The organism is Maribellus sp. CM-23 (assembly GCF_021354595.1).
Taxonomy (GTDB): Bacteria; Bacteroidota; Bacteroidia; order Bacteroidales; family Prolixibacteraceae; genus Draconibacterium.
The window spans coordinates 748494-806164 of sequence record NZ_JADWYJ010000002.1 but is presented as its reverse complement, the minus strand read 5'-3'; the positions used below and the strand labels follow the sequence as shown (position 1 = coordinate 806164).

General features: G+C 44.4%; 37 protein-coding genes (2 of these 37 cut by a window edge). 16 read left to right on the top strand and 21 right to left on the bottom strand.

Annotation, left to right across the window (positions count from 1 at the left end):
• From INQ51_RS10525 to INQ51_RS10480, 10 genes are all read left to right on the top strand, one after another.
• On the top strand, positions 1 to 331 hold the 3' portion of the coding sequence (locus tag INQ51_RS10525) for an RNA polymerase sigma-70 factor (protein WP_233377932.1). The gene continues 278 nt to the left of window position 1, outside the view; the window shows 331 of its 609 coding nt (coding positions 279-609); the start codon falls outside the window, past its left edge; it ends in the stop codon at positions 329 to 331.
• Between the two features lie 97 nt (positions 332 to 428).
• Positions 429 to 1409, top strand: coding sequence for a FecR family protein (locus tag INQ51_RS10520; protein ID WP_233377931.1), 981 nt, complete (start codon positions 429 to 431; stop codon positions 1407 to 1409).
• Between the two features lie 218 nt (positions 1410 to 1627).
• Positions 1628 to 4924, top strand: a complete 3297-nt coding sequence (locus INQ51_RS10515; RefSeq protein WP_233377930.1) for a TonB-dependent receptor — start codon at positions 1628 to 1630, stop codon at positions 4922 to 4924.
• Between the two features lie 11 nt (positions 4925 to 4935).
• A complete protein-coding gene (locus INQ51_RS10510; protein ID WP_233377929.1) occupies positions 4936 to 6741 on the top strand; it encodes a RagB/SusD family nutrient uptake outer membrane protein in 1806 nt (601 codons plus the stop codon).
• Between the two features lie 198 nt (positions 6742 to 6939).
• A complete protein-coding gene (locus INQ51_RS10505; protein ID WP_233377928.1) occupies positions 6940 to 9153 on the top strand; it encodes a hypothetical protein in 2214 nt (737 codons plus the stop codon).
• A gap of 36 nt (positions 9154 to 9189) precedes the next feature.
• Positions 9190 to 10908, top strand: a complete 1719-nt coding sequence (locus INQ51_RS10500; protein ID WP_233377927.1) for an FAD-dependent oxidoreductase — start codon at positions 9190 to 9192, stop codon at positions 10906 to 10908.
• Between the two features lie 6 nt (positions 10909 to 10914).
• Entirely contained in the window at positions 10915 to 11691 is a 777-nt protein-coding gene (locus INQ51_RS10495; protein WP_233377926.1) for an SGNH/GDSL hydrolase family protein, read from the top strand.
• A 10-nt stretch (positions 11692 to 11701) separates the two neighbouring features.
• Entirely contained in the window at positions 11702 to 13861 is a 2160-nt protein-coding gene (locus tag INQ51_RS10490; RefSeq protein WP_233377925.1) for a hypothetical protein, read from the top strand.
• A 377-nt stretch (positions 13862 to 14238) separates the two neighbouring features.
• A complete protein-coding gene (locus INQ51_RS10485; RefSeq protein ID WP_233377924.1) occupies positions 14239 to 15282 on the top strand; it encodes a DUF4434 domain-containing protein in 1044 nt (347 codons plus the stop codon).
• 106 nt (positions 15283 to 15388) lie between these two features.
• The gene (locus INQ51_RS10480; protein ID WP_233377923.1) at positions 15389 to 16807 is read left to right on the top strand and encodes a sugar porter family MFS transporter; all 1419 of its coding nucleotides are present in this window, start codon (positions 15389 to 15391) and stop codon (positions 16805 to 16807) included.
• Positions 16808 to 16927: 120 nt separating this feature from the next.
• On the opposite strand, the gene INQ51_RS10475 is transcribed toward INQ51_RS10480, so the two are convergent.
• The 8 genes from INQ51_RS10475 to INQ51_RS10440 all read right to left on the bottom strand — a co-directional run bounded on the left by INQ51_RS10475 (position 16928) and on the right by INQ51_RS10440 (position 30436).
• A complete protein-coding gene (locus INQ51_RS10475; protein ID WP_233377922.1) occupies positions 16928 to 18415 on the bottom strand; it encodes a calcineurin-like phosphoesterase C-terminal domain-containing protein in 1488 nt (495 codons plus the stop codon).
• Between the two features lie 298 nt (positions 18416 to 18713).
• Complete coding sequence (locus tag INQ51_RS10470) at positions 18714 to 20213, bottom strand: hypothetical protein (RefSeq protein WP_233377921.1); 1500 nt, start codon at positions 20211 to 20213, stop codon at positions 18714 to 18716.
• 31 nt (positions 20214 to 20244) lie between these two features.
• The gene (locus INQ51_RS10465) at positions 20245 to 23076 is read right to left on the bottom strand and encodes a M16 family metallopeptidase (RefSeq protein WP_233377920.1); all 2832 of its coding nucleotides are present in this window, start codon (positions 23074 to 23076) and stop codon (positions 20245 to 20247) included.
• A gap of 76 nt (positions 23077 to 23152) precedes the next feature.
• The gene (locus INQ51_RS10460) at positions 23153 to 23614 is read right to left on the bottom strand and encodes a hypothetical protein (protein WP_233377919.1); all 462 of its coding nucleotides are present in this window, start codon (positions 23612 to 23614) and stop codon (positions 23153 to 23155) included.
• Positions 23615 to 23623: 9 nt separating this feature from the next.
• Entirely contained in the window at positions 23624 to 25039 is a 1416-nt protein-coding gene (locus INQ51_RS10455; protein ID WP_233377918.1) for a RagB/SusD family nutrient uptake outer membrane protein, read from the bottom strand.
• Between the two features lie 60 nt (positions 25040 to 25099).
• Positions 25100 to 28399: a SusC/RagA family TonB-linked outer membrane protein gene (locus tag INQ51_RS10450; protein ID WP_233377917.1), complete on the bottom strand. Its 3300-nt coding sequence runs from the start codon at positions 28397 to 28399 to the stop codon at positions 25100 to 25102.
• 156 nt (positions 28400 to 28555) lie between these two features.
• Positions 28556 to 29779 carry a FecR family protein gene (locus tag INQ51_RS10445; protein ID WP_233377916.1) on the bottom strand — a complete coding sequence of 408 codons (1224 nt, stop codon included), beginning with the start codon at positions 29777 to 29779 and terminating at the stop codon, positions 28556 to 28558.
• Between the two features lie 69 nt (positions 29780 to 29848).
• Positions 29849 to 30436 (bottom strand): RNA polymerase sigma factor, encoded by a 588-nt coding sequence (locus INQ51_RS10440; RefSeq protein WP_233377915.1) that lies wholly within the window; start codon positions 30434 to 30436, stop codon positions 29849 to 29851.
• Positions 30437 to 30918: 482 nt separating this feature from the next.
• On the opposite strand from INQ51_RS10440, the gene INQ51_RS10435 reads away from it, so the two are divergent.
• The 6 genes from INQ51_RS10435 to INQ51_RS10410 all read left to right on the top strand — a co-directional run bounded on the left by INQ51_RS10435 (position 30919) and on the right by INQ51_RS10410 (position 38314).
• A complete protein-coding gene (locus INQ51_RS10435) occupies positions 30919 to 32076 on the top strand; it encodes a glycoside hydrolase family 172 protein (RefSeq protein ID WP_233377914.1) in 1158 nt (385 codons plus the stop codon).
• Between the two features lie 109 nt (positions 32077 to 32185).
• Positions 32186 to 33343, top strand: coding sequence for a DUF6786 family protein (locus tag INQ51_RS10430; RefSeq protein WP_233377913.1), 1158 nt, complete (start codon positions 32186 to 32188; stop codon positions 33341 to 33343).
• Between the two features lie 34 nt (positions 33344 to 33377).
• Entirely contained in the window at positions 33378 to 34808 is a 1431-nt protein-coding gene (fucP, locus tag INQ51_RS10425) for an L-fucose:H+ symporter permease (protein ID WP_233377912.1), read from the top strand.
• Between the two features lie 247 nt (positions 34809 to 35055).
• Positions 35056 to 35919 carry a DUF4157 domain-containing protein gene (locus INQ51_RS10420; protein ID WP_233377911.1) on the top strand — a complete coding sequence of 288 codons (864 nt, stop codon included), beginning with the start codon at positions 35056 to 35058 and terminating at the stop codon, positions 35917 to 35919.
• 31 nt (positions 35920 to 35950) lie between these two features.
• Positions 35951 to 37177 (top strand): inositol polyphosphate kinase family protein, encoded by a 1227-nt coding sequence (locus INQ51_RS10415; protein ID WP_233377910.1) that lies wholly within the window; start codon positions 35951 to 35953, stop codon positions 37175 to 37177.
• A 78-nt stretch (positions 37178 to 37255) separates the two neighbouring features.
• Positions 37256 to 38314, top strand: coding sequence for a hypothetical protein (locus INQ51_RS10410; protein ID WP_233377909.1), 1059 nt, complete (start codon positions 37256 to 37258; stop codon positions 38312 to 38314).
• A 12-nt stretch (positions 38315 to 38326) separates the two neighbouring features.
• Here INQ51_RS10410 and INQ51_RS10405 read toward each other — a convergent pair whose 3' ends face one another.
• The 13 genes in view from INQ51_RS10405 to INQ51_RS10345 are tightly spaced (at most 28 nt apart) and all read right to left on the bottom strand, a layout consistent with a single transcriptional unit that may run on beyond the window.
• On the bottom strand, positions 38327 to 40615 hold the full coding sequence (locus INQ51_RS10405; protein ID WP_233377908.1) for a glycosyl hydrolase family 18 protein: 2289 nt from the start codon (positions 40613 to 40615) through the stop codon (positions 38327 to 38329).
• Positions 40616 to 40641: 26 nt separating this feature from the next.
• Positions 40642 to 44865, bottom strand: coding sequence for a contractile injection system tape measure protein (locus tag INQ51_RS10400; protein WP_233377907.1), 4224 nt, complete (start codon positions 44863 to 44865; stop codon positions 40642 to 40644).
• 1 nt (position 44866) lies between these two features.
• The gene (locus tag INQ51_RS10395) at positions 44867 to 47746 is read right to left on the bottom strand and encodes a hypothetical protein (RefSeq protein WP_233377906.1); all 2880 of its coding nucleotides are present in this window, start codon (positions 47744 to 47746) and stop codon (positions 44867 to 44869) included.
• Complete coding sequence (locus INQ51_RS10390; protein ID WP_233377905.1) at positions 47743 to 48630, bottom strand: hypothetical protein; 888 nt, start codon at positions 48628 to 48630, stop codon at positions 47743 to 47745. Before INQ51_RS10390 ends, INQ51_RS10395 begins: the two co-directional genes overlap by 4 nt.
• Positions 48631 to 48636: 6 nt before the next feature.
• Positions 48637 to 52122, bottom strand: coding sequence for a hypothetical protein (locus INQ51_RS10385; RefSeq protein WP_233377904.1), 3486 nt, complete (start codon positions 52120 to 52122; stop codon positions 48637 to 48639).
• 18 nt (positions 52123 to 52140) lie between these two features.
• Positions 52141 to 52551, bottom strand: a complete 411-nt coding sequence (locus INQ51_RS10380) for a GPW/gp25 family protein (protein ID WP_233377903.1) — start codon at positions 52549 to 52551, stop codon at positions 52141 to 52143.
• Positions 52552 to 52554: 3 nt separating this feature from the next.
• The gene (locus INQ51_RS10375; protein WP_233377902.1) at positions 52555 to 52848 is read right to left on the bottom strand and encodes a PAAR domain-containing protein; all 294 of its coding nucleotides are present in this window, start codon (positions 52846 to 52848) and stop codon (positions 52555 to 52557) included.
• 18 nt (positions 52849 to 52866) lie between these two features.
• Entirely contained in the window at positions 52867 to 54660 is a 1794-nt protein-coding gene (vgrG, locus tag INQ51_RS10370; protein WP_233377901.1) for a type VI secretion system tip protein VgrG, read from the bottom strand.
• A gap of 5 nt (positions 54661 to 54665) precedes the next feature.
• A complete protein-coding gene (locus INQ51_RS10365; protein ID WP_147383954.1) occupies positions 54666 to 55313 on the bottom strand; it encodes a CIS tube protein in 648 nt (215 codons plus the stop codon).
• Positions 55314 to 55324: 11 nt separating this feature from the next.
• Entirely contained in the window at positions 55325 to 55507 is a 183-nt protein-coding gene (locus tag INQ51_RS10360) for a DUF5908 family protein (protein ID WP_119435967.1), read from the bottom strand.
• Positions 55507 to 55965: a phage tail protein gene (locus tag INQ51_RS10355; protein ID WP_233377900.1), complete on the bottom strand. Its 459-nt coding sequence runs from the start codon at positions 55963 to 55965 to the stop codon at positions 55507 to 55509. Before INQ51_RS10355 ends, INQ51_RS10360 begins: the two co-directional genes overlap by 1 nt.
• Positions 55966 to 55969: 4 nt before the next feature.
• Positions 55970 to 56422, bottom strand: coding sequence for a phage tail protein (locus INQ51_RS10350; protein WP_119435969.1), 453 nt, complete (start codon positions 56420 to 56422; stop codon positions 55970 to 55972).
• Positions 56423 to 56450: 28 nt separating this feature from the next.
• Positions 56451 to 57671: the 3' portion of a phage tail sheath family protein gene (locus INQ51_RS10345; RefSeq protein ID WP_233377899.1), read on the bottom strand. The gene runs 441 nt beyond the window's last position; the window shows 1221 of its 1662 coding nt (coding positions 442-1662); its start codon lies beyond the right edge, outside the window; the stop codon is at positions 56451 to 56453.

Genomic DNA, 57671 nt, shown 5'->3' with positions numbered 1-57671 from the left:
AAAGCAGAAATACGAAGAGCACCTGAAATACCGCTACAACGAGTTGGTTTTGAACTACGAGGCCTTGAATCAGCTTGATTTTGATGTGCTTTCGTTTAATGAGTTAAAAGGGATTATTGAAAACACCATAGAGGAACTTCCGCCGCAATGCAAACGTGTTTTTGAGCTAAGCCGCTACGAAATGCTCAAAAACAAGGAGATTGCCGATAAACTCGGCATTTCGGTAAAAGCTGTGGAGGGGCAAATGTCGAAAGCCCTGAAGCAACTTCGGAAAAGGTTAAAAGAGCATTTCCCGTCGGACTTGTTTGCCATTCTGCTGACAATAATTTAAATCGTTTATTAACTATCCAGCTGTTTTCTGAAATTTTTTTTGTTTTCCCACCTAGGGTAAAACAAACGTTTGTTGTTACACTAATAGAACCGATAAAATGGATCAGGAAAAAATCATACAATATGCTCTGGGTAACATCAGTGATGTGGAGGAGAAAAATGAAATCTCGCAATACCTGATGGAGAACAAGGAGGCCAGAGAATTTTACAAATCGATAAAAAATATGTGGTCGTTAACCAAAGGTGGCGACGAAGGAGACGGTCTGGCAGTCGAATATAAAAGGCTTTCCAAACAGATGGGTAGACCCAGGTACAGCTTATTCCGCCATGTCATGAAATACGCTGCCGTACTAGTTTTTGCTGTAGCTATTTCCTATTCGTTGCTGCATTATTTGAGCCGGACCGAAACGCAGCCCATGAACGAAGTTATTTGTCCGGCCGGTCAGATTGCCGAGGTTGTACTGTCTGACGGGACGCATGTTTGGTTGAATGCTGAGTCGCGCATTCGTTATTCGGCTGCTTTTAACGGCGAGAACCGTAACGTGGAGTTAAGCGGAGAAGCCTTTTTTGATGTTGTGAAAGATGCTGAAAACCCATTTCTGGTAAAGGTGAACGAAATGCAGGTAAAAGTTACGGGCACCAGTTTCAATATCAGTGCTTATCCCGAAAACGATTTTTCGGAAACCATTCTGGTGGAAGGGAAAATAGAGTTGCTTAACCAACAGGGGAAAAGGATTCTTGAACTAAAACCGGGAGAAATGGCCAGTTATGATTTGACCGAAAAAAAGATATACCTCTCGAAAGTGGATACGCGTTTTTATTCTTCCTGGAAAGAAGGAAAAATCAGTTTTCACAACGAAAGGCTGGAGCCCATTATTGCTAAGCTGGAACGTTGGTACAACGTGAAATTTGTTTTTAAAGACGAAGAAATAAAGGATTACCGCTTTACGGGCACAGTGTTGAAAAACAAGCCTCTTTTCCAGGTGCTTGAAATTATAAAATTGTCGTCGCCGATTAAATTCGAGGTGATCCAGAAAAGCGAAGATAAAAACGAAATAATACTGATGAAAGAAAACTAAATGCCTATGTAAAAAACAAGTGGACTAAAACGATGAACCGGCATTACGCCAAATAATACCGGCTCATTTTTAAAATCCTGGGAAGCGCCAAACTCCCTCAGGACGTTTAAAAACAATTCCAAACGGAATCATTAATAATTATTAAACATGCCAAAAGTATGAAAAAAAAACGAGAGAGTTATGCCCTGTTGGTTGGGTGTAATAAAATGATTAAAGTTATGAAACTAACGATCTTAATGCTCCTGCTGGGTATCGTAGCAGTGAACGCAAAAAGTTACTCCCAGTCAACAAAAGTATCGATAGATGTCCGGAATGTGACATTAGCTGAGCTGTTTGAGCAGATTGAAGCTCAAAGCGACTTCTACTTCTTTTATAAAAACGATGAAGTGGCTGGTATTGACAATGTAAACCTAAACGTAAAAGGCGTGACAATTGAAAAAATACTGGATGATCTTCTGGAGGGAAGTGATTTAAAATACAAAGTCGTTGATCGCTATATTGTCATTAGTCCGGGGTCTAAAATGATGATCGACAAAGAATTATCGGATGCCGAACAGAAGTCAGTTTCGGGTAAGGTTACGGATAAGGACGGTGAGCCTTTGCCCGGGGTAAGTGTGACTTTTAAAGGCACCACGAGTGGTACGATCACCAATGTTGACGGAGGCTACATACTTAATAACGTTCCGGATGGCGCCGTTTTGCATTTCTCGTTTGTGGGAATGAAGACGCTGGATGTTGAAGTGGGAGACCAAAGCCAGGTGAACGTAACCATGACTGAAGATATGATTGGCATTGACGAGGTAGTGGCTGTAGGTTACGGCGTTCAGAAAAAGGTTAACCTTACCGGAGCAGTTCAAAACGTGACGAGTGAAGACATTGTGAAACGAAGTGCATCGAACACTTCGAACGCGCTGCAGGGCCTTATTCCCGGTGTTTCGGTGGTTCAGTCATCCGGACGCCCCGGAGCCGATGGGGCTACCATTCGTATTCGCGGAACAGGCTCTCTCAATTCTTCGTCAAATCCGTTGGTGTTAATTGACGGTGTGGAAGGCGATATGAATTACATCGATATGAATACCATTGAGTCGATATCGGTTTTAAAGGACGCTGCTTCGGCTTCCATCTACGGGTCCAGAGCTTCCAACGGGGTAATTCTGATTACCACAAAACGTTCGAAGGATGGCAAGTTAAAAGTAACGTATAACGGGTATGTGGGTGTAAACAAACCAACAGAAATGCCCGATCCGGTTGATGCTGTTGCCTACATGGAAGCCATTAACGTGGCGCGTGCCAATTCTGACCAGGATCCTCAATATCCTGAAAGTCTGATCAATGATTACAAAACGCTGGGAGCCGACAACATTAACCGCTACGACACCGACTGGCAGGATGAGATCATTAAAAACATGGCTCTTACGCATAACCATTCTCTCAGCCTTAGCGGAGGTTCTCAAAAAGTACGTTTTTTCGGAAACGCCGCTTACTACTACCAGAACGGTCAAATTGCCAACAACGATTACGAGCGTTTGACACTTCGGTTAAATACCGATGCCGACATTACCCAATGGATGAAAGTGGGAATTGACGTGAATATCCGGCAATCAACAACCGTCCGGCCAAGTCTGGATAGCCCCGAGGGGATCATCAGTAAGGCGACCACTTTTGTACCTGTTTTCTCCGGTATAAACGACGATGGCACCTGGGGATATGGTCAGAACGGAGACAACCCTATTGCAAGTGCTGAAGCATCCGGTATAAATACGGGCGTATCTCCCGAGTTGGGGGTAAAAGGTTTTGTGTCAATTAATCCGTTAAAAGGATTAGATGTGCTTGCCAGTTATAGCTCGCGCAGGCTCGAAACCAAATCTGATTATTTCTTAAAGCCCTATGATACCTACGAAGGCGGAGTGTATAAAACAACCTATCCGGCAACAGGCACCGAAAAATACGAAGGATGGGAACAGGTTATCACCAATCAGTTTAACCTGCAGGCTTCGTACGATAAGCAATTCGGAGACCATAGCTTAAAACTGCTCGGTGGTATTCAGAGCGAAGAGAAGCTGGGACATTCTTTCGCAGCCAAAAGAAAAGGCTACGAGTTTGATGGGTTTGAAGACATCGACCACGGTGATGTAGCTACATCCACCAATAGCGGAAGTCATTGGGAGTGGGCGATGATGTCTTATTTCGGACGGTTGAATTACAATTTCAAAGAACGCTATTTGTTGGAATTAAATGGTCGTTGGGATGCTTCTTCGCGGTTTATGGAAAATTCGCGTTGGGGATTTTTCCCATCGGTTTCGGCCGGATGGCGAATTTCGGAAGAAAACTTCTGGGATTCTTTTGATCATGTGGTTGGCAACCTGAAACTGAGAGGCTCGTACGGAACCTTGGGTAACCAGGATATTTACAGCTATTTTCCCTATGCAGCTACTATTTCAACCGGTTACGGTTACTGGTTTAACAAAGAGTTGGGAACCGGAGCAACGCAAACACAGGTGGCAAACGAGAATATTTCGTGGGAAAAATCCACTCAAATGAACATCGGGCTTGATGCCGATTTCCTCAACTCAAAACTGAGTTTCACAATGGATTATTACGTGCGAAACATAAGAGATATGTTGCAACAATTCCCGATTCCATTGTACGTGGGGCTTACCTCGCCGTGGGAAAATGCAGGCTCGATGAGGAACAACGGATGGGACCTTTCGCTCACCTGGCGCGATGAAATAAATGAATTTAAATACCACGTTACTGCCAATATCTCGGATGTGCAAAACGAAGTAACCAACCTGTATGGTAAAGAGTATGTGGGAACACAAATCACCCGCGAAGGATCACCGATCCACTCCTGGTACGGATATGTAAGCGAAGGTTATTTCCAGTCGCAGGGCGAAATCGATGAATCGCCTGTATACGGTGCAAAAGCCAACGTAAAGCCCGGATACATCAAATACAAAGACCTGAGTGGCCCGGACGGAAAACCTGACGGGGTGATCAATGAGTTCGACCGGACAATCATCGGAGATCCTTCTCCACGATACGAGTACAGCGTAAATCTTGGTGCTGACTGGAAAGGATTTGATTTTTCCTTGTTTCTTCAGGGAGTGGGGAAAAAAGACATTTTCTATTCAGGAGCCGGTGCGCGTCCGTTCTATGTTGGCCGGACCGTATTTGAACATCAGCTTGATTACTGGACCGAAGACAACCGGAATGCCGAATTTCCCATTCTGCTGATCGATGGCTCAGGAAACAATCCAAACAACATTGTATCTGATTTTTGGGTGAAAAGCGGTGCTTATATGAGGATTAAAAATGTTGTACTGGGCTACTCACTTCCTAAAAACGTTTTGCAGCAGTTGAACCTGTCAAAAGTACGCCTGTATGTGAGTGGTCAGAATTTATTTACGATTTCAAATGCATACAAAGGTTATGATCCGGAATCTTCTGTTTCGGGAGGGAACTTCTACCCGCTAATGAAGACATTTACTTTTGGAATGGATATTAACTTTTAAAAATTGAACAGATGAAGACGAAATCACTATATCTATCATTGCTTGTGGCACTGGGAGTATTTGCTGCTTCCTGTACCGACGATTTTTTAGACAGAACGCCAACCAGTTATGCTTCTTCCGGATTTTATAAATCAGAAGCGGCTGTTAAAACAGGAGTTTCGGGCATTTACAATTCGCTTTATTTCAGCGTTAACCGCCTGACTGCTTATCTTTTTCTGGATCACTTCACGGCGATGTGCATGGAGCGCGATGAGAATACAACCATTGGTGCCGGTGGCGGATTAAATCCGGACAATGCGGCCGTTCGTTCGTGGTGGACTTACAATTATTACATTGTTGCCCGCGCCAATTCTGTGTTGTACGGAGCAGAACCTTACCTGGAAACCCTGGAGGGAAAATCAAAACAATATTTAGCAGAGGCGAAGGTATTGCGTGCATTTGCTTATTATAACCTGATTGCATCGTATGGCGATGTACCTTTTTATGCAGAGCCTGTGACCATTGATCAGTACGAGGACGCGCGCGTTTCAAAAGTGACGATTCTTGATTTTATTCTGGCGGAGATGGATGAGGCAGCCGAAGATCTTCCCTGGATAGCCGCCGATCGCGGACGCGTGGATAAAGCGGTTGCTTTAGGTCTTAAAGCACGCGCGGCTCTGTTAGGTGGAAGTTTAAACTACGGAAATAAAGGGACCGAGTACTTCCGGATTGCCGCGGCAGCTTCGAAAGAGGTTATTGGTAAACGAGAACTGGCAGCGAACTTCGATGATTTGTTTAATAAAACCGGACAAGCCAAAGACGATGCCCGCAGTGAACTGATGTTCGAAGTGATGTATTCTGACCAGGGAGAAGAAAAAACACATGTTGTTTCGTTTGGGGTTGTTTCTCGAAACTACGGGCAAACCGGAAGGCACCCATCGCAAATATTGGTGGACACCTACGAATGTATTGATGGAAAGCGGATCGATGAGTCGCCTCTCTACAATCCTAAAAATCCAAAAGCAAACAGAGACCCCCGCTTTGCCTCCACTTTCTGGATGCACGGTGATACCGTGGAGGGAAATAGCACCGGTACCGAAACCGGCCGCATCCGCTTTATTTTGGAAGGCTTTAACCCAACCACTCAATTCTTTAATTTCTCGACGGACGAATGGTACACCGGAAACAATGCAGATATCAACAGTGCAGCCGCATGGACGAGTTTTGTTAACCGCGGAGTTGGCTACATCTGGAAAAAGTTTGCCAATGTTACCGACGAGGCGATCAACAAAACCACTTTCAATATCCCGATTATGCGCTATGCCGAGGTGTTGCTGACTTATGCCGAAGCAAAAATCGAGTTAAATGAACTGGATGAGTCAGTTTACGATGCCATCAACCAGGTGCGTAATCGTTCCCACATGCCTGATGTTTCGGCTGATCGCATCGGGAACCAGGATAAAATGAAGCAGCTCGTGCGCCGTGAACGAAAAGTTGAGCTAATTGCGGAAGGCTTGCATTTTGTTGACATGCGCCGGTGGGGAATTGGCGCGATCGAAAACGATAGCCCAAGCTATGGTTATCCGCTGGCACAGTCGTACGATGCAAACGGTTACATTACCTCTGGTGGATACGACGACGTTACTCCCGATATGATTCCGGATTTTCAGACCTCAACTTTGCATGATTTGAACGATATTGCAAACTATGATGCCTACAAAGACAAATTGAAAGTGAGAGATCGTAATCGTTTTTGGGAAAATAAATTCGAACTTTTCCCTATTCCGCAGGAAGAAATTGACCGGAATTCCAACCTGGAACAGAACCCGGGTTATTAAACAGGTATAATGTAAATACAGTGTGGCAGTTACTATCATCTAACTCCACACTGTATTTCAAACTCTGGTTAGCTTTCTCCAAATATCTTTGAAAGAAGCTTGGGATTTATATTGAAAAGAGGTATTTCTTATGTTAAGTTATCTGAATGGATTACCTTGGTAGTTTTTTAGCGGAATTTATTAACTAAAACAAGAACTATGCGTTCCTTATTTTTATTCATTTTTATAATTTTCTGGGGAGCTACCGAGGCTCATGCAGGCTTAAACAAAGGAAAACCCGGAAAAATCGTGATTGAAAATGCGGAAATGGCTCTTACTTTGAGCAGCGATGGTAAGCCTCTGAGTTTGACCCATAAACCTAGCGGACAAGAATGTCTGGAGAAAGGGACCAACCTTTCGGTTTTTGCGCTTACAGAACACCGGCCTTACGATAACGAACTTTTTTTGACCTATCCCGCCAAACCGCGAACTTTTGCTGCCGACACACTGTGGCGCGAAGGCAACCAGTTAAAGGTGGGATTTCAGGAGATTGCCTATACCGCGACCATTTCGCTAAATATTACTGACGATTACATTGGGTTTCAGTTGACCGGCCTCGATTACGAAATTGAGAAATTCGGAATTAAGCGAAAAACAGAGATCGATGAATTTACGCTGCTGCAACTGCCCGTAAGAAAACGCAGCCATTTGGGCGAGTGGTTAAATGTGGTGTGGGACGACAAAGTGGCCGTAAACGTTTTGGCTACCGACGAATTCGCTCGCATCGATGCATTCGACAAGGGCAAATATCAGCTGCTTTATGCCGGGATGGACAACCGGGTGAAGTTGATGGGAGTAGGAGCAGCTTTGATTACTACAAGCAAAGACAAATTGCTGGATCGTATTGATCAGCTGGAAAGGGACTACCAGCTTCCGCTGGGAGTGGAAAGCCGCCGAAGCGAAGCCTATAAATATTCTTACTACGAACTTCGGGAAGTAAGAACCCACAACATCGACGAGCACATTGCTTATGCCAAACAAGGCGGTTTTAAAATGATGGTGGTATATTACTTCGATTTTGCCCAGTCGATGGGGCATTTCCCCTGGCTGCCGGCTTTCCCAAACGGAATGCAGGATTTGCAAACCATTACCCGAAAAATAAAGGATGCAGGTATGATTCCCGGGTTTCATATTCATTACAACAAAGCCGCCAAAAATGATGCTTATGTGAGTCCCGTGCCTGACCACCGGCTTAACTTACGGCGGATGTTTACGCTGGCCGATGCGATCAGTGCCGAAGCAACGACAATTCCGGTAGAGGAAAATCCGGAAGGTTGCACGATGGAAGATGGAAGAAGGATGCTGAAAATCGGGAACGAACTGGTGAGTTACGAGGGGTACACCACGGAGCGTCCTTATTGTTTTACCGGATGTAAGCGGGGAGAGTTAAAATCTACCGTAGGCCCTGTGGAAAAAGGATTTAAATTGGGATTGCTGGATGTGGATACCTGGCCTTTGTTTGTTCGTTTTGATCAGAATACGAGCATTCAGCAGGAAGTGGGAGAACGAATCGGAAAACTTTGTCGCGAAGCTGGTTTTGAGTTCATTTATTTCGATGGAGCTGAAGATGTTCATCCGCCATACTGGTACAATGTGCCCCGGGCGCAGCTGGCTGTCTACAATCAAATAAATCCTGCTCCTGTTTTATCAGAGGGAGCCACCAAGTCACATTTTAGCTGGCACATCATTACTCGAGGCAATGCTTTCGATTTGTTTCGCCCGGAGTTTATCCGTCAGGCTACTCAAAAATATCCAATGTATGCAGCCGAATACACGGCACAGGATTTTACCGCCATCAATTTTGGATGGAATGATTACCTCGCACCAGACAGTATTTCAGTGGGAATGCAACCCGATATGTACGAATACATCTGTAGCAGGGCAGCTGCCTGGGATTGTCCGATTGCATTAATGGGCAAGTTAAACGAGTTCCGAAAACATCCGCGAACGACTGATAATCTGGAGGTAATTAAAAATTGGGAAGAGGCGCGCATCAGCGGGTTGCTTACCAGCCGGGAAAAGGAGGAATTAAAGAATCCCGACCAAGAGCATCTTTTGTTGAGAAACGAGGAAAACAACCTGGAGCTGATTCCTTATGAGCAGTTGGAGGGAGTTTCTGAAGAGCTGCGGGCTTTTATGTTTCGCCGTGATGGTAAAACCTGGGTGGTGTACTGGCATGCCAGGGGAGAAGGCCAGTTGCAATTACCGGTGAAACTGGAAAGCGTACGCTTGTTGAAACAGGCAGGTGTAGAAACAGACATTCATCAGGAGGGAGAAAAATCTGTTTTGCCTTTGGGAGACCGACGGTACCTGGTATTCGATTTATCTCCCCGAAAAGTGAAAGATTTATGGGAGCAAGCTATTTTGCTCTGACACAGGAATAAATATAAATAGTAGAAAAAACATAACATGAAAAGACGTAATTTTTTATCATTGGTTTCAGCCGGAAGCGGTGGCGTTTTGCTGGCCGCACCTTCCATCACACAGGCTGCCACTACCAGTCGTTCAAAAAAAATAAAGAATAAGGCAGATGAATTAGCTGCTGATGTGGTTATTGCCGGAGGCGGTTTAGGTGGTTGTGCGGCTGCTTTGGCGGCTTGCCGTAACGGGCTAAAAGTAATTTTAACCGAAGAAACCGACTGGATTGGTGGACAGGTTTCGCAACAAGGCGTTCCGCCCGATGAGCATTACTGGATTGAAACGCACGGAGCACCTGCTTCGTACCGCGATTACAGAAACAGGATTCGGGATTACTACAAACGAAATTATCCCTTAACCGCCGATGCCAAGAGTCGTACCAACCTGAATCCGGGCGATGGATCTGTTTCTCGGATTTGTCACGAACCACTTGTAACTGTTGCCGTGCTGACCGAAATGTTACTGCCCTACATCAGCACCGGAAAGCTGACATTGCTGACCGAGCATAAAATCGATGCGGCAGATGTAACGGGAGATGAGGTAAAAGCGATTCAGGCACACGATCTGAAAAATGATGAGAGCGTGGTGCTTAATGCAACTTACTTTATCGATGCTACCGAATGTGGCGATTTGCTTCCGATGACAGGAACTGAGTACTTTACTGGAACCGAGTCAAAAAGTCAGACGGGCGAGTTGCACGCACCTGAAGTGGCGAATCCCAAAAACAACCAGGCGTTTACCTTATGTTTTGCAATGGATTACCAACCCGGTGTGAACAACATCATCGATCGTCCGAAAGATTATGATTTCTGGAGTACCTATGTTCCTAAAATGGATACACCATGGGCCGGAAAATTATTGGAACTGAATTATTCCGATCCACGAACATTAAAGCCCAAAGATCTTGGCTTTCACCCGGAAGGCAAGAAAACCGGAAATATGCTTAACCTGTGGCTGTACCGCCGGCTTGTTAACAAAGATAATTTTGCTCCGGGTACCTACGATGGGGACATTACCATTGTGAACTGGCCGCAAAACGATTATTTCCTCGGGAACCTGATTGACGTAAGTGAAAAGGAGTTTCAGAAACATGTTGAAGGCGCGCGTCAGTTAAGTCTGTCGTTGTTTTACTGGTTGCAAACCGAGGCACCTCGCCCCGACGGAGGACTGGGATGGGCCGGTTTGCGATTGCGTGGCGACGTGATGGGAACGGAAGATGGCATGGCAAAATATCCCTACATCCGTGAAGCCCGAAGAATAAAAGCCGAATTTACGGTATTGGAAGAACACGTTGGGGCTGAAAACCGCCGTTTGGTGGCAGGTGATGTGGCCGGTAAAAAGTCGGCTGATTTCTACGATAGCGTCGGTACCGGTTATTACCATATTGATTTGCATCCAAGCAGCCAGGGCGTCAACTACGTCGACTTTGGATCGCTGCCTTTCCAGATACCGCTGGGTGCCTTGCTTCCGCAACGGATGAACAATCTGCTTCCGGCCAACAAAAACATTGGGACCACACACATCACCAACGGTTGTTACCGCCTTCATCCGGTGGAATGGAGCATTGGCGAAGCTGTTGGAATGCTCGTAGCTTTTGCTCAGCTGAAAAATGTGCCGCCCCGAGCCGTTCGGGAACAGAAAAACTTATTGACTGAGTTTCAACGCTGGATCCGGACGCAGGGATTGGAAACACACTGGCCCAATAGTTAATGCATCATGAACAGAACCAAGAGATATCGATCGGGCCTGGTACTTTTGACTTTGGTGGTAACAGCCATTTTCGTACTCTCCTGTTCAAAAGAGAAGCCGGTTGGCGATGTGTTTAACAAAGGTGTCCCTGGAAACAATTCGGCCGATTTGCTGAGAAGAGTATCTGCTGATGTCGTTTCATTGAAACCCGATCTCGTGATTGTAATGGTGGGAACAAACGACTTGCTGAATACCCGTAAAATGCTTTCGGTGAGCGATTATTACAACCATATGAATCAGTTAACCGACAGTCTGTTGCAACACGGTATCTCTGTGGTTCTGGTAAGTCCGCCCACGGCCGATTCGTTGCACCTGTTTGAACGCCACGATGCCGCATTGTATCCCGCTACTCCAATGCAATTGCTGGAAAACGGCCGGGATACTTTGAGGGCCTTGTGCAAGGCAAAGGATTTGTTGTTTATAGATCTTTTTGGGCACTTTAAAGAGATGGGGATTCCCGTGCACGAGAAAGATCTGATTATCCGAAACCGCTTCAACAGCGATAGTAACGATGGCATTCATTTTACCAAAGAAGGCAATCAGTTACTGGCCAGCTTTATATACAAGCAATTGATAAAGCATTACGATGACCTGGGCAGTTTGAAAATTGTATGCTTTGGTGATTCCATCACCTGTGGTGTTTTTATGGAAGGAAAAGGAACCACCGAAGGAGATACTTATCCGGCTGTTTTAAAAAGGCTTATCAAAGGAGAAGCCCCGCAAATAATAATAGAAAGAGAATAAAGAGAACGATATGATTAGGAGAATAACGCAACAAATAAAAGTTTGGAGTCTGGCCATGTTTGCCTTGCTTCTGGCCGCTTGTGGCGGCGCTCGCCATACCATTCATGTGAGTGGTTCTGCCGACAATGATTTGATTCAGGTACTGAAAAACCATAAAAACATTCAACTTGTTTTTCATGCCACACCCGATGAAGCCATTCAGAAGGCCAAAAGTGGAGACGGTCTTTTGGTTTTGTCTTCGGATTATCCAAACAGAACGGAACAATTGAGCGGGAACTTTTACGCCTTGGTAAAGGAAAAAGGTGTTCGCGCTTATGTCGAGTTTCCATCCGTGCTTCCGCAAAGTGAAGTGGGTGCCATTGAAAAGGCCAAACACGAGCGGGTGGTGGTCAATTCCGGCTTTTTTAACGCGTCGCCCGACAGTTTAACGATTTTGGGGTTAAACGGTTTGTATTATACCAATGTACCAGCTGATGCAGCGCAAGTACATATGGTGGCGGCGCGCGTTGCCGGTTTCGATTCGGCCATTTACGGTTTACCTGAAAAGCAGTTTCCCATTTTACTCGAAATGAAGGAGCTTCCGGTACTGGTGTCAACAACAAACCTGAGTGGTTTTATTTCCGGAAGATACGCCCCGTCAAAAGAATGGGGAGTGGTGTGGAAACAGATTCTTGGGTTTATTTCCCCCGGACTCGAAGCCGAAGATTTAAGCTGGGAACCGGTTGTGGGGCCGACTTATGGTAAAGAAGATGCTTTGCCGGAAGATGTTGAACGCGAAAGTTTTGCCCGCGGAGTGGAATGGTATAAAAATGCACGTATGCTTATTCCTGAATCGTATGCAGAAACGCTAAAAGAGATGGTTGATTCGGGTGTTCAACGTTTGACGTGGAGTGAGGCTATTCCGGTAGGAGATGGATCGAACGGCGTTTTTGAATGTATTTTCTCCGAAATCGATGAAAATGGCAGCCAGCCGATCGGAATCATGGAGCGGGGAGACTGCATCAGTGAAACAGCCATGGCTTTTGCCACTGCCGGGAAAGCATTGAGGAACGAGGAATACCTGGGAACAGCGCAAAAACTGCTGGATTACTATCTGCTGAATTCGATTGCAACAAAAAATGAATACGCCAATCCGTCGCACGGAGCCTATGGTTTAATCCCGTGGGGAATTAGTAATTATGCCTGGTATCGCGCCAGCTACGGCGACGATAATGCACGTTTTCTTTTGGGAGCCTGGACAACTGCCGCTCTTACCGGATCCAATCACTGGGATGAAATTATGATGAAGTCGTTGCTGGCTCTCGTACGAACAACCGGAGCAAACGGATTCCGGGGCAGCAGAATTGATTTACCTCAGTTAGAGAAAAATGGTTGGAAACATTACTACAATCAGGAAATCGTGAATTTGGCTCCTCATTTTGAAAGCTATTTGTGGGCTTGCTATTTGTGGGCCTACGATAAAACCGGGGATGATATTTTTCTGAACCGCGCCAAAAACGGAATTAAAACGATGATGGAGCATTATCCCGGCGGATGGAGCTGGACCAACGGACTGGCGCAGGAGCGGGCACGAATGATTTTACCCTTATCGTGGCTGCTTCGGGTGGAAAACACGGAAGAAAACCGCGCAATGTTATTGACCGTGGTCAACGATTTCCTGAAACTTCAGGATGAATGCGGAGCCATTCGCGAAGAGTTGGGATCGATTGAAATGGGACGTTATCCTCCGCCACAATCGAATGAAGCTTACGGAACAACAGAGGCATCGCTTATTGCACAAAATGGCGACCCGGTAAGCGATTTGTTGTATACCACCAACTTCGCATTTTTAGGATTGCACGAGGCAGTTTATGCAACCGGCGATGCTGATATCAAAAAGGCCACCGATAAGTTAGCGGAGTTTTTGTGCCGTATCCAGGTAAAATCAGCCGATCATCCGGAATTGGATGGCGGTTGGATGCGCGCCTTTGATTATGAGCAATTCGAACAATGGGGCTCGAATGCTGATCACGGCTGGGGCGCCTGGGCCATCGAAACCGGCTGGACACAGGGCTGGATAACGGCTATACTGGCCTTAAGAGATATGGATGTATCAATCTGGGATCTGACTAAAAATTCAGAAATTGCCCAACATCATTCCGCATTAAAAAAAGAAATGCTTTCGGAATAGTGCACCCAAATTCAGGAGAAATGAATAGCAAACGAGTAGACTGGGCATATAATCTAAGATAGGAACTATGAGTAATCTGTTAAGAACAGACTTCGGATTGAGCTGGGTAGTGAATTTCTGTTGTGGAAAAGCGAGGATAACGGATTCCAAAGTGCGAAGTGTTTTTGGTTTTGATTGATAAGCTAACTGAACAGACAGCCACCTGAATAAAAAAGAACCATCTCTGACATGAATTTGTAGAAAAGGTTAATAAAATATTTTATTAAATGCTTTTTTCGGAGTAAAAATATTTAGTTTTGACATTCTTTCACAGAAATAAGTAATTGTTCAGCAAGCTGAAACCATTTTTGACAGAATAGATAAAGATTTGTATTACGATGAACCGGAAGAATTTTTTAAGAACACTGGGTACGATGGCGGTGGCCAGCCCTTTTTTATTGCAGGAAGTGCAGGCGGCTGCAACGAAAAAAACAACGATGAAACCCATTGAGGGCTCCTGGTTTGAGTTTCAGCACCACAGTGCCGCCGAGGGAAAATACTGGAATCCTACTTTGGAGAAATTTACGGCTGAACAATGGGATGCCAAAGTAAAAGAAATAGCAGATGCCGGGTTACGCTACCTCGTATTGTTGGATGTAGCTATTTACGATAAAAGTTTTTACCCTACTTCGTTGTTGCCAAAACACGAAATGGGGTGCGAAGATCCTTTGGAAGTGGTACTTACTGCGGCCGATAAGTATGGCATCCGCTTTTTTGTCAGCAATGGCTTTTTCGGAGAGTGGAGAAATCCTGCCATGTTGATGAAAGATCCGGAAGTGAATAAGTTGCGCGTGAAAGCAATGAATGAAATTGCCGAAAAATACGGACATCACAAAAGCTTTTACGGCTGGTATTATCCGAACGAAACCGGAATTAGCGGGCATTACGATGACTTCTTTATCAATTATGTGAACCAGTCGTCGAAAGAAGCTGCCCGGTTAATGCCAAAAGCCAAAACCTTGATTGCTCCTTACGGAACCAGAAATGTTGAGTTCGATGATCAATACGTGCGTCAGTTGGAGCAGCTGGATGTGGATTTTATAGCTTATCAGGATGAAATTGGGGTGGAGAAAACCCGGGTTGAAGAAAGCGCCGGTTTCTTTGAAAATCTCTATAAACTTCATAAAAAAGCAGCCAAGTCCCGTCTTTGGGCAGATGTCGAAGTTTTTCGTTTTGAGGGAAAAGTATACCACAGCGCCTTGTTGCCAGCTCCTGCCGAGCGGGTTATTCAACAGCTGGAGGCTGTGTCGCCCTATGTTGAGAAAATTCTGATCTACCAGTATACCGGAATGATCAACCAGGCGGAAGGACCGACTTTTGCCGGCCATCCCGATTCGCTGGATTTATACAAAAAACTTGCAAAAGGCAAAGCGCTAAAGTAAACCGTTACAAATAAATTTTTCAACCTTAAACTTTTGCCTGTTTCTGCCAGGGAACTCATCCTGATCAGGCAACAATAAAATGAACTAAATCAAAAAAATCGAAACAATGAATGTAAAAATGAATCAAGGTGTCCATCAGGATAAGCCATCGGGGAATAAAGTTCTGCTTGGGTTAACCTGTTTTGTGGCATCTTTGGGAGGTGTGCTGTTTGGCTTTGATACCGCCGTAATATCGGGAACCTTCGGTATGGTGGAGACCCAATTTGGCTTGTCCAAATTAATGGTGGGCTGGTTTGGAAGTTCGGCCCTGATTGGCGCAATTGTGGGGGCCTTTGTAGCCGGCAGTTTAAGCGACCGCTACGGGCGAAAACCCATTCTGATACTGGCGGCATTTCTTTTCTTTGTGTCGGCCTTGTTTTCCTCCATTCCTCCCAGTTTTACCTTGTTAATTGTTGCCCGCCTTGTTGGCGGCCTTGGCGTCGGAATGGCCTCTGTTCTTTCTCCTATGTACATATCGGAGTTTGCTCCGGCAAAAATTCGCGGACGTTTGGTTGCACTGTATCAATTGTCGATAGTTATTGGGATTTTGTTAGCCTATTTTTCAAACTGGGCCTTGTTGCGTTATGCCGCTTCACCCGATAATATTTTTACCGCCGGTATTTTAGGAAAAGTATTCAATACCGAGATTTGGCGGGGAATGTTTGCAGCCGAAATGATTCCCTGCGGATTGTTTATCCTCTTGTTATTTTTTGTTCCGGAAAGTCCACGCTGGTTGATTGACAAAGGCTTTGTTGAGAAAGGCATGGCTTTGCTTCGACGAATCAATGGCGAATTAGACGAGAAACTTCTTCGTCCTGCCGATGAAGCTGGTAAAAAGAAAGTAGGCTTGGGCGAGCTTTTAAAGCCCGGCATGCGGCGTGCGCTGGCAGTAGGAATCGGGCTTTCTGTTTTTGGGCAGTTTACAGGGGTGAATATTGTTATTTATTACGGTCCAACCATTTTGGAAGGTGCTGGTTTTGCGCTGAACAATGCAGTTCAGTTTCAGGTATTGATCGGCATTATCAACCTGATTTTTACGGTTATTGCACTGACAAAAATTGATAGCTGGGGGCGTCGTCCTTTGCTGATTGGAGGAATGGCAGCCGTTTTTGTTTCGTTGTGCGCGATAGGAACCTTGTTTGTGACCAACATCGCTTCGGGCATCTGGACGGTTGTACTGCTTTGTATATACATTGGTAGTTTGGCCTTGTCAATCAATGCAGTTATTTGGGTTTTAATCGGTGAAATTTACCCGACTCATATCCGGGGTAGGGCGATGTCACTGGCAACTTTTGCCAACTGGGGAACCAACTTTGCCGCAGCATTTCTTTTTCCGTGGTACGTTGCGAGCGTAGGCATGGGAGCCGGATTTTTTACGTTTGCAGCTTTCTGTTTTGCAGGTACTATCTTCTTTTACAAGCTGATTCCTGAAACAAAAGGAAAAACCCTGGAAGAAATTGAGCAATACTGGAAAAAGGATAACTGATCAGAAAGGGAAATAATGTCGGCATTAGCCGGCACATTATAAAAGGTGAGGCGATTCGGATGTAATTTTCGAATCGCCTCGCTGGTTTTGGAATTTCCTTTAATATTTTTCAGAACTGCCTTACTTGACAAAAAAGGTCTGCTTTGCAGAAACGTTAAACCCACTAGATTCAACCGCCTCAATTGTTAGCTGGTGGATACCTGAAGACAGGTTTTCTGGTAGCTCTCCTTGCCAAATATGGGGCGAAGCAGAGGTGCGTAGCGCTGCTTTTCTGCTAAAAACAGTTGGATAGATACCCGTTTTATTTTGATGAACAATGCGTGCCACATTCGGATCAATGATTTTTGTTTTTTTCATGCTTATCCATTCTCCGTCATCTACTTTCATTTTTACAAGGGTTTCGTCGGAAGCCGCATAAACATTGGCCAGAACATCATTGGTTTTTAGCTCCTGTAAGGATGGAATATGCTGGGAAAGCGTATCCTGTCCGTTGATCCAGACCGTCATTTGCAAGGATGGATCGAGCCCGATGCCTTTAAAATGAAAGCGGTAATCGTCGTCTTCAAAGTCTAGAATATAATAATTACGCGGAGAGCCACATTGCATAAGAGATACAGGCATTCCCTGCCAGTTTCGTTCTCCCGACCACCAGTTTCCACACGAGGCCCCTGTTACAATTTCCATTACATTGGGAGCCAGATGATGGCGGGTGGCTTTGTGAGTATGCCCTGACAATATCAGTACTTTTCGGTAAGGCTCAAGCAAGCTTAGTAAATCGGCTTTATTTTTTACTGAAACCATTGGGATGTGTTGGCTGATTACCACCAGTTTTTCCTTTGGAACCAGTGCCAGGTCGTTTTTAATAAAACGAAGTTGCTTTTCGGTTAAGCGCCCTTCATATCCCTTAGCGCCTACGGCAAAAATATCGTTTAAAACGATGAAGTGAACGCCCGCATAATTAAAAGCATAATCTGACGCTCCAAAATCCATGTTAAAAGTATGTTGTTGGAAATCAGGGACGAAGTTGCGGTCGTGATTTCCTGCGACGGTCCACGATTTTGTCGGTAATTTCTCTAAAATATGGCGGATTGTTGGCAGGTCTTTGATGTTATTGTTCACCAGATCGCCCAGGAAAATATTGAAATCGATGTTGGAAGAGGCAAGTTCGGAAAGAACGGTGTGGTTGGCATAAGAAATTTCCTGTTGATTACTAACCTGCAGGTCGCCAATTGCTCCCACCCGAAAAGCAGAAGGTTGCTTTACCCTTTTCAGCCCGAGAGCTAGCGTTGTTGCTGTGTCCTGTTTCCCCAAAAAGATAAAATTAGCATTCCCTATTTTTGAACCTGTATTTTCGAAGCCGGTTGGTACTATTGGGAAAATGCTGGCAGTAGAATCTGCCGGGATAACAAACTTACCTTTTGAGTTGGTGATCACGATTGTATCTCCGTTGGAAACGGGTATTCCTTTTAATCCTTTTTCCTTCTCATCGAACCGACCGTTTTCATTGGTATCTAAATAAATAAACCCTTCAACATTAAAATACTTTGTTTGGGCAATTGCCGATAAGAGGAGCAATTGAAACAGGGCGATCAAACTAATCTTTTTCATTTGAATGTAACTAATTTAGAGTGTTGTACTTCAGTTATGTGTTTATTATGGTACTTGAATATAACATGGAACTTGTCATTTTGTTAAACGACAGGTATTTCTGACCTTTCGGGAGACCTTCAAAATTGCTTTGCATTCTGATGTTTTTTTCCCGATAAAAATATGGAATACGTTGCTTCGCGCTGGCGAGATGACCCGTATAAAGACAGGTGCTTTAACAAAGACTATGTGAACTCAGAAAACAAAAAGAGGATGCCATTGAAGTACGGGCATCCTCTTTACTGCTTAGTACAGTTTGTTATTCGGTAGGAATATCGTATTTAAATAACATGGTTTCGCCAGTGGCCGAAGTTGTGAATGCTGCATAAGCAATTCCGTTCGGTGCAAAATCCATGTATAGATTTTCGGCTTCAACAGCGTTGAGTTGGGTAGGTGTTGTCCAATCCTGCGTGTCTTCATCAAACGAAACAACTACCGGGAACATGCTATCGTCGCGATACATCAGGAATGGAGTTCCAACCGGTGATACAGCCAGGCTAAACTCTCTGGTGGTAGAGAAGTCGATTGCGATGGGCGTTCCCACTTTGCTCCATGTTTCAGCTGTAGCATCGTATTTTAATACTTTTGGCCGGTAAATATCGGCACCTGCCTCGTCATCGGCAACACAAACGAATACATTACCGTCGCGGTCAACATCCATATCAAAATCACGCAGGTTTCCAGTTGTTGCGCCTTCCTGTAAATATGATTCAACAATGGTAGTCCAGCTGCCGTCTGTATTTTTATAGGCCGAGAATGTACCTTCGTTGGCATTGTAAACACCCAGGTAAATAACGCCGTCAACATTTTTTGCAGTTGTGTGGTATGCATATTGAGTGGATGCTCTGCCTGGAATGGTAAGGTTGGAGGCCCAGCTGTTTCCGGTAAAGTCAGAAATGTTCAATTCTCTTCTGGCAAGTGTTCCTGCTGCATTGTTGTAGCAAAATAACATCGGGTTACCATCGTTTTTCAATACAATATCATTATATGTGATACGTACATCGGTAACACCCTTACTACCTACATACGACCAGGAAGAACCGTTGTAATTCATAACCGATGCCGAGTAAGTTGTGCTGCCTGGATTGTAAGGATCGTCGTTCGTGTAATCGGCAAAAGAGATAAACGGTGCTCCTTCTGCATCAAATGCAATTCTTGGATAAGAGGCTCTTCCCGCTGAAACTGTTTTTGCTCCAACATTAACCAGAGTATTTCCATCCAATTTAAATACACCTACCTTTTCATCGGCCGAATCATCCATATCAAGTGCATAAGCCAGGTACGGAACATTGGTTACTGGATTTACCCGCATAAAGAATTCTCTTAAGTCGGTGGTGTCGCTTGCTGCCAGACTCCAAACAGCAGCCGGAAGATTGGCAACAGTTACAGTGTATTTGGTGTTGTTGGTCCCTTCCGATACAATGTAATCAAGCGGAGCAGAAAAGTCATTGGCTGTTACACCGCTTTCCTGTTGTACATTGTTTACATACACTGTGTCATTTTCAGAAACCACAAAACGGGCAACAAGTGCGGTCTTGTCAACGTAATCAGGTACTGATACCGTAAAATCTCCTGAGATACCTTCAGCAACATAATCTTTGAGAACAACTCCTTCGTTGTCTTCTACATAAAAGCCAAAACTGGTCATTGTCGCGTCTCCGTAAACCGGTAATTCTATCGGATCATCATCGTCGCTACAGGCCGTTACAATGGCAAGCAAGGCCAAAGCATAAAATAAATTGAAGATTTGTTTTTTCATTTTCTTCGTGTTTTATAGTTAATAATTCTATTTAATTAATTGATTGTATTTCGTTGTTATCCGGAGCAGGGGCGGGGTTTAAAACCGCTTTTACCATGGGAACTTGCAACAGTTCGCGTTGTATGTTCTCACTGATTGATTCCACCGTTATTTGTTCAATAATCCGGTCGAACCCAGTTAAATACTCCCAGCTGTTTTCGTTGTTAAATAACTTGTTTCGGATACCGCCTGACCAATAAGTAATGCGCTGTTTATCAAGCTGCCAGTCTTTTAGTTGGTTTTGTTTTACATCGGCTAACTTCAATCCAAGATTTTCAGGATTCTGCGCCAGCAGCTTTAATTGTTCCATTGTGGTGGCTATCAAAGTATCCACGTCTTCCGGCTTACATGAAAAGCGAATGCTTGTTCTGCGTAAATCAGAAGGGTGTTTGGTTTGGCTCATTTGTACTCCAACGCTGTAGATCATTCCCATTTTTTCGCGTAAAACTTCCAGTAAACGGGCGCGGACAATCTCTTCTGTCATGTCGTTGAGGAGTTGGGTATGGTTGTAGTCGGTAATCTTTTTATTCGATTGAAACATAAGCGAAACGGTGGATTTCGCATTGTCTCCAACATTTTGGATCAAAGAGGTATCATTCGTAACTGTTTCCGAATAAGTATATTGATAGGTATTGTTTTCCGGCGTATTGCCCGGCAAGCTCCCTATGTATTTTTCGATATAGGGTTTTATTTCTTTTAACGAACAATCGCCGACAAATACAAAATGAAAACCTTGGGCAGAATTGTAATGTGATTGAAAAAGAGGCAATATCCGGTTTAACTGGAGTTCCTTTTCTAATCTGGTGTCAGTAACTGTTCGCGTTGTGTAGTTATCGCCATTTAGCAAAAGGCTGAAATCTTCATAGAAACGGGTAGTCGGAGTTTCATTCCGGGTTTGGTAAGTTTCTATGGCCTTACTTTTTGTTTGCTCAAAAATGGCTGTGTCAACGCGGGGCGAGGTCCATTTCAGGTATAGCAATTGAAACAGCAGTTCCAAATCTTCGATATTGGATTTGGCACCGATACCTACCCTCGATTTCTCAATGATAAAACGCGAAGAAACAGAGCTGCCTGCAAGGTAGCGGCTCAACTCCTGACGCGAAAAATCGCCGGCGCCGCTTAATCCAACTATGGAACCGGTATATAATCCGGAAACGTAATCAACGCTGTCGAGCGCATACAATCCACCTTTTCTAAAGGCGCTAAGCAAAATATCATCAGGAGATAAAGAAGAAGATTTGAACGTAACAACTGCCCCATTTGACAAGGTTAGCTGATCGGCATCAATTTCTTCCAGGTGTTTTGTCTTCACAACTTTTCCGGCTATCGGTTCTTTTTGCAGCAGACTTTCCGGCATTTCTACCGCATATTGATAAGGCTGAATGTTGCTCGTTCTGATGCTGTCAAAAATAGAGATCAAAGCAGTTTCTGATGGAATTTCATCTTTTGCCTTGTCAAAGGTGGTTATCAGGTAATGTGTTTTGTGAGGGGTATGCAAATGCTGAAGCTGATTACATAATTTCAGAGAGTCGATGGCATCGATGTATTTGAGGGCTAACTTATACTCGTCTTTTGCTGAAACAATTTTGTTGCCTACATAAAATTCACTGTAAACTTCATTTACTAATGCAGAGGACAGGCTCGGTTTTTTTGATTCCGCCTTGCGTTTCAGTCCGTTAATGTATATGGTTTTTGCTTTCTTGATTTCGCCCGAGGTAAAACCGTAGCGAAACATTTGCTCTGATGCGCTGGCAAAATCGATGATACCTGCTTTAATTTTTGTCGGCGTTAGTTCTACGCTACCCAGCAAGGCTCCTTTGGTATTTAAAAAGCTGCTGTATGAATAACTTGCATCCTTGTAAGCAGGGTTTGAAAAAGAGCGTTCGGCAAACCGTGCTTTTATGAGCTGGTTTAGCAAGGTGCGTTGCAAGTAAGCCGGATATTCTTTTTCGGTGATGACAGCAACAGGTTGTTCGAGCAACTGTATCACATTTAGTTCAACACCGTCCAGCGATTCGTGGCTGATGGTTTTTACTTCTACCTTGTCATAATCTGAAATAGGATGTTTGGGTAACACGCCATTTAAGGATGATGGCATGTGTGAGAAGTATTTTTTGATCGACTTTTTGACCTTCGCCACATCTACATCGCCGGCTACTGCCACTGCCATTATCGACGGGTCGTACCATTTTTGGTAGTAAGCCTGCAAATCTTCCAGCGGAAAGTTTTTGATCACTGCCGTATCGCCAATGGTCAGCCTCCGGCTGTAACGCGAATTGTTTAATAACTCCAGCAGAAAAGCGTTTTGTGCCTCGTACTTTGGCCCCACTTTTAGCAACCATTCCGAAAGTATAACCCCCCGTTCATCTTCCACTTCGGTACTGTCGAGCAAAAGTCCTCCGGCCCAGTCGGCCAGAATCATGATCGTACTGTCAACAAAAGCCGGATCGGTGGAGGGAAGCTGAAGTTTGTAAACAGTTTCGTTCATGGACGTGTGGGCATTTAAATCGGCGCCAAATTTTGCACCTTTTGATTCCAGAAATGCCGTGAGCGAATTTCCCGTGAAATGCCGGGTTCCGTTAAATGCCATGTGTTCCAGGAAATGAGCCAGTCCGCGTTGTTCTTCTTTTTCGAACAACGACCCTGACTTTATAAAAAGCCGGTAAACAGCTTCGCCTTCAGGCTTTTTATTGGGGTAAATGTAGTAGGTAAGGCCATTGTCGAGTGTTCCCTTAACAAGTTTTTTCGGAGGCTTTAATTCTTGGGCGGATGAAAAAACGCTGGAAACAAGTAGTATTATGAATAATAAAATAAAATTTCTCATTGGGTAATGTTGTATGCATTCTGCAGCATTGGGTGCTGCATGCCTTATTGTGTTGGTCGTTTGTTCTGTTTCTGAGTTAGTTGATTTTAGTGATGGTAAATGCGCGTTGGTTTTCATCTTTTCCAGGCAGTCCCATTGTTAGTCCCAGGCTGTTGCTTTCGATGCGAATGGTCAGCGAATTGTCTTTTTGTGGATCCAGCACATGTGATTTCCATCGGATGCGCACCGGCATATCGTAAATTCCGGGTAAAAAAGTTAACTCGCCGGATGTATTGACCAGTTCATAATCCACTCCTTGCTGCAAGCCTTCGCCGGTTGAAATGGAGTAAGTAACCGTTAGCTTCTCTGTTAGTGGCTTGGAACTTAAAAAGATTTTGTACTCGGCAACGTAATTGGCTTTTGACGAAACTGTTGTTGTGGAAATCTCGTCTTTCATAATGTGAATGAAAGCCTGATCATACGGTTTAAATTCATCTTTTCCACACGAGCAAAGTACTGAAATCAACAGGAATAAGAAGATATATTTTGATGTTTTCATAACGATGTTTTAATTGTAAGACGGGTTTTGTTCCATTGACGGGTTCGTGTCCATTTCTTTTTGCGGAATGGGCAATACAAAGAAATCACTTGGATATTGTATCTGTTTAACCGACGAATTTGTGTTGGCTGATCGGATCAGGTCCTGCTTCCGGCGGGTGATATCAAAAAACTGATGCCCTTCAAAGCAAAGTTCTTTGGTGCGCTCGTTTTCAATCGTTTTGACCAGCTGGTCGTATGTTTCGTCCAGCGTAATTTCAGTAACGTCCACTTGCAGGCCACGGGCAATTATTGTTTTTACATCAGCTGCTGCTTCGTCTAACTTATTTTTATGAAGGTAGGCTTCCGCGCGGTTCAGGTACATTTCAGAGCCACGCAGCACAAAGGGATCGTAATGCTTGTTTTCTTCCGATACATCGGCAGTTATGTAATATTTTTTGCAAACCGGCGAGTTGTTTTCTTTCGTTAATAGTTGCAAACGAATATCATTCTGATTCTGAAACAGGCTTATCAATGTATCCGCAGGTATGGCAAGAGGTGAAACCGGGGCATAAAATGTTGCCAGGGACGAACTTCTCAATGTGCCGTTTAGTCTAAAAATATTCTCGACGCCGGGCTCCAGCTCGTTGTACATTTTCAGGTAATCGTTGCCCAAAGAAAGAGGGAGTTTATCGATTACCTTCGACGAGAATTCAATTGCCTTGTCCCAGTTTTCCATGTAAAGATAAACCCTCGACAGTAGTCCGTAAACTGCATCGGGTGAAGCGTAGTAATCTTCGCGGGGCGAGGTTCCCTCGAAATATTGCAACGAGCTTTCAAGGTCTTTGATAATCTGTTCGTACACTTCCTTCACGGTTTTTCGCGGGAGGTTGGTATCGGCTCCCGGTGTTTTTAACACGATCGGGATGCCCACGTGTGTGGCATCGTCGGTGTAGTTGTACGGTTGTGCATAAACCCGGCACAGATCAAAATGTCCAAGTGCCCTTAAAAACAGGGCTTCGGCCATAATCCGGTTCAATTCAGTTTCCTGGGCCGGAAAATTCTTTACCAGAGCTGGCTGGTACTCAATAATGTTATTTGTATTTGCCAATGCTTCGAATATGTATCGCCAGATATATCCAACAGCCTCGGTTTCGTCGCCGGGAGCCGAAGTAAAATTGTACTGCTTAATCATATCGCCGCTTTCGGAAACTGAGCTAAGGTGAAGCATGTTTCCTGCCACTTCGGGGTATTTCAGAAAATCGGAACTGTAATAACTGTAATACAAAGCATAAGTTCCGGGCAGTGCTGCACGTATGCCTTCTACATCCGAAAACAGAACAGGGATGGTGGTTTGGCCAATGGGGTCAACCTCCAGAAAATCGCAGGCATTTATACTTGCTGCAATAAATGCGATGCTGATGTATTTTATTATTTTGTTTTTCATATGTATCTATTTTTTTCGAACATCATTGGAAATCCTTCTGATGTTGCTGGCTTGTTTCTTTTAAAACGTCAGGTTCAGGTTTACCGAATACATTTCTTCGAGCGGGAAACCACGCATTAACTGGCGGTACGAGTTTCTGGTTTTGCTGTCGTGGCGGGTCCAGATTCCCAGGTTGTCGCCGATTAAACTTATGCTGGCCCTTTCTATTCCTATTCTTTCCAGGTAGTGTTTGGGCATATCATAGGTAAGAGCGATGTTTTGCAGCCGCAGGTTGGTTTTTTCGTATAGGAAACGGGTTGAGTTCATGGCGGATTTTGTAGAAACACCCCAAATGGGTTTGGGATTGAGCGCCATGTCTCCCGGTTCCTTCCAATAATCCATCTGGTTAACCGATTGATTTTGCGACATGATGTTTAGCCCGTCAGAAACTACGTTACGGGCATAGGAACTAAATGCGTAGCCGCCTATTTCGAAATTGAATAACATTGACAGCGTGAAATTTTTGTAGCCCAAGGTATTGGTAAAACCACCGGTTAAATCGGGTGTGGATGATTTACCGGTTACCCGGTTGTCGTAACTGTAGGTTCGGGTAATATTCCCGTCTTTATCGTACCAGAGTGGCGCTCCGTCGCGCGGATCAACGCCTGCCCAGCGTACCAGGTAATAGGTGTCAATACCTTCGCCTTCTTTCCAAAGCTTCTCATTAACTGTTTTTACGATCCCGTCATATAATTTGAGCAGGATATTTTTGTTATGCGAAAGATTAATATTTGTACTCCAGTACAGATCTGTATTCTTTATCCAATCAAAGGAAAGAGTCGCTTCGTAACCCCTGTTTCTGATTTCACCGATATTACGGGTAATGCTGGTGCTTCCGGTCGTCCGGGATACATCCATCTTGCTTAAAAGATTGGTGGTTTTGTTGTTGTACCATTCTGCATCAATGTCCACAAAGTCAAATAGCCGTATTCTGAATCCGATATTTGCCATGTAGGTTGTTTCCCAGCTTAAAGTAGGTTGCGGTGTTCTTGTCATAACCGTTCCCTGTTCGTTGTAATAATTATACGAATCGCCGTAAGAATAAATACCAAGGGCTTCCTGACTTCCCAGGCGTGAATTTCCGTTTGTACCGTAACTTGCTTTCAGCTTCAGAAGGTCGATGATCTCGCTTTTAAAGAACTGTTCGTTATGGATGTTCCATGAATACCCCAGCGAGTAAAATTTGCCCCAGCGTACATCTTTCCCAAAAGAGGAGTTACCATCAGCGCGTGCATTAAAATTCAGGAAATGACGTTTGTCGAATGAGTAGGTAAGCTGCCCGAAGAAAGACATCGCCCGGTCAACATCGGCGCTACTGGAACCCTGCCGATCTATCGCATAAGAGACCTCTTTTATGTGGTCGTTTATAAAACCCGTGCCATAAGAGCTGGTGGAACGGTATTTTCTTGAATTGATTTCCATCCCCAGCAATGAAGAAACCGTGTGCTTACCAAATGTTTTCAAATAATTGAAACGATTGATGTTGGTAATAAACAGGGTATTCATGTGCGAGCGGTAGGCAATGCCAATGGGTGTGCCATCCGAATTCATCCCCGACCAGTTGCTGCGTGCCTTGTAAATATCCTCGAAACGACTTTGGTAGTCCATTCCCAATTGCGAAGTAAGTTTCAGTCCCTCCAATACCTGATAGGTCAGGATAAAGTTTGCGTTCGACATAAAAGCCCTCTGTCGGTAATCGTTCTGCTCTCGTTCCGCTACACTGTTAAAGAATTTTTTAGAGGTCCAATTCGGTTCGTCGTTAGCAGTTTTACCGTCAACGATTTTATTGTAAAGCCGATAAGTGCCATCCTGATTGTAGGGGGTGTAGATCGGAAGAAATTCATAATAATCCCGGCCCATGTTAAAAATATCGTCGACAGTGTATGTTGCGGATAAAATGAATGAAGTGGAAAGTTTATCCGTTACATATATTTCGTTGTTGGTACGGAAAGAGTACCGGTCGGTTTTGTTGCCCTTTATCGTTTGCTGTTCATTGTAGTAGCCTCCCGAAATATAAAAGGTTGACTTATTGCTTCCCCCCTGTAATGTGAGGTTCAGTAGCCTATTCTGTCCCAATTCAAAGAAAACATCGTTCCAGTCGGTCGAGGTTGAACTGTACTGGTTCATGTCGCTGTCCTGAAATGGAAAATACTTCATATCCAACCCAGCATTCTGGTAGGCAACTTTTGCCAGTTCCAGGTACTGGCTGCCATTCAGTGTTTTTACTTTGGAAGATTCATCAATTCTGGAGATACCATAGCGGGCGTTGACAGTTAACTGCGGAGGAAGGTCTTTTACACCCTTCTTGGTGGTAACAAGGATTACCCCGTTGGCCCCGTTGGCCCCGTAAATAGAAGTGGCGGACGCATCTTTTAGTACTGTAATGGATTCAATGTCTTCCGGATTTATTCCTGCCAGGGGAGACACGGATGTTTGTACGCCCGCAACCAGGTTGGTTTTGCCACCTGTATAAATGGGGGTGCCATCAATAATCCACAAGGGTTCGTTGGAGGCCGACAAAGATGCTGCTCCCCTGATACGGGTATTGTAGCGGGTACGGGTGGTTGCCGGAGAGTCGGTATTTGGTTCGATCTTTAGGCCGGGAACAATCCCATCCAGTAAGAGGTCTACACGGGTTGCTGGTCTCGATTTAATTTGTTCCGCATTTACCTGGTAAGCAGAGCCTACCATATCCGATTTCTTTTGCACCGTACCATAAGCTCCTTTTACGGTAATGTCGGCAATCGAAATCTCTTCTGTTTCCATTTTTACGTCGATGATTTCTCTGCTGCCAACCTGTATCTTTTGAGTTTTTAAGCCAATGAATGAAAACTCGAGGAAGGTTTCGGGAAGTAAACGGCCTTTTATTTCATATTTTCCGTTTACATCGGTAATTGTCCCCAGGTTGGTGCCTTTTATCCAAATGTTAACACCGGGGATGGGCAGCCCCGATTGATCGGTAACCGTACCTTTCACGGTATGTGCGTCTTGCCTCAATTTTGTCGGAATGGTTGCGTCAGCCGGTTTGGAAAGAATCACTATTTGCCGGTCGTGTACTTCGTAGTAATTGTTGGTGCCTGCAAAAATCTCATCCAGAATTTTGTTCAGCGATTCATTTTTGTACGTTGAATTTACCTTACGCTGAAGATCTACGTTATTCTCGCTGTACACAAAAATAAAGTCACTTTCGCGTTCTATTTGTCGAAAGATATCCTTCAATGTAATGTTGTTGGCATTTATATTGAACTTGGTTTGCTGCGAATAACTATCGGCAGCAACAGATGCCATTGCCAGGCAAATAAGCAGTGTCAATAATTTCATTTTCAATAAAAAATTTGAACCCCATGCGTTGGGGAACTTGTCCCATTTCCTCTTTTTTTTCATACTTTTATGAATTATCTATTTTTACCTTTTAGATAATGATTAACAGTTTGGTGGAGAATGAGGGCCTAATCTCGTTCTCCATCTTTATTATTTTTACTCTCCTTCTTTTGCTTCCGAAACGATTATTTTGTCGGCTTCAACACGATATTCGGTGTTGGTTACCTTGGCAAGAATCGATAATACATTCTCCAGCGATTCTTTTAATTCCAGCTTGCCACTTAAACGGTAACTGTTTTTAACAAGCTCAGTGTTGTATTCAAACTTCACGTTGTAAAACCTTTCCAGCTTGTGGGTTACATAAGTCAGGTCAACATCCGAGAATTCGTACCAGCCTTCCCTCCACGATGTATAGAGCTCCGGTTTGTTTGTTTTTTCCAGTGTAATATCCTTCCCTGCATTGTTGTATACCGCTTTTTGGCCTGGAGTCATATAGGTTTCCCTGCCAAGCAGCGATTTGTTTTTGATCAGCGAAATCTTGCCCTCCAGCAATACTGTTTCGGTATAATCATCGTTCCGGTAGGCGCTGATATTGAATTTTGTTCCATACACCTTCACATCGATGTTGTGGGTAGAAACGATAAATGGTTTGTCACTGTTTTTGGCTACCTCAAAATAGGCTTCTCCTTCGAGGTACACCTGGCGTGTTTTTTCGCTAAACTGAATTGGAAAAGCCAGCTGGCTTCCCGCATTTAGCCATACTTTGGTACCGTCGGCCAGCAAAAGACTGCTCTCTTCGCCATAAGGAACAATTATTTTGTTAAGTTCTTCTTTGGGAGACGTCTTTTCTGTTTCTGGCTTGGTGGCAACAATGCTGTCGTGGTTGATCTGAATAGCCTGTTTCCTTTCCAAAACAGTTAAAGCTGATTTGGCCTCGTTTAAGGCAATTTCGTCTCCATTGGAAAGAATTAGGGTCGACTTTAGTACTTCAGGTTTACCGCTTGAGTTGTTGCTTTCGAAAAACCATTCAGATTGCCGGTTATAACTCCAGTACCAGCTTCCGGCTACAACAAACAGCGAAATTACTGCCGCAGCAACAGCTCTGAACCGGAAAATTTTGCGGGGGGCTTTGTTCGCTGCATGGTAATTTTTGATGTTGCTCCATACATGGGCCTTCTTATTTTGATCAAGAGGGACGGTTGAAACCTCAAAAACTTCAATGATTCTTTTGGCCTGAATCATTTTGTTTTTCTCTTCCGGATGGTTATTCAGAAAACTGTTCCACGATATTTTGTCAGGCTTTAGTGCTTCCTGCACAAACTCCTGATCGTGTAATAAATCTTCGATAGAGAAACCGGAGTATTTCCTTTTATTTGACATTTTTTGCCTTTGTTTTATATCAATTAAAAGGCAATGAGATTTGTTTTGTGACAAAAAAGATTTAAAACTTTATCTTTTTTTTGAAAGACAGATAAAAAGTAAGGGAGCTAATTTTGAAGGGAGACTCTTCTTGAGTGATTGAATCGTTCTGGAAACCAATTGTCTGGCGGTATCGTACGAGATCGACATGAGCTCGCAGATCTCGGGATAATCAAAACCACAGGTGAATTTATAATACAAAATCTCTCTTTGTCTTTGATTTAGCTGATGGAGAGCTTCGGTAATCAGTTTGATCTTTTGGGCAGATTCTTCGTCCTGAATCATTTGTTCCTCAATCGAAAAAGATATATCAGGACTTATTTCTTCCTGGAAATCGGGCATTACTCCGTATTTTTTATTCTTTTCCAACGCTCTGATTAGTTTTCTCCTGAATGTTTTGAGAAGATATAATCTGATATTATCGGTTGATCCTAAGTTTTTACGGTTGCGAATCAAATCAAAAAAAATGTCCTGAATGGTATCCAATACAATATCTTCATCAGCCGTAAATTTTTTCCCGTAATTGAATAAAAAATCCACGTGACGATCATAAATTTCAGAAACGGCGTAATCTTTCCCTTTTTTGAAATTCTCCCACAGATTATAGTCCTCTCCCATAAAAGACACTTCAGAGGGATAAAGATAGAAATAGATTAGAACTGGGGAGGGGAACTTGAAAATGAGCGATTGTTAATTTCACATTTGATAATGAACGAAATAAAAGATCAGGTAACAATTGGTCGTACCGGTCTTTTTTTCCGCGCGTTGCAACACAATTAATAGTTTGATCCGGCTAAAAATAAAGAATATAAAAGCAAGCTGTTGAATATATTGTATCACAATCGTGTGTTTTTTTGGATGCTTAAGCTTATATTTGATAGGCATTCAGCTGTGATTTTCACAGCATTGCATACACCGTAAATCGGATAAGCTAAACCAACAATGACTAAAAAATATCCTTAAAGGTTATCGGTAGGAGGTGCATTTCTCCGCTTGTTTTGCCGGGCGGCAGAATCGCAGTGTTACGCAGGAAGTCAGCATTTATTCAGCAATATTCAGGTGCTAAGAACCAATAAATAAACCAAATAAAATCTAAGTCGATGAAACAAATTTTAGTATTACTTGCCGTCATTGTAATCGCAGGTCAGGTAAGTTCCCAAACCTCGTTCGATGGGTTGAATATGAACATGGGCAATATTTACCGTCTGTCAAATGCCGAGACAAGATCGATCAGTCCCGAGAATTTTACCGGGGAGAAAGGCAAGGGAGGCATGGCCTCGCCGGAAGATAAGGGGATCAGAAACAAAGCCAATGCTGCCGAGGTGGCACGCGACCTGGGGCAAGGCTGGAAGGTGAATCCGTTTATCATTATCAAACCGGGAGAGACCTTTACCCTGGCCGAAATTGACGGGCCGGGTTCCATCCAGCACATTTGGATGACGCCCACCGGTAACTGGAAATTCTCCATTATTCGCATGTATTGGGACGACGAGAAAGAACCTTCTGTTGAATGCCCGGTAGGCGATTTTTTTGCCATGGGCTGGAATGTTTATGCGCCGCTTTCGTCGCTGGCCGTTTGTGTAAATCCCGGTAGTGCTTTTAATTGCTACTGGCCGATGCCGTTTCGTAAAAAATGCAAAATAACCATGGAGAACATCAACGACAAGGATGAAATGAGGCTGTATTACCAAATCGATTATACTTTAACGGAAGTGCCTGATGATGCGGCTTACTTTCATGCCCAGTTCCGGCGCAGTAATCCGAATATGACGTCGGTTCATACCTTGCTTGATGGCGTAAAAGGACAAGGCCAGTACGTGGGAACTTACGTTGCGTGGGGTGTGAACAACAACGGCTGGTGGGGCGAAGGCGAGATCAAGTTTTTCATGGACGGCGACTCTGAATTTCCGACGATCTGCGGAACCGGTACCGAGGATTATTTTTGCGGGTCGTATAATTTCGACCGCGAGGGGCAATACCAAGAATTCTGCACTCCGTATGCAGGTTTGCATCAGGTGATCCGCCCTGATGGTACTTACAAATCGCAACAGCGTTTTGGTTTGTACCGCTGGCACATTCTCGACCCGATTCGCTTTAAGAAAGACCTGAAAGTAACGATCCAGGATCTGGGGTGGCGCCACGGACACCGTTATTTGCCTCAAAAATCGGATATAGCTTCAGTGAGTTACTGGTACCAGGCTGAGCCGCACGCCACTTTTCCCGAATTTCCTTCGTGGCAGGAACTGGAAGTAAATTAATGCTTGAATTATGCTACACTTTTTTAAATTCGCAATCATCTGGATTGGACTGGCGGGGCTGATTTCCTGTTCATTCAATTCGAATAGGAAAAACTCAAAAACGGATACAATGGAAAGTTTTGACAGAGGGACTTATGGCTATGATGTAGCTTTTTTTCAGAAAAATAACATCGACTACCTGGAATTGACCGTTAACGGCTCATCGGGGAAGGTTTTGATTGTTCCCAATCTTCAGGGAAGAGTGATGACTTCCACAGCTGAGGGTAACGGCGGGAAAAGTTTTGGATGGATCAATTACGATGTGTTTCAGTCGGGTGAACGCAGCGCTCAATTTAACCCCTTTGGTGGTGAGGAACGGCTTTGGCTGGGACCCGAAGGAGGGCCTTTCTCCATTTATTTTAAACCCGGAACCGAGCAGGTTTTTGCCAACTGGGTAGTGCCGAAAGAATTGGATACCGAACCTTTCAGAATAGTTGAGCAAGGGCTGAGCAAAGCGCTCTTTCAAAAAGAATTTTCGATCGAAAATGCTTCTGGAACGGTGATGGATATGGAGATTCAGCGTTCGGTGGAAATACTTTCAAAAGAACATACGGAGCAAGCTCTGGGTATGACCTTGAATGACGAATTGGGTTTTGTGGCTTTTGAATCGGTGAATAGCTTGTCAAACCTGGGAGCGAATGATTGGAGTTCCACCGACGGAGTTTTGTCGTTGTGGATGCTTTGCATGTTTAACCCATCGGAGCAGGGAGTGGTGTTTGTTCCCTACAAAACCGGAAGTGTTGAGGAGCTGGGAAAAATTGTGACCGATAACTATTTTGGTGAAGTTCCGGCAGACCGCTTGATCGTAAAAGAAGGCACCATTTTCTTTAAAGTTGACGGGAAATACCGAAGCAAAATAGGTGTTCCTCCCATGCGTGCGCTGCCGTATTGCGGGAGCTACGATCCGATCAGCAAAGTGCTGACCCTGCTGTGGTATTCGAATCCCGAAAAGCCCGGGAAGTATGTGAATTCGGTTTGGGGCGATCAGGATGACCCTTTGAGCGGGGATGTTGTAAACTCGTACAACGATGGGCCAACGGACGACGGTTCGGTAATGGGACCGTTTTATGAGATTGAAAGTTCATCGCCCGCGGCCATGTTAAAAGCGGGCGAGAAGTTGTCGCACACACAACGCATTTTTCATATTACCGGCGACGAAAAATACCTGAGTGAGATCACAGAATCGATGTTTAATCTTACAATTGAAGAGATAAAAGAAGCGTTTTAATACCGAATTTCAATCACCTACTATTGAACTAAACATGGAAAAACACCGCGTAATTCCGAAAGGCATTTTGTGGCCTTTTATTCTGCTTACATCGCTGTTTTTTGCGTGGGCAGTGCCCAATAACCTGACCGATACCATGCTGGCGGCTTTCAAGCGGATCATGAGCCTGAGCGACACCAAAACAGCCTGGATACAGGTAGCTTGTTACCTGATTGGCTATGGTTGTTTTGCCATTCCGGGAGCGTTGTTTATCAAAAGGTTTAGTTATAAGTCGGGGGTAATGCTTGGGCTGGGACTTTATGCGTCCGGCGCTTTTTTGTTTTATCCGGCCATGCTGATTGCAAACCAAAACATTGGCATCGGATTTTTCATGTTTCTCTTTGCCATTATTGTATTGTTTGCCGGGCTCTCGGTTTTGGAAACCTCCACAAATTCATATGTATATGCCATTGGGCCGGAAGAAACAGCCACACGTCGCCTCAATTTTGCCCAATCGTTCAATCCTTTTGGGGCCATTACCGGAGTGGTGATTAGCCAGGTGTTTGTGCTTTCGCAACTCAGTACACTCGGCCCGGCCGAACGAAGGGCACTTTCGGCTGAAGAACTGGCCAAAATACAAGGGGCGGAATTAAATGCGGTGACCACTACTTACCTGGCAGTAGGCTTTGTGATGGTAACAATTTTACTGATGATATTTGTAACCCGAATGCCCCATCTGAAAGAAGACGACAAGCGGCTGGATTTTGCAGGAACATTCCGCAGGCTGATAAAGAACCGGAATTATGTGTGGGGAGTGGTAGCCCAGTTTTTTTATGTGGGTGCGCAAATAGCGGTTTGGTCGTTTATCATCCGCTATGTAATGCAACAGCTGAATTTCGACGGCGTTGTGGCCGCTTTGGGAACGGGAGCAACAGCTGACCAAATCATTTATGCATTGCGGAATGTTGAGCCTGTGGCGGCCGGCTTTTACAACCTGGTCGATAAGATCGGCCTGGATCCTTTGTTGCCCCGAACACCGGAGCAGGCCGGTGCTACCTACTACATTATGTCGTTAGTATTGTTTGTTGCTGGCAGGTTTATTTGCACCTGGCTGATGCGCTTTTTTAGACCACGGGTAATGCTAACCGCACTTGGTTTGCTGGCTGCCTTACTTTGTATTATTGCCATTTACGGAAGTGGTTTTGCAGGCGTTTATGCTTTAATGGGTGTTTCGGGGTGCATGTCGTTGATGTTTCCGACCATTTACGGGCTGGGAATTACCGGATTGGGAGAGGACACAAAAATTGGAGGAGCCGGCATGGTTATGGCCATTGCCGGAGCGGCAGTGCTTACGCAAATACAGGGAATTGTTTCCGATCAGGCAGGAAGTATAAAACTGGCCTACTGGGTTCCTGCATTTGCATTTTTGGTGGTGGCTTTTTACGGGATTTTGGTTGGTGTAAAGAAAAAGACCAACTTCACTTAATGCTTCAGAAAAACAAAGGGTTAAAATTTATAGCAGAAAGGTCGTTGAAAATCAGCGGCCTTTTTTTGTCCTGTAGTTTCGTGCAAACGCTTTTTTTGAAAGAAACTTCTGATTCTGTAATGCTGGATGAAAAAAGACACGGTTCTTTTTAATTAAGTCCAATCAAACTGGTATAAGTCAGGCAATTGTTGTAAATTAAAGACAGTTTTGTGTTTATCTAGAACAGAAGTAAATAAAGTCAACCATTATGAAATCCCTGCAGGTAAAAACTTCCAGGCGCACGGATGCGTTACATTCGCCGGTTGTGCGCCAGTCAAAAGCAACATCTACTTATTCGGATAATCGTCCGGAAGCCGTGACGCAGCGAAAGCTCCACGAGATGACAAAGCATAGCCAGGATCATTCCGCCTCAGTTCAACTAAGGCAAATGCTTAATCCGCATGCAATTCAACGAATGGATGAGGAAGAAGAACTACTTCAGGGGAAATTCCTTACCGTGCAAAAAAAGGGATTGGAAGAGGAGGAACTGATGCAGGGAAAATTTGAACATTCTTCCATGGAAAACGATACCGGTTTGCCCGACAATCTAAAATCGGGGATCGAGAATCTGTCCGGATTTAGCATGGATGATGTAAAAGTGCATCGGAATTCTGATGAACCGGCCAAAGTGCAGGCGCACGCATTTGCGCAAGGCACAAATATTCATTTGGCACCCGGGCAGGAAAAACATTTGCCTCACGAAGCCTGGCATGTGGTTCAGCAAAAACAGGGAAGGGTAAAACCTACCTTTCAGATGAAAGGACAGGTGAATGTCAACGATGACCCCGGTCTTGAAACGGAAGCGGATGTGATGGGGACAAAAGCAAATACTAATTCAAGGCAATACCTGAAGCCATACGAATCATTGGCAAACGAATCCGGAAACGACATGGGTTTGGTAAAACAGCTTGTCGGGGACAGACATTATTGGGTGAAACCCGAGAATGGAACGTGGACTTATGTGGGGGCATTTAAAAGCCATGCTGAAGCAAATTCTTGGTGGGCTGCCAATAAATCAGCCTATCCCAATGGCTCTTTTAGCCAGGGAAATTCAAAAACCAAATTTAAATAGACGGTGTTCCCGTTCTTAAAAACGTAAAAATATGTCCACATATACAATGATCCCGCCGGGAAAAAAGAACAGTGCTTCGTTTCCCGGGCAAGCTTTAACAAAAGACACACAAAAATCAGAAACTTTGATTGCAGACAACCGTCCGGAGGTGCAGTTGCAGCGTCAAATAGGAACGATGGCAGGAAATCATGCGAAGTCAGGTTACGCGGTTCAGCTAAAAAGAATGACCCAAAATACAGTTCAACCTCAGGTGGATGCAACTTCGGAGAATCCCGCCCTTCATCCGGTGCAGGTGCAGAAGAAGCCTTTCTCCCAAAAACCAAAGCGTGTTGTTCAGTCGAACTCGAATACAATTCAACGGGCAGGACATGAGGAGGATTTGTGCTTTGTTGGCCGTTGGTTGGTAAAACGGGCTGACAGTACCGAGATAGCGCAATACCGGAGCGGGGAGACTCCTGCTATTGCGCCGGATTTTAACGGGCCTTTTTATACTGCGGAAGAAGCGTTGCAGTTCTTACTGGCGGATGGTGAAAATCCGGGCCAGGAGAAGATGGATAAAATCAATCTGATGGCACAGACCATGAGCGAAGGAGGAAAAGGGTTTATGATGTTGGCGAATGCGACAACGGGGATGGCAAATCCTAAAATGCGCGATCTAAAGATGGGCAAGCATACGGCCAGTGGGACAGATCAGGAAAGGCATGGTGTTAAGGGATTGGCGAAAGTTGCCAAGATTGTTCGCCATGATGCAATGGACTACTGGAGTGGTTCGTCGAAAATGGGTTTCCGGGACGAAGATCGCTGGAAGTTATCAAAGACAGGTGATAATACGGATGAGTTGCAGCAGATGCTGGACCGATCGGGTAAACCAACTCTTGCCCAGATATATCGGGATCTGGATACATTTCGGAATTGGCTGGATACAACGGATGTTGTTTATGTGGGAATGAGCCTTTTAATTGTTTCCGGTGAAAATTCGGGAAAAGCAGTGGCCATCGATTTTGAACACCCAATCAGAAGAGACGACCGATCGTTCGAGGAGCATAGAGACGGGATCATTCTGGGAGTTGATAATATAAAAAGGCTGGTAGAAGAATATTATAACAATTTTGAAGAACGAGCTATGGCAAGGGAGGCGGAAAGAAAACGGAGAGCAGAAGAGGATAGAGAAAAGCGAAAGAAAATGGTGAACGAAAGAGGAGGAGTCATGAGTGGAACGGGGGAAGGAAATCTGTCCATTGGCAACGAGGACTTGTAAAATAAATACCCATTTCTGGAATGTTGGCACCTTGAGTAAAGCGCTGTCCGGCAGTTCGAAAACAAAACCCTAAATAATATGAAATTGATCAACCCTTTTCTTTTGGCTGGCTTATTTGTCCTGCTGTCAGCCAGTGCCTGGTGTAATGGAGTTCTGCAACCTCCTGTAAGTGATAAACCCCTGGAAATGAGCGTAACCTTATTCATCAACAAGATTTTTAACATCAACTCGGTTGACGAGACCTATCAAATTGACGGTTACCTGGAGTTTGCCTGGCATGATGAGCGGGTACGGAACTTTGAAGGCAAGGAACTTACCAGCACCCTGATTTTTGAAAACGATGTGGCTGTTGAAGTAATGAATTCAACGATTTGGGTGCCGGCTTTCGAACTGATGAATATCCAGGGAAGTATTGAGATCCCGAATCGAAGTGTTGAACTGCATCCAAGCGGGAAAGTGATTTACGACATACGGTTCTTTGGCGCTTTCAGCACCGAAATGAATTTCAGAAGCTTCCCGTTTGATACGCAGGTTTTCGAGGTTGTACTGGAGCCATTTACTTTTGATGTGCGCTACATGGTTTTTAAGAAGCCTCGGATTCTTCCGGAATTGGAGAAGAAACCAAAATTGCTGAGTTCCTGGATCATTCAGGACATGAGAACCCGGCTTGAAAAAGATGTTTATGATAATCCGGAAGATCCTGAAAATCCAAAACTAACGTATTCAAAAGTGGTCTTTGAAATAAAGGCTGAGAGAATGACGGGGTATTACCTGTGGCAGGTACTTTTTCCTTTGTTTATTATCATTATGGCTTCGTTTGTTATTTTCTGGATTCATGATTTTAGCACCCAGCTAGGTGTCGGATTTACCTTAATGCTCACGGTGGTAGCCTTCAATTTTTATTCAGCTTCCATTTTGCCTCAGTTGCCGTACCAAACGTTTATCGAAACCATCATCATTGTTGGTTATGTCTTTATTTTTCTGGGGATTCTGGCGGTGATTGTCAACAGCCGGCTGTATGGTAAAACTGAAAAGTCGGAAAAAAGCCCCTTGTTGCGGATTTTGCGTTTTGTTTTTCCGGTGGCTTTCCTGGTGGCCATCTTTTCCCTGTATTTTCTGTTTCATAAAAGCAAATAAGGAGGCATCGGTTTAGGGGCGGTTCTTGGGAACGCTTTTCCCGCTTTTGTACCACGAGTGGATAAGCCAGCCCAGAATGGCTCCAAAAATCAGGGAAATGAACAGCAATCCAATATTTGAGCCTTCACTGGAAGCCCCGATCAGATCGATGGTAGGGGACAAATAGAACCAGCAACTTATTGTTAGTATAAAGAAAATGAAGGAAATTACCTGGATTACTTTTATGGCATTCAGTACTGATTTGCCTCCGATTTTGAATCGTTCGAGGTACATTGAAAGAAAGTAAAACAAGGCAATAACTCCCGCCGCCACGATCCAGCACCACCGAAAGATATGGGCATAAAAATCCCATCTAACAAACATCGAGTTGCAAACGAGAGAGTCTTTTAATTTGTTGCTGAGATGCTTGTCGGAAGACCTGGAATAAGGCTGCCAGGCATGCCACACAATCAGTGAATCGTGGTAAACAGCAACCGAGTCGGCATTGAATCTGCAATCGCAGGTAGTTGAATCATCAAGGTTCTCGTAATACTCCAGATCAACGGCAACCGCCCATTTAAAGTCCTCCCGAAATATTTTCAGGTATTGGCGCCAGGTAATATCCGGGAGTGTGTCGACTATACTGATTCTTTGATGGGTGAGAAGTGTATCGATTTCAACCAGGGCAGCACCCATTGCGTCCCAGAGTTCGGGTCGCCCATCGTCATAACCAAGGCCTCTGACAGCTACTCCGCCCAGGTTCTGGTCCAATGTCCACAAGTATTTTTCGTACAAACTTTGGGCATTGTCGTACCATATTTGCTGGTTTCTGTCAGGGCTCTCGCCGATGAGGTTCAGGTAGGCTGCCACTTGTTGCCGGTCGAATCCGGGAATAATACTTGTTCCCAACCGGTCAGTATTTAGGTACTTCTCAACCACAGTCTGGTAAGTCAAATTCTGAATGTTTGCATTTCTGAGTTTCCCTTCAAAGTCTTCAACATTCCATCCAATTCCCAGGTACGATAAGGTAACAATAAGTTTGGAGGAAGGAATTCCGCTGTTTTGGTAGCTATTGATGGTACTTTCAATCGATCGGTCGCCGTACTTTTTACTGGGGAAAAGCGGACTTAGCGCTCTTGAGATACCAATTCTTCCATTGAGCATTCTGTCGGTGAGAACATAGTAATAATCGACATAGGAATCCAGCGCATTGAAGTTGTAGGCACTGACCTTGTCAAGGCTGGCTTTGTCGGTGATAGAAGGTATCGAAAGCGAGACAACAAAAGAATTGTTGTTTTGCCTGAGGTGTGTGGCAAGCTGGCTCATGAAAGCAGTGAAATGCTGACTGTCGCTGATTGAAACATCCTCCAGGTAAAGGTTGATTCCTTTTAAATCATGGCGTTTGATGAGGGTGTCCAGTTCTGTGGTGAGCTTTTCCCAAGCTTGTTCATTATGCAGAAAACGGCTGATTTCACCCGGTAGTTTGCTGTAAACAGTCAGGTGAACATCGCAATTTGATGCGTGGGCATACTCAATTACTCCCTGCGGCCTTTCAAAATTTTCCAGGTAGTCGGGCCGGGCGCATTCGCCTGTTGCAGAAAGTTCATACCCGTATAAATTCAAAACCGACAGGTATTGGTAGGAATAACGCTGAAATTCCTGTTCCATCCAGGCATTGTGCCAACCGATGGTCTTTATCTTTTTGTGCAGTTTTAGCTCATATTCTTTGTAAAAAGTGGTATCGTTGCTAATTGTTGTATCACTGTATGTCTGATCTTCCCGACTGTTTTGCCAGTTTTTTATTGGCACCAGCAGCTTTTCAATTTCGTCGTTAAATTCCTGTTCTTCAGCGGTTGATTGCTCGTCGTTTGCCTGAATAACAGCAGAAAGAAGGGTTTTGAGCGAGTCTCGGGCTTCTTTTGAAGCTTGTTCATTTAAATCGGCCTTTTTAAAAATTGCCTGGATATCATTTTCGTTGAGTTTTCCTTGCTGGTCCAGGCTGTCGAGCTGAATGATAATCTGCTTAACCGTTGTACTGTCAATTTTCAATTCGCCCTTGTCAATCAGTTTGAGCATGTAGTTGTACACACGCTCTTTTTCGTTGCGGTTTCTGTTGTCCCTGAATTTGAAAGGTCTTAACACTTTTTGCAGAAGTCCCTTGGTCGTATCCTGAAAGCTGGTCGTATCCTGCAACTGTATCGTTGACGGAGAAATGGTTTGCTGAGCATGCAAAGTTTTTCCAAAAGTCAGCAGCAGAAACATCAGGAAAAGGATGCCAAAGTTTCGCTTCAATGTATGGGTATGTGCTACGATTTTGTTCACGTTTTTCTGTTCAGTATTTATAAATTTCAAATCCAGTCAACATGGATCGGCTTATCCATCCACGCTAATTTTATCGTATTAAACTTCCATGGAATAGTTTGCATCAGTACATCCACTCCTTTTTTCTCTACTTTTAGCTGGTAGAAATCTTCGTTAAAAGAGAGCATGCCTTCCCGTTGCAGAAAAGTTTCCTGGATTCCTTCGGGCGTTGAGTTGCTGACTTTTTCCCAGTTGTGAATCATTCCGAAAAGCAGGCTTTGTGCAGTCGTTTTTTCTTCGGTGCTTAGTTCTTCAACCGGGTCTAGATGTTTTTCCGCAGGTATTCCGGCTAGCAATTTATTGAGTACGAGTTCGTATTCCGGAAAGCCGGTGTCGTTAAACACAAGATACTGCAACAGGTAAACCGCCCTGTTTTGGTATTCTTCGCTCACGAACCTGCCTTGTTCTGTGTATTGCAGCGATTCGAACAAGCGCGACATAAAAGGCCATCCCAGTACAAGACCCGAATTGCTAATTCTTGTAGTTACCCCTGAAATTGAATCACTTGTCTCCATTTTATCGTGGATAATTGTTTGTCCATTTTTAATTGTATGAGATGCTTCGTCAGGTAAAAGACGCAGCAACTCGGCCGGGAACACAACATTTTTGGATGCCCCGTATTGTTTAACCCTGGCATAAACGCTGCTCAGGATATTTTTCCAATCGACGGATCTTTGGGTTTCCTGTAAAAAAGCGAGCAACCTGTTGTGAAATAAGCGGGTGGAGGCCGATGAATTTTGTGTAAAGTAACGAAGCGAGAATTTGTACACTGATTCGCGCCAGACGACGGGCGTTATTTCTCTGAAATAAAAAAATGGTGTCAACGACAGGTACTCGCTTAGCAGGGTTTTTACTTCGGAACGTTGATCGGGCCAGTGGGAAATTAATTCGCTGTCACCCATGGAATAAAGCCCCTTGCGAAGCAGGTTTTCGTCGGTACGCGCTGCAAGTAAAAAGTCTTTCGCATTTCTTGTTAATGCATTTGCTTTATTTATTTGTTCCTCTGTGTCTTGTGTTTCGGAGAACTGTTCTTTTTGGGTTTTCTTTTGCACTTGCTCCCAGGCCTCTGATAAACGCGGATGTTTGTAAACAATGCTTTCAAAGTTTTGAATGAAAAGGGGAGACACGTTTTGGCTAAGCGAAGCAAAAATTTGCTCGTCCTTATCCAGTGTCAGCAAATGTTCTGCAAAGTCTGAAGAAGATTCCTGCCAGATACTATTCAATTCGAAAAGAAGTTCCGTTGCCGATGCCACGCCGGACCACCAGGGCAGATGATTGGCATGCGAATAGAAACGCAAAACAGAGAGATAAAAGTCTGTTTTTTCGGCGAGGGTTTTCTCCGGCGAAACAATGGTTGGGTTTTCATCCTTACTGTTTTTCGCAGGTTGAATTTGTTCTGCTGCGTACCAAAGTTTTACCAGGTTTTGTATTTCGGAGTTGTGCGAATCCTGCAGTTGTTTTAGAATGCTAAAGAAGTGTTCCTCGCGGTGATGCGTCTTTAATTGTTCAAACAGGAAATACGTGTAAGTTTTGCCAAGTTCAGAAGATGTAACCGGGAGCTCATTTTCAACCAGAAAAAAGGCAAATTTTAGCTGAATGGACTTCCATGTTTGCGACGCTATTCTTGCTTCCGGCGTACTTAATCCAAACTCATAAAGTGCTTCTAAAAGGGTATTTATTTTTTTGTTGGAAAACTTTAGCTGCCTGATTAACTCCAGTCCTTTTTCACTTGCCACCAGCTTGCCAACAAGCGACCTGTCTTGCTCTGCCCGGAAAATTAATGCGCTAAATTCGCTTTCTGACAGTTCCCCGGGTTTCTCCGTATTGGATGTTGGAGCATCTGTTTTATTCATCAACGAATCTGCCCAATGAGCCTGGACTGTATATTGCATCACGTATTCTTTTACCCGGAAATCGGACCAGATACGCTCCTCCATTTTCGTCCAAAGTTTTTCATCCAGGTTTAGTTTGAAAAAGCGGTGCAGCTTTGTAAGTTGATTCGGATATTGAAGCAGGCAATCAATAAAATGAGAGGGAAACGCGATGCTTGAAACTGCCATTTCTTCACTAAGCTTCTTGTTGTCAGGAGTCTTTTGGATGAATGTGTTTAGCTGTGCGATAAGAAGTTCAAAGCGGTGATTGAAATAGCTTTTCATTCTTTCTGAAACAGGTTTAGGCCCTTCGATTGGGGATGTGTCGTAACGACTGTAGATCATGCTCTTTTTTAGCAAATCGATCAGGTATTTTTCAGCCTGTTTGTCGCTTGTTTTTGCGAATAAAGCAGGTACAATTTTAATTGTGAAGGCCTCCGGATCTTTTGATTCACTACTTTCTTCCATTGCCGCAATAAACAGTTTTGCAAGGAAAACCGGGTCTAAAAGAAGGGAATTCTGTTTTGCTCCCGAGTGTTTGGAAAGCTCGCTGATGATCTGTGTAAACGCTTTATTTTCCTTTGGAAAGAAACGACTTAGGTAGCTTTGTAGCGTAGTGGCTGTGTGGGTATCTATCAGGCTAAACAGGTTTAGGTTGGCATCTTCTGAAGTTTTGTTCAACCGGATCACCTTCGCCAGTAGGTCATCGTTTTTTTCGCATAAAATCATCAATGCCTGTTGGAGGTCGTTTCGTGTTAAGGCCTCAAACCCTTCCGGTAAATACCCTTGTTGGAGGTAAATTCCCAAAATCTTCCGGTAGTAAACCAGTAAATAGTTTTCCGGCTTCTCGACGATGGACTTTTGTTTCGATTGAGGCCGCTCGTTGCTTGCTTCACTCTTATCGGAAGACAGAATTTTTGCATCATCGCGGAAAATAGCTACTTCGCGTAACGCCTTTGCCCACTTAATGGAACTAAATTTTTCGTCGCGGAAGAATTCCTGAAAAGAACTGTTCTTTGTGAGTTCAGGAAGGTCTGCATCTGTTTGCAAAAGGAGGCGGACAACAAATTTTTCCTGTTTTTTGGGATGGTACCCGGTCTCGGAAAGGTATTTCAACGTATTCAATACGAGATGATTGAATTTGATCTTTGTATCAAAATCTTTGACGGTTTTTTGATAAAGGCGATGCAACAGCCCAGTTATACTTTCGGCCTGCTCTTTTTCCAGTAAGCGGAGAAGCAGGTGTGTGCTTCGTTCATCCAGTTTTGTCCCGAGAATTTTGTTGTTTTCGGGGTTTTGCAAGATGGAAACCAATTGACCGCGCAGCCAGCTTGTATCATGGTTTATATACGTTCCGTTGTGTAAAATATGAATCAGCTCCGGTACCGATAACTGTTTTTGTTCCCGAAACTCGTTTTCTGTCGCAATGGTATTTGTCCCTGTTTTGCTGGCTTCCTCTAAAGAATGCGTCTTATTTTTTCTGATCTGCTCAAAAGCTTCGAAGATCAGCCTTTCATCCTGATCCTTAAACTTACTGGCCGGCAAGCCGGTAACTGTCAAAGAAGAGGATTGAACCGATTTGCGGAGCCAGTCTTTCAGCACGGATTCAATAAATCTTTGGCGCGAAAAGCCCGGACTGCGGTTGTTTCGCAGGTAATGAAAAATAGAAGCCATAAGCGTGCCGTACAACTCCTTTTGGCTGTGGTTGACCTTTAAATGCTCGGCAAAATCAAGCAGCCTGGGAACCAGTTTTTCAATCCACACTGCATTGGCGGGCTCCAGCAGAACCACCACTTTGTTTAAGTTTTGGGGGCTTAGGTGGTGAATCAGGCGCAGAATTTTGTTTCTGCCGGATTTGTGGTTTAACAGAACTTCGGACAGTTCTTTGGGATGCGAGCCAACGAGTTCGGCCAAAAGATCGTTGATGGATGGATTGTTGGCCAGTGAATAAGGGAAAAATCCGTTTTGCAGGAAAAAATCAAGGGCATACAGCAAGGCATTATCCGAAGTCAGCTTCTTTGTTTTGCTGCCATTTTTGAAACTACCTTTGAAGTCAATCAACTGGCTGAAGTTGAGTGATTTTTCGAGCTCGGCCCGAATGCGTTGCCCCAATACGTTTCTTAGTTCTTTTTCGGGTATTTCACCGATGTGGATCTCCAGTTTCGAAAGTTCGATGTTAATTCCGGCCGGAATACTCGCCGAAACTGCAGCTTCCATTTCCGGTAAAACGTGCGAATGAAAAATGGATTCAATCAGCTGGTTACAGCGAATGGCCATTGCTTTGTTTTTGTATTCCAGCTGAATGGACGAATTATGGATGATATGTTCCGAATTCCCCATTCTATTTGGCTGCTTTTAGTGTCTGTATTTCGTTGTAAACGTCAAAGGCCAGTTTTGACAGGTGGCGTTGGTCTGATTGCTCCTTTTGCTTGGTTTTAGCATCTTCCCATTTTTGATAAACCGATTCAAAATTTTGCATCTGGTTACGGTCGATCCATAAAATGTTGTTTTTTATGTGCGAGGGAATTCGTTCGCGGATCAGTTCACTTATGAAATCGCGGAACCTGCCATCCTGGAACCTGGCGGGCCAGTCGGGAAACAGAAAACTTATCTGGAAATCGAAAAAGTCTTCGTTGATGATTTGCCCGTTGGAAAGTTTGCGTTGAAAAACCAGCCGGCGTTGTCCAAAATTTCTTCCGACGATGGATCCCATTAAACGGATCTTTTCCATTTCGGCATATCTTTCAGCTCCGTTTTTTTCTTCGGGGGAGCTGAAAAACCGAATGTAATTTTTAACTTTTTCTACCTGCCGGTCAACGTCGGGGTTTTCGATATCTGAAAGCGGTGCAGAAGTCGCAATTATGTTGCCGTCGTTGTTTTGTAGCAGCCATTGCTTGTTTTCAAAGCGGTAATTATCCGCATCGGGTCCGCACAGGAAAAACTCCTGCAAATTGTTTAGCCGCTCCGATTCTGTTTGGCTCCAGGATTCATCCGCCACTGTTCCGAAAAAGTTCTCTGCGTATTCACTTTTGAATGAAAACCCAAACTGGCTATCGGCCAACATGTCCAGCAAGAGGATGTGGTCCAACAAATAAAAACCTTCAGCACGACGGTTTAATTCGGTAAAATAGTGTATCGACTGCGCCACAAAACGTAAAGCATCTTCCTCGTTTTTACCTTCGTATAAACGCACCCATTTTTTTGTCTCTTTTCTGAAAATTACCTGGATGTTGTTTTGCTCCTCGCTGGTTTTTCTGGAGATCCGGTAGTTCTGTGGATTGACGGTTTCACGGAAAAGTGATTTAATTTCAATACCTCCCAGAAAAGACGGTGAAAGATTGACGTTTTCATTTTCCGAAAATTCCGTTAGTTCTGTCAAGCGAACAGGACGGTATTTATGATGGAGTTGTTCAATGTTGTGGTAGTGTTCGCCGGGAGCGAGCAATGTTGCAGGTTGCTCCGACAGCTTTTTAACGATCGGTTTGTTGCGCAAGGGAATCCCCGATTTCAGGCAAATAATTTCTTCCAAACCTGAAATTTCATTTTCCCTGGGCACTTCAGGCGCACCGATAAATTCACCTTTCGTGCGGTTGTAACCCAGCCGGTCCACGTTTCTCAGGAAAAGTGATTTGTGACGAATAACGGTTAGCAGGTATTCTTTTTCGTTTCTCAGTAAATGCAGGCGCGCAGAAATTTTCCAGGGCACTTCGCTTAACTCTTCTCCAAAGCGGGCAAGCATATGATCGTACACGGCGTTTTTCTTTTTTAGATACGCTTCTTGCGTTTCTGTTTGGCTGGCAGGGAGTTGATGATTCGGAAATAAAGTTGCCCAGTTGGGCACCGAGTTGATCCACTCGTTTCTGAAGGCCGGTTCGTTGGGAGAACTAAAATCGATGTCAAAAAAATGGTTGAGATCAGCTAACTGCGATAAGTGGCCGCCAAGATGGTGTTCGAAAAGCATTAAAAATGCCTTTAACTGTGAGGCTTTTGCTTTTTTCTCTTCCGGCTCGCTGTCGGCCAGACCTTCGGGGCCAATGTTGTAGATCAATGGGAAATGCCGTTGAATGGAGTAGTAGTTTCCCGGGTCACGGTAGGTCTTTTCTAGCTTTCCGTTAAAAATTTTTTCTTTTTGATCGCCCATTGAATAGGCCCGGTATTTCTTTGACCATTTTTCAAAAAGCAGGTTATTGATAACATCTTTGTGCAGAAGGTTTATTTCTTTCCCGTTGATCAAAACCTTTAGCTGGCTGTATAGATAATCAAAACGGGCATTTGAATCGTACTGGCCGGTATCTTTCAGTAAATGAAAAAAATGATCGGGATCAATCGTCATTTTTTGTGACTCTGTATCCTCGCAAATAATGCTTTTAACCTCGCATTTTTCCACTCCGTCGGCTTTCGAAAATAGCCTTTGAAGAACGTCGACATCCAGAATGCGGATTCTTTCTTTGGCGGGTTCATCCGGAAGAAATCCTTTTATCAGGCGCGGCCCGGCAAACATTTCTTCGATGGTTTGATTTTCGCTCAACATCTCATCGGGAGTGCGAAATCTTACCGGAACGTATATGTATTCAAAAAGCGACAGAAAAAGCTGGGAAAGCGTTTGTTCAATGTCGCTTTGTTCCGGAAGATGGATGTTGCATTTGATTTCAATTGGCCGGGGGCGGAGGAGGCATACCTCGGTAAAGTATTCACCCATGTTTCGGTTAACGTTCAAAAACTTCTGCAAGCGGTTGATAAAATCTTCCCGGGCATGCTGATCGGCTGATAATTTGCGGATAAAACGCAGTTTGGGTAGAACTTCTATCCGAATGAGGCCGCTGATTTCTTCCTGGAAACCTTCGTTTTTTAACCGGCTGATCCACACATTCTGTACTTCATCGAAACGGTCGATGATCAGTTTTCTTAAATCGGTATTGGTTACCGGGTGACTGCTAAAGATATCGGAAGGGGAGAAAAAAGCATTGGCGCGGGCATCGATCGGGAGATCCTTGTTTTTTACCAGGAGGTCTTCCACCGGGTAAGCAGTCCGGTAGCCAATGTCGGTAAGGCCGTAGCAAAGTTGTTCAAGGATGGTTAGTCCCGGGTCGTGAAGGTTGTAATCGGTCCAGATATCGCCACCCAACTCTTGCAGGTATTCAATGCCTTTATTCCTTAGTCCCGAAAAATTAAGGCTTGTTTTTTCAATATCGTTTTTTGAAAAACTGTCGCCGGTTTTCATTGTTCATCCTTTCGTTTAGGTGAAAAACGATCGTCCCACAATACGCTCACCTTAAAATGTATCTTTTTGTCGTTCCCGTAGTTACTCCTTGTTTTTAGTTGCAGCGAGTAGCGAAATGGATCGCGCGGTTCGAACCAGGAACTAATTATTTGCCAGAGGCGGGCCAGTCCTGTTTTCTGTTCCTGCTCCTCGTTTAATTGTGACGGGCGCGATTCCCAGCGAATGGCGACCTTGTTCCACCATTTCCCATAATGCGCGGTAGTTGTGGTAATTTTCGATTTCGAGTTTCCGTAGGTACTTACCGCTATGGCATGCATCAGCGAATATTTTCCTTCGCCCTTTTCGCCCTGCACATAGGCCATGATCTCAAACGCGTTGGCGCCGTTTAATAATTTGTCTCCAAATACATTGTGCCAAAGTCCGTCGGCATTTAGCTCGCCTTGCAGGTAATTTCCGACTCTGCCTTCCGACGAAATAATGCCGTTAACATCAAGTCTCTCAACCGGAGTTGTAGTGCCAAGTCCGATGTTGTGCGAGTCTTTCTGGATGTAGAACGCGGGTTCCCGGGGAACTTCAGAGTCTTTGTTTTCTTCCCTGAAGGCGGAAATTTTGTGAATGTAAATGCCGCCGCTGTCCTTTTGGGTAAGAAAAAGTCCCCAGGTAGCTTCCGGGTCATCTTTGTCCTGGAAAAAGCTGAGTAAGCGATTTTCTCCGTTGTCGGAAGGATAGATCATCAACCCTTTCTCATTGATATCCAGCTTGTCGTCGGCCTTGTTAAAGGTCGAATCGATTAACTTTTCAAAGGCTCCCTGATCGGGAAGACTGCCTTTGGTAAAAAAGCTTTTGAGTTGTTTTCTATCCGTTATGTTTTTTTGATTCTTCATGAAGCGTTATGTATAATTTCCTTTGCCGTCGCTTATTACGAAATCTGCCTCAACTGCCAGGTCGCCAATCCCTGATTTTAGAGGTTTGTGCGCATCTTCGTCGCCGATCACTGTAATTTGATGCTCGGGTGCCGAGGTTAATATGGCATAGGGCGAAATAGTCCGCAGGTCGTTTATTCTTTCAATTATGGCTGTGTCGATAATTTTATAACGGCCCTGCACTTCTACCAGCTGTAAAACCGAAAAGCCGGTAACAAACTCCACGTATGGGCGGCTTTCGATAAAGTTTATCAATTCTGTTTTTGAGAAAGATTCGTCGAATCCCTTGTCGACTAGCTCGTTTTTGACACCTGGAGACAAGTAATTGACCAACTCACTGTTAAGCGTCGTTTTCAGGTATCCGGCTTTGAATGGGTCCTTGAATTTGACTGTGCATCTTATTTTCAGGAGTTCGTAAATTGGGTTGGAAACTTCCACTTTAACCCAGGGCGACAAAAATTGCGAGATGTACTGTTTCACATTAACGAGCGTGCTGTAATCAATTTTATGGCTTTGCAGACTGCCGGTGGTTCCCGAATCGGTTTTGGGAATTAGTACAATTTGGAGGTTACTGCCTTTTACCAGTTCCCTGGGATGGGTGTTGCGCCCGTAAGCCCTTACTTTTTCAACCTGCGGAAACCGGTCAAGTACCAGCCGCTCGATGTCCCAGTTGCTTACGGCCCTGTTTTTATGCCGTAACATTTCTCCTGTTCTTCCATAAAACAAGCCTTCGCTGTCTTGTTTATTGGTGGTTTCCAATGCAAAGGGACCTTTGATTTCGGCTATTCCGGGTTTGGAGCTAAAACTGGCTTTCTGATGCTTTTGTTGCTTTACGTCTGCTGTATTGTCATGCTCCGGGTTTTCAGATGATACAACCTGAAGTGCCTGAGAGAATACATGTCGTATTCTGGAGTTGTTATCGGGCGATTTTTTATACGATGCTTTCAGCCAGAATTTTCCTTTGAGCATCCTCGGGTTGTCGGTTTGAATGATCCCCGGTAACTTTAGCCGGATGATTCCTGACTTTAGCAGGCCTTGTGTGCTGTCTTCCAGAATGTCATTGTGCATGGATATCCACTCGTTATTGCTCAGGTAGTGCCATTCTACGGTTGGCGGTTTTATTACCGTGTGGCTGTAAACGGCCGGTTGAAGGTCGAATCCCAGGTTGAGTATTTCGTTGGGAGTGACCTTTTCCAAACCAAGCAATAAGCTTCCCTTGCTGGTTATTTGCGGTAAAAAATAGGATTGTGATTTTACCGGCCCCGGAAAAACCTGGACTTTCCCAAAGGGATGGATATGAACCACTTTAATGTCGGCTGATTTATTGTCCAGCTTGCGGTGCATGATTTCCCTCGCCACGTTTTTGTACCGGAGCGTCAGTTTTTCAATCATGGGTGTGAAAGGCTGGCTGGGCAGCGGGTCGGTATTTCGTTTGAAGCGGCTTCGGTTAAGGGCTGCATTGGCATATATTTCGGGGAATTGCTGGTGCCCGAAAGCAAAGTCGGGGCCCGAAAGTTCCAGCAATAACGATGGCAACTTTTTATTTCCCAAAGGATTGATTTGCTGGTCGAAGTTCAGATTACCAAGGCCAACGTTTATTTCGGTGGACGGCTCGAGATAGTTATCCTTCGTGTTGAATAGCTTTTCTTCCTGCATCTTTATGCCTGAGCGATCGTTGCTTTGGCTGCTTTGTTTTATTTTGAAGCGGAATCCATCGTTGGAAACATCCAGCGGGTAACCACGGTAATAAGAAGAGAAACCTCCTTTCATGCGTGGAAGCCCCAGCCAATTGATTTTTATGTCCAACTCGCATAGGTTTTGTTGCAAAACCAGGGGATTTTGTATTTTCAGATAGCTCCCCAAAACCGGAGCTGTTCCAAAGGGGGCAAAAGGAATGGAGTTATCAAGATTCCCCAAAGACGTGGACAACATAAGGTCGCTTACTTCTGCCACTTCGGTTTCCAGCATAACTTCTTCCATTACCATCTGGCTCAAAATCCGGTAGGGGTGATAGCGTGCATTGTTGTTGAGCATTACCTTGATGCAAGGCCAAAGTGTGTCATAGTCGCCGTCATGAATTTCAGGAGTAAAGGGGACCAGAGTTTGCTCCTGATCCGTAAATGGAATGGTGATGATCAGTGAATGTTTCTCTCGGTTGATTTGTACTTTTACATGCTCGGGTTCGACCCACCCTTCGTGCGAAGTAATAAGAAGTTGAAAAGCTTCGGCAAAGAACTGGGAGACAATTTTGTCTCTGAATTTAACCGATTCTGCTTTGTCTTGCGTCTCAATAATCTCATCGTAAACTAATCCGTCGAAGAGTGATCTTGACTCCTGCCACGATTCGGAGGTAAACTTCAGGCTTAGATCGATTGTCTGGTTTCCTTTCTCAAGAATCAGGGCGGGAGAGGAAAACAGGATACCGATTTTACTGGGAACAACAGCTTCGTTCAACATTGTTTTTTCTTCGCCAAAAGTGGCTGGCAGAACATTGTCTTTTTCGGCGGTGTTCTTTCCGCTCGATCGAATATCGTTCTGGTACAACAGGTTGATGGAGAAGTTGTTTTTGTCGTCCGATTGTCCAAAAGGATGGTAGTCGCTTTTAAACAGTGTTTTAATTTCGGTTATCTCTGTTTGGGTGAACCGGCTTGCTGAAACGGTCTTGAACGGGTACGTGGGGCGGTTCGGAAAAGTAAGGTTAAACACCTCGTTTTCCGGAATATCTTTGAATTCGATGCCCTGCTGAAGTTTTAGCCCCAGAATTGCCTTGCTGTTCGTTTGATTTCGTGGCGACTGTTGTAAAATCTTTTTGTAATAAAAGTCAAGATGCTCCTGGATCAAGGCATTCATATCGGTCTGGGCAAATTCGGTTAACCTGAAAAAGGTCAGTAAGAGTGCAATGTGAGGCTGATGTTCGGCGTGTTCCAGCTCTGCTTTGAAATAATCTTCTGCTTTTTCCTGCAGGAAAAGAAGATGCCCGTAAAGATTTTCGAAGTGTTCGCTGATTGTTTCGGAATGTTTAGCCGACGATTCCTCTTCAAAATGAATAACAGATGAGTAAATGTTTTCCAGCTCGGAAAGCAAGGCCCCGCTGTATCTCGAATTTTTCAGGCTTCGCAGCCAGCGAATAACCAGGTCGCGCATTTTACGGCTGGCTTCGGTAAGCCTTTTGTTTTGGTCGCCTTGGTCGTGGACGAATTCGTTTTCTTTTGCCAGGTTTTTAAACTCACCAAGATCAATTTTTACAATGGAGGCAATCACAAAAAGAGGATCCCGCATCAAAAAGGTCTTCCAGTTGCCCACAATTTTATTGTCGGTATCAACAAACGGAAGGTGTCCGGCAAACTCCAGGGTTTGAATCAGTTTTTCAAGAACTGATCTCCCGTCGATTGAGAGGTAGGAGTTGCTTAGCGCCTGCTGAATTCTTTTATCTTGTGATGAGCCTTTGTTCATAGTACTGCCATTCGTTTTTTAGAGCATGGTTCCTTCCTTGAAATAAAAGGGATAGACAATATTGCTGCGCGTGTTGGTGATGATCACTGTATAGAGAATGTGTATGTTGAGGATCCCGTTTTCAAAAGTGTCGTCTTTTATTTCAATGTTTTCAATTTTAATGCGAGGTTCGTTGAAGAGCAGGGCGTCGTAAACCGCATCACGTAACATGGTTTTTCGCGTGGGGTCGTTGCTTTCGAACACAAATTTCCGCACCGGGCAGCCAAAAGCCGGGAACATGATTCTTTCTCCCGGAATTGTGCCCAGTATTATATGAATACTTTGCCGGATGTCGTCTTCGTCTTCAGCAGTAACGGTGGTCCCCATTTCGTAGTTGAACGAAGGGGGAAAAGCCCATCCTCTGCCTAAAAATGAATTGTGTTTTGCCATGTTTTATCCTCCTATCATCACCGTTGGACATCCCAAAACAATGCTTCCTCCGTGAGCGGTAGTGTCGCCCATTCTTGCTGCCGGTTTTCCGCCGATCATCACAGTTCCCGATCCCTTAACGATGGAATCGGGCGGTCCTACGCAAACGCAGCTGTCTCCCATAACTGCGGCCGGCATTCCGCCAATTAGTACGGTGGGCATTCCCGGGCCTATTACCGGTCCGCCAACATGAGGTATCGGCGGCACACCCGGTGTTTGCATCGGACAGGTGTGCATATCTGTTAATCTGGCTGCCATTCCCATAATTCTAATTTTTTAGTTGATCATTACCATTGCACCTTTTATGGTGGTTTGTCCTGAAGCCGAAACCTCGGCTGTTCCACTTCCTTTTCCTGTAAAACCTACCTGGGCTGTCAGTTGAACATTCATACCATCCGCTTTTACATCAGCGTCCGATTTGATGGAAACTCCTGAGGAGCCGGAGAGATTTAAATTTCCGCCGGCGGTAATACTGATGTCTTTGGAGCTGTTTATTGTGATCCCCGAGTCATTCATTTTTAGTGAATTCCCGTTTTGGTCGACCAAACTGATCAACTTGTCTTTTTCACTCATCTGAATGGTATTGCCGGCAGGAGTCTGTAACGTAAGTATGGTGTCTACATCGTCAAACTCAATCAATATCTTCTTTTTTGAATAGATCGACTTGAACTGATTTTCCTGATCGGGGTCATAAACGGGCGTATTCTTTTGGCTGTAAACTGACCCTGATATTACCGGGAAGCGCGGATCGTTGTTGATAAAGTTAACCAATACCTCGTCGCCTATTTCAGGGAAAAAAAAGAACCCGGCCTGGTTGCTTGCATACGGGAAAGCAAGCCGTGCCCATAGGCCGTTATCCATATCAGTACCCGAAAAAACAGGGAGGTTGACCAATACGCGGTAGTTTCCTTCGGTATCTTCGTGAATCTGTTTTACGGTGCCAATTTGTGTCCCGTTTACCGCAGGTAAAAGTCCCGATGCAGGTAATTCCTGCACGTCGGGAAGCGAAGCATGCCATTCGGGGGATAACCCGATCTGAAGTTTGGTTGTCCAGCTACCTTCCGAAATGGTGTGTGTAACTCCCGAAACAAAAGCATTCCCGTTAAACCGGCTGCTGAATTCACTGAGCTCAATAATATCTCCGGGAATGATCTGGCTGCTTCCCTGTATGTTGATGTTTCCCCTGATTTTACTCAGGGCCGCTTTACTTCCCATGGCCAGGCCCCATGCATCGCTTTCTGTTTTCGTAATAAAAGCCGATGAAAAGTGGGCGTTGTTTTTGGTGTGACAAGCTTCGGATAGTTTTTGGGTCGTGAGGTTTCCTTGTGAGGTACCGGCAGAAACAGCACTACTCGAGCTGACTGTTTGTTGTTGAGAATTGTCCCATGTGTCAATGTCGTAATTGCCGGCAATATATTCGCTGTCGAGTTTCAGATCGATATCAATAATTACCTCCGAGGCATTTAGTGTGACCACCGGCGACACGCTAAAATCAACTTTCTTCACCTTCACCTCGTTTTGGTTGGCCAGCACCATCAGGTTATTGGCTTCGGCGCGGGTAACCACAAAATCCCAGTCGGTGGCATTGTACTGAATTAACAGCGGATGTTCAAGATCGGTGGCATCCACCGTGCTGCTTAAGCCATAGTTGCCAATAATACTGGTGATTGCATCCGAATCTTTCTTTTGGGTGAAAATGGCATTCGATCTAACCCGGGTCATTTTAACCGCTTTGTCCTTGCAATCAATTCGTAGTTGCGAGCAACTGTTTTTAACCGACAAGCTTTGAGAAATAATGATGCCCTTAAATACAGTTGTGTTGTCGCTGCTGTAACCGACCTTAATTTCTATTTCATTCCCCGGAATAAAATCATCTCCTTCACTGTTGCTGAAGCCATCTTCTGAAACGCCAATGGCTGCACCGTCAATCAATTCCACTGATGCAAAACTGATACGGTTTACTTCCTGCATAATCGAAAATTCCCCGATCTCGATTGTATCTTTCAGGGGACTCCCGTTCACCAGGATTTCAAAAGTCATTGGGCCATCTACTGGCTGTAATTGTGGCATAGTGTTTAGTTTACCGGTGGAAAAACAATCGTTTGGCCTGGTTTAACCGAGCGAAAGTCAGTCAAGTTATTGTAACGCGCTACCTTGATGTAATAACTGCTGTCACCATATATGCGGTAACACATTAGCGGAAGGCTGTCACCGGCCATAACTGTCCTGACGTGGGTGAGGTCAGACGAATTCTTTTGTTCTTCGAGTGCCTTTTTCTTGGCACTGACCGAAGCCAGGAGAACGATGGTAACCTCTGCACGAAGCGGTGTTCCGTCGGTATCCAGCATGGTATAATTCACGTTCCAGTTTTGAAGCCTTCCCTGGAAAAGAGATTGTGTGCCCCACAAAATTTTAATGTAATTTGGCTCGTGGATGGTGCCGTTGTAAGTATAAACCAGCTTTTTAACTTCATCAATTTTCTGGCTTACATCGTCTTCGTTGATGACTCCCGTTCCGTCAAAGAATAAAACAAGTTCAAAATAGCTGTTACCGGTTCCTTTGAAACGTGCTGTTTTTGCACTCGAGCCATCGGTTGTATCCCGGGTGCAAAACTCTTGCTCGTTTTTGGTCTGAAAGGATTCCGGGTTAACCGGTGCGTCGAACTCGCCCACCTGGCTGGAAAAATCCGGATCGGTGTAAGCGAGTATTTTCAGTTTGGTCATTTCCCCCATGGTCAGCGAATCAATTTACGTTCAAGTTTTTCCAATACTTTGGTTGTGCACTCTCTTTCCAGTTCTTTCCGAAACTTCTCCAATTGTCGGTTAATCAAATCTTTTTCAATCGACGAATCAAGCAGTTGCGAATGGTTGTCGGTAACAACCCCCCGGATAACCAGTTCTTTTACAATTAATGTCATCAGGCGTATTTTTTAAACTGTCTGTATTTCAGCGTAATGGACTCGATAGCAAGTTGATTGCTAGTACTGTTTAAGGTTCCGAGTTCCCACGAAATGGGGTAGGCCCTCATAATTCTCCACGATGCCAGCGGCGTTCCATCGCTTCCCAATAGAGATAATGTTATATCCTTGGGCGAGAATTTGAAATCCTCAATGGCTTTTCTGCACCAGTCATCCAAACCGGAATTTGCCAGCAGGCATCTTTTTAGCACCAAGTTTTCGTACTTTGGCTGAACAGGAAGGTGGTGAACAAAATGATTGTCACCACCTTCCTTCTTTGGAATGGTATCTAAGGTTACTTTCAAACCGGAAACTTCCTGAAAACTGGCATCCATTTCCGAAAATCCATCGAATTTTACTGAAAAGTAGAATGCTGTTGGTGGGGCATAATCGGTCTGAAAAAAGCTGTCGCTACCCATAGAGTTATCCGTTTGAAATAGTGAGTCCTTCGTGCATAATCTCGATGCTTTCAATGGCTACCTCGTTGGCTTCCGATTTCAAATCAGTGGAACTGATCTTGGTTGGCCAGGCATTGGTAAGTGTCCATGTCATCGTCGGGTTACCACTTTCGTCGAGTAGTTTGATAACAACGTTCATGCGTTCGATGGTATTCATTTTTATTTTATTGTACCAGTCGAAGAAACTGTTGTCTTTGGCAAACACTCCTTTTTTCATGGTTATATTGCTGTTCTTAACCATTCCCGGCATGTTTATTTCCGAAAATACGGGACTGTTGCCATGCCGGTAGGTAAGAGGTTGAGCTTCCACATCCAATCCGCTTACTTCCTGAAAGGGAATGTTGGTGGTGCTTCCCCAGTCTACCATAAAATAAAACTTTGGTAAGGGCCAGTTCTTGTCTTGTGCTTCTCCTGCCATGATCTTCTATTTTTATGATTATTTCTGATTATGATTTTTGCATTTGCTGTTCGAATGTCACCACAATAAATTCGGCGGGTCGTACGATGGCCAGTTTTACTGTGATCAGCATTTTTCCTTCCAGGATATCCAGTGCGGTCATGGTTGAACCCAGACCCACCTGTACTTCAAAGGCATCATCGGGAGAGGCTCCGGCCAATGCACCTTGCTTCCACTTTTCGGTTAAAAAGTTAACGATCATACTTTTTACGGTGATCCAGGTGTTGGCGTCGTTGGGTTCGAATACATACGAACGAAGCGCAAGTTTGATCGACTGTTCAAGCATGATCATGGTTCTGCGAACGTTAATGTATTTCCAGTCGAGGCTGTTTCCATCGAGTGTACGTGCTCCCCAAACCAGTGTCCCTATTCCCGGGAATGTGCGTATTGCATTGATCGATTTTCCGGAAATTGCGTCTACGTTCAGGTTTTCCTGTTCATCGTGGGTAATGTTAACCGTCGGTTTTACCACGCTGTTCAGACTTATATTGGCGGGCGATTTCCAAACTCCGCGGCTGTTGTCAACGGCGGTGTAGATACCGGCCAGTGCCGAAGATGGCGGCAAAATGTTCATGACTGCCCTGATTTCGTCCAGCAAGTCGGAATAAGTTGGGCTGGTTGCAATCAACCCAAGATGGAAATTTCGCTTTTTGTTCTCAACGAACTTTTCAAGCAAAGCTTCTGTTTCGGGCAATGCTCCCAAGCCGTTTAAGGTTTCAGCAGTAATACCTTCCTTTAGTTTTCCTTCTTCCACAACTGTAGCTAAATCTGTTGGATTGTCAGCAGTTAACGCAGCTGCCAATTCATCCGGTCGTTCTTTGATGAGTGCGTTTTTGAAGCCATCTTCATCTTTTGGGAAATCGTTGATAAGAGGTTTCGCTGCTTTTTCAGTTAAAACGGTACCCAATTCAACTTTCGGATCCAATATCTGGAAATCGATCTCTCCTTTCTGTACGATACTGGTATTCATCCAGGGATAATAAGCGGCCGCATAACTTAAGTTTTCGGTACCAATTTTTTCCCTGAATTTGTCGATGATATCAACGTTGTCGGTATTAACGCGGGTGCTGTATCCGTCCCAAAGATCAACAATGGCTACGCGGCTTTGCATTTTCGAGCAGTGAGCCAAAGCCTTTTTGTATACGTCGTAGCTTTCGTCACCTAGTTTAATGGCGTCGGGAACAAGCACCATGGTTGGTTCCTGTTCTTT

What these genes read in the sequence shown, in the direction of transcription:
- INQ51_RS10520 (WP_233377931.1), top strand. Translation starts at nt 429, where the DNA reads ATGGATCAGGAAAAAATCATACAATATGCTCTGGGTAACATCAGTGAT.
- INQ51_RS10515 (WP_233377930.1), top strand. Translation starts at nt 1,628, where the DNA reads ATGAAACTAACGATCTTAATGCTCCTGCTGGGTATCGTAGCAGTGAAC.
- INQ51_RS10510 (WP_233377929.1), top strand. Translation starts at nt 4,936, where the DNA reads ATGAAGACGAAATCACTATATCTATCATTGCTTGTGGCACTGGGAGTA.
- INQ51_RS10505 (WP_233377928.1), top strand. Translation starts at nt 6,940, where the DNA reads ATGCGTTCCTTATTTTTATTCATTTTTATAATTTTCTGGGGAGCTACC.
- INQ51_RS10500 (WP_233377927.1), top strand. Translation starts at nt 9,190, where the DNA reads ATGAAAAGACGTAATTTTTTATCATTGGTTTCAGCCGGAAGCGGTGGC.
- INQ51_RS10495 (WP_233377926.1), top strand. Translation starts at nt 10,915, where the DNA reads ATGAACAGAACCAAGAGATATCGATCGGGCCTGGTACTTTTGACTTTG.
- INQ51_RS10490 (WP_233377925.1), top strand. Translation starts at nt 11,702, where the DNA reads ATGATTAGGAGAATAACGCAACAAATAAAAGTTTGGAGTCTGGCCATG.
- INQ51_RS10485 (WP_233377924.1), top strand. Translation starts at nt 14,239, where the DNA reads ATGAACCGGAAGAATTTTTTAAGAACACTGGGTACGATGGCGGTGGCC.
- INQ51_RS10480 (WP_233377923.1), top strand. Translation starts at nt 15,389, where the DNA reads ATGAATGTAAAAATGAATCAAGGTGTCCATCAGGATAAGCCATCGGGG.
- INQ51_RS10475 (WP_233377922.1), bottom strand. Translation starts at nt 18,415, where the DNA reads ATGAAAAAGATTAGTTTGATCGCCCTGTTTCAATTGCTCCTCTTATCG.
- INQ51_RS10470 (WP_233377921.1), bottom strand. Translation starts at nt 20,213, where the DNA reads ATGAAAAAACAAATCTTCAATTTATTTTATGCTTTGGCCTTGCTTGCC.
- INQ51_RS10465 (WP_233377920.1), bottom strand. Translation starts at nt 23,076, where the DNA reads ATGAGAAATTTTATTTTATTATTCATAATACTACTTGTTTCCAGCGTT.
- INQ51_RS10460 (WP_233377919.1), bottom strand. Translation starts at nt 23,614, where the DNA reads ATGAAAACATCAAAATATATCTTCTTATTCCTGTTGATTTCAGTACTT.
- INQ51_RS10455 (WP_233377918.1), bottom strand. Translation starts at nt 25,039, where the DNA reads ATGAAAAACAAAATAATAAAATACATCAGCATCGCATTTATTGCAGCA.
- INQ51_RS10450 (WP_233377917.1), bottom strand. Translation starts at nt 28,399, where the DNA reads ATGAAATTATTGACACTGCTTATTTGCCTGGCAATGGCATCTGTTGCT.
- INQ51_RS10445 (WP_233377916.1), bottom strand. Translation starts at nt 29,779, where the DNA reads ATGTCAAATAAAAGGAAATACTCCGGTTTCTCTATCGAAGATTTATTA.
- INQ51_RS10440 (WP_233377915.1), bottom strand. Translation starts at nt 30,436, where the DNA reads ATGGGAGAGGACTATAATCTGTGGGAGAATTTCAAAAAAGGGAAAGAT.
- INQ51_RS10435 (WP_233377914.1), top strand. Translation starts at nt 30,919, where the DNA reads ATGAAACAAATTTTAGTATTACTTGCCGTCATTGTAATCGCAGGTCAG.
- INQ51_RS10430 (WP_233377913.1), top strand. Translation starts at nt 32,186, where the DNA reads ATGGAAAGTTTTGACAGAGGGACTTATGGCTATGATGTAGCTTTTTTT.
- fucP (WP_233377912.1), top strand. Translation starts at nt 33,378, where the DNA reads ATGGAAAAACACCGCGTAATTCCGAAAGGCATTTTGTGGCCTTTTATT.
- INQ51_RS10420 (WP_233377911.1), top strand. Translation starts at nt 35,056, where the DNA reads ATGAAATCCCTGCAGGTAAAAACTTCCAGGCGCACGGATGCGTTACAT.
- INQ51_RS10415 (WP_233377910.1), top strand. Translation starts at nt 35,951, where the DNA reads ATGTCCACATATACAATGATCCCGCCGGGAAAAAAGAACAGTGCTTCG.
- INQ51_RS10410 (WP_233377909.1), top strand. Translation starts at nt 37,256, where the DNA reads ATGAAATTGATCAACCCTTTTCTTTTGGCTGGCTTATTTGTCCTGCTG.
- INQ51_RS10400 (WP_233377907.1), bottom strand. Translation starts at nt 44,865, where the DNA reads ATGGGGAATTCGGAACATATCATCCATAATTCGTCCATTCAGCTGGAA.
- INQ51_RS10395 (WP_233377906.1), bottom strand. Translation starts at nt 47,746, where the DNA reads ATGAAAACCGGCGACAGTTTTTCAAAAAACGATATTGAAAAAACAAGC.
- INQ51_RS10390 (WP_233377905.1), bottom strand. Translation starts at nt 48,630, where the DNA reads ATGAAGAATCAAAAAAACATAACGGATAGAAAACAACTCAAAAGCTTT.
- INQ51_RS10385 (WP_233377904.1), bottom strand. Translation starts at nt 52,122, where the DNA reads ATGAACAAAGGCTCATCACAAGATAAAAGAATTCAGCAGGCGCTAAGC.
- INQ51_RS10380 (WP_233377903.1), bottom strand. Translation starts at nt 52,551, where the DNA reads ATGGCAAAACACAATTCATTTTTAGGCAGAGGATGGGCTTTTCCCCCT.
- INQ51_RS10375 (WP_233377902.1), bottom strand. Translation starts at nt 52,848, where the DNA reads ATGGCAGCCAGATTAACAGATATGCACACCTGTCCGATGCAAACACCG.
- vgrG (WP_233377901.1), bottom strand. Translation starts at nt 54,660, where the DNA reads ATGCCACAATTACAGCCAGTAGATGGCCCAATGACTTTTGAAATCCTG.
- INQ51_RS10365 (WP_147383954.1), bottom strand. Translation starts at nt 55,313, where the DNA reads ATGACCAAACTGAAAATACTCGCTTACACCGATCCGGATTTTTCCAGC.
- INQ51_RS10360 (WP_119435967.1), bottom strand. Translation starts at nt 55,507, where the DNA reads ATGACATTAATTGTAAAAGAACTGGTTATCCGGGGGGTTGTTACCGAC.
- INQ51_RS10355 (WP_233377900.1), bottom strand. Translation starts at nt 55,965, where the DNA reads ATGGGTAGCGACAGCTTTTTTCAGACCGATTATGCCCCACCAACAGCA.
- INQ51_RS10350 (WP_119435969.1), bottom strand. Translation starts at nt 56,422, where the DNA reads ATGGCAGGAGAAGCACAAGACAAGAACTGGCCCTTACCAAAGTTTTAT.